Here is a 54754-nt window from a genome sequence, read left to right on the forward strand (position 1 = left end):
CGGACGCTTCCTTTGTACTGACCCTCTCGGGCTTTCCTCCGGGCGCTTCCTTCGTTTCCGACTCTATCAGACCGTTTCCGTTCCGATTTCCTCGGCGCTTTCCAGTTCCAGCACCACTTTCGCGGCGCTTTTCCTTTCCGGCGGTTCCGACTCTATCAGACGCTTTCGGCGTCCGATTCCCTGTCGGAGGGGATTGCCGTCGGCTTCCGGACCAGGTCCGTCGGCCTTTCGACGTTCACTACGCTAACCGACTCCGTCCCAGGACTCATAATCGAGTCACGCGGTTCGAATTCCGGGCGTGCGGGCACGCAAGAATTCGCCCCGCTGAGGGGAGAGGTTGAGTAGTGGAGTGGCCGCACACGGTGAGGGCAGAACGCCCGCCGCGTCTGACGGCTCGGGCTACCTTACGGATCGCTGGAGCCGGAGTCAAGCCCGGCGTCGACGCGGAACGTGGGCCCGGTACGGGCTCACCGTGGGGTCGCCGTCGATCCAGTACCGCCACGGGTGGACGTCGCCGTCGCCGCCGTCGCCGGACACTCCGGTGCGGGGGCCGTTCCGCACCTGGTCGGAGGGGACGGGCGCACCGGTGAGGACCGTCAGGGGTGACCCCGTCACGGCGCAGGCGTCGGTGCCGTCGAGCGCGCGGTCGATGTCCAGGGCCGTGGCCAGACGGGCCGGGCCTTTGGCCAGTTCCTTGTCATGGCGGGCCGAAAGACGACGGGTGCGGGCGAGCTCCGCACCCTCCAGGACCTCGCCGGCGCGGAGGAGGACCGCGCTCGCCCGTCCCTCCGGTCCGCAGACCAGGTTCATGCAGTGCCACATGCCATAGGTGAAGTAGACGTACACGTGACCGGGCGGGCCGAACATGACCGCGTTCCGTGCGGTACGTCCCCGGAAGGCGTGCGAGCCGGGGTCGTTCGGGCCGTCGTATGCCTCGACCTCGGTGAGGCGGAGGACGATCGGGCCCTCGGGCGTCGTGCGGACCAGGAGTCGGCCGAGCAGGTCGGGAGCCACCTCGAGGACGGGGCGGTCGAAGAAGGACCTGGACAGGGGCGTACGGTCGAGGCGCGCGATCATGTCCTCCGAGAGTACTGGAGCCGCGCGGGTCGCCGGCCGGAAGCGCCGATGCGGAGGATTCCGGTCCGTTCTGTGGGGATCCGGGCGACCGGAACCGTCCCACCGTCCCGCGCGTTACCAGTAATCGTCAGGAATCACAGGATTTCAGGGACTACTGAGCGGGCGCGGACCCACGGGGGCGCCTGGAGAAGAGGGGAACAGATGGGGTTCAAGAAGCTGCTCGCGAGTCTCGGTGCCGGTGGCGCCTCGGTGGAGACCGTGCTGACCGAGGTCAACGTGGTGCCCGGTGGCGTCGTCCAGGGCGAGGTGCGGATCCAGGGCGGGTCCGTCGCCCAGCAGATCGAGGGCCTGTCGGTCGGCCTGCAGGCGCAGGTCGAGGTGGAGGGGCCGGACGACACGGAGCACCGGCAGAACATCGAGTTCCTGAAGGTTCCGCTGGGCGGCGCCTTCCAGATCGAGGCCGGCGCCGTGCACACCGTGCCGTTCGGCATCGACGTGCCGTGGGAGACGCCGGTCACCATGATCGAGGGTTCCCCACTGCGGGGGATGCACGTGGGAGTCACCACGGAGCTGGCGATCGCGCGGGCGGTGGACTCCTCCGACCTCGACCCGATCAACGTGCACCCGCTGCCGGCGCAGAAGGCGATACTGGACGCCTTCGTCCGCCTGGGCTTCCGTTTCAAGAACGCGGACCTCGAGCGCGGGCACATCCGCGGTACCCGGCAGAAGCTGCCGTTCTACCAGGAGATCGAGTTCCTGCCGCCGCAGCAGTACCGGGGGCTGAACCAGGTGGAGATCAGCTTCGTCGCCGACCAGTCCGAGATGGACGTGGTGCTGGAGATGGACAAGAAGCCGGGGCTTTTCAGCGAGGGCAGCGACACGTTCCGCTCGTTCCAGGTCGGTCTGCAGGACTACCAGGCCACCGACTGGGCGGCCTACCTCAACCAGTGGCTGTCCGAGGTCGGCAGCAGGCGCAACTGGTTCTAGGCTCGGACGGGACAGGTAGATCCAGCTTTCGCAACACAGCCAGGAGGTACCGAGGTGACCCAGTCCACCAGGCCGCCGCTGCCGCACGACTTCCACCCCGAGGTGCCGTCGTTCACGGTGACGAGCGACGATGTCGAGGCGGGCGGCAGGCTCGCGGACGCCCAGGTGCACGCGGCGGGCAACACGTCGCCGCACCTGCGCTGGGAGGGCTTCCCCGCGGAGACCAGGAGCTTCGCGGTGACCTGCTTCGACCCGGACGCGCCCACCGGCAGCGGTTTCTGGCACTGGGTGCTCTTCGACATCCCGGCCACCGTGACCGAGCTTCCGGTCGGTGCCGGCTCCGGGAAGTTCGAGGGGCTGCCCGAGGGCGCCGTGCACGTGCGCAACGACTACGGCACCCGCGACTTCGGTGGTGCGGCGCCGCCGCCCGGCGACGGACCTCACCGGTACGTCTTCACGGTCTACGCCGTGGACCAGGAGAAGCTCGGCCCGGACGCGGACGCCTCTCCGGCGGCCGTCGGATTCAACCTGCGCTTCCACACGCTGGCGCGGGCGCACCTGATCGGTGAATACGAGGTTCCCGCCGGAAGCTGAGCGCGCGTCAGTCACGCGCGGCACGTTTGCCCGCCCCTGGTCTTGGAAGTGATCAGGGGCGGGCTTCTTTTTTCTGCCGTTGGGGCGGCGGATATTGCGTTGTCCCTCGCGGCACGCCCGGCCACAGTGGGGTTCCGGCCTGCCAGGGGGGCGGCCGGCACACGAGAGGTGGGCTGGTTGTGCGGGACACGCTGGTGCTGAACGCGAGCTTCGAGCCGCTGTCGACGGTGACGCTGAACCGTGCGGTGGTGCTGGTCCTCCAGGACAAGGCGGTCGTGGAGCAGGCCCATCCCCGACTGCGGATGCGGGCCGCCGCGGTGGACATACCGGCGCCACGGGTGATCAGGCTCTGCAGGTACGTCAGGGTGCCGTTCCGAAGACAAGCGCCGTGGTCGAGGCGGGGTGTGCTGGTACGGGACCGGCACCGGTGCGCGTACTGCGGCGGACGCGCCACGACCGTCGACCACGTCGTGCCCCGGGCGCAGGGCGGCCAGGACTCGTGGCTGAACACGGTGGCCTCGTGCGCGGAGGACAACCACCGGAAGGCGGACCGGACGCCGGATCAGGCCGGGATGCCGCTGCTGCACCAGCCCTTCGAGCCGACGCCCGCGGACGCGATGCTGCTGGCCATGGGCGGGAACCACGACCTCGCGGACCTGCCGGAGTGGCTGGCGGTGCGGGCGGCGGCCTGAGCTCCTCCCCCACGACGGCCGAGGGCCCGCCACCCCGAGCGGGTGGCGGGCCCTCGGCCGTGTTCCCAGGAGCGGGAAGCGGGACCGGGAGGCGATGACCGGCGAACGGAAGCCGGTCCCCAGGTCAGTCGATGGTCGGCTTCTCGAGGCGCTCGCTGCCGTTGCCCGCGGGCCGGGGCACGGAGCCCGGGGAACCGCCGTTCTGCGGGGCGAAGTTGCCGAAGGCGCCGCCGAGGCCCTTGAGGGCGTCGCCGATCTCGCTGGGAACGATCCAGAGCTTGTTGGCGTCGCCCTTGGCGATCTGCGGCAGCATCTGGAGGTACTGGTAGGCGAGCAGCTTCTGGTCCGGGTCGCCGGCGTGGATGGACTCGAAGACCGTGCGGATGGCCTGGGCCTCGCCCTCGGCGCGGAGGGCGGCCGCCTTGGCCTCACCCTCGGCACGCAGGATCTGCGACTGCTTCTCACCCTCGGCCCGCAGGATCTCGGACTGCCGGACACCTTCGGCCTGGAGGATCGCGGCGCGCTTGTCGCGGTCGGCGCGCATCTGCTTCTCCATCGAGTCCTGGATGGAGGTGGGCGGTTCGATGGCCTTGAGCTCGACGCGGTTGACGCGGATGCCCCACTTGCCGGTGGCCTCGTCGAGGACGCCGCGGAGGGCCGCGTTGATCTCCTCGCGGGAGGTGAGGGTGCGCTCGAGGTCCATGCCGCCGATGATGTTCCGCAGCGTGGTGACGGTGAGCTGCTCGATGGCCTGGATGTAGCTGGCCACCTCGTAGGTGGCGGCCCGGGCGTCGGTGACCTGGTAGTAGATCACCGTGTCGATGTTCACCACCAGGTTGTCCTGGGTGATCACCGGCTGCGGCGGGAACGGGACGACCTGTTCGCGCAGGTCGATGCGGTTGCGGACGGTGTCGATGAACGGCACCACGATGTTGAGGCCCGCGTTGAGGGTGCGGGTGTAGCGGCCGAAGCGCTCGACGATCGCGGCGCTGGCCTGCGGAATGACTTGGATGGTCTTGATCAGGGCGATGAAGACCAACACCACCAGAATGACCAGAACGATGATGACCGGTTCCATCGTGGCTCCCCGTACCCCTCTCGGCCGCGTCGCGGGCGGCAGATGGCGTGGTTGTCGAAGATCTTTCCGCTCGAGTCTCGCAGACCCCGGTGGTCCCTGGGGCGGGTTCCGGCCACTTGACCGGGCCGCGGGAGGGGCGGCGGGGCGGCGGGCTCACATCACGACGGCGGTCGCTCCGTCGATGTCGACGACGTCCACCTCCTCCCCGGCCTCGAAGACGGTGCCGGGGTCCAGGGCCCGCGCGGACCAGACCTCGCCGGCGAGCTTGATCCGCCCGCCCCGGGAGTCCACCCGTTCGAGCACGACCGCCTGACGGCCGCGCAACGCGTCGACCCCGCTCGAGAGTTGGGGCCTGTTCCTGTGGCGTGCCGCGATGGGGCGCACCACGGCGATCAGAGCGACGGAGACGACCACGAAGGCCGCCACCTGCAGCACGATGCCGCCGCCGAGCCCTCGGGTGACGGCCGCGGCGATCGCGCCGACGGCGAGCATCCCGAGTTCGGGCATCGCTGTGATCACCAGGGCGATGCCGAGCACCGCCGCCGCCACCAGCCACCAGACCCACGCGTCGATGTCCACGGGGTCATGGTAGGACCGCGCCCCCGTCGCGGACAGGGCGCGAACGGGGGCGCTGTGAAAGGCCGTTGGGTCGCCGGTGCGGACAGGCCCTAGGCGAGCGGCAGGCCGTGGGCGGTCCAGCGGTCGCCGACCTGCTCGACGACGAGGGGCAGGCCGAAGCAGTGGGAGAGGTTGCGGGAGGTGAGTTCCAGCTCGATGGGGCCGGCGGTCAGGACCTCGCCCTGGCGGATCATCAGGACGTGGGTGAAACCGGGGGCGATCTCCTCCACGTGGTGGGTCACCATGATCATGGAGGGGGCGATCGGGTCACGGGCCAGGCGGCCCAGGCGGCGCACCAGGTCCTCGCGGCCGCCGAGGTCGAGGCCCGCGGCCGGCTCGTCGAGCAGCAGCAGCTCGGGGTCGGTCATCAGGGCGCGGGCGATCAGCGTCCGCTTGCGCTCGCCCTCGGAGAGGGTGCCGAAGGTGCGGTCGGTGAAGTCGCTCATGCCGAGGCGGTCGAGGAAGGCGACGGCGCGCTGCTTGTCGACGTCCTCGTACTCCTCCTGCCAGGCGGCGGTCATGCCGTAGGCGGCGGTGAGCACGGTCTGCAGGACGGTCTGGCGCTTGGGGAGCTTCTCCGCCATGCCGATGCCCGCCATGCCGATGCGGGGGCGGAGTTCGAAGACGTCGGTGCCGGGACGGCCCAGGGTCTCACCGAGGATCGTGGCGGTGCCCTTGCTGGGGTAGACGTAGCTCGAGGCGACGTTGAGCAGGGTGGTCTTGCCCGCGCCGTTGGGCCCGAGGATGACCCAGCGCTCGCCCTCCTTGACCGACCAGGAGACCCGGTCCACCAGAGCCCGGCCCTCGCGGACCACGGATACGTCCTCAAGCTCCAGAACATCGCTCATCAGCGCGCTGTCTCCCCTTGCGTTCTCGGCCCTCCCCGTCGTGACGGCGGCGGCCGGTGTCGGCTGTCGTGTGCGCCGGCGGGCGCAGCCCTTTCGGAAAAATCTACGCCACCCGGTGTCCTGGGGAATCCAGTGGGACGGTCCTTAGGCTGGGCGCATGCTGACCGAACCACGTGCGGGGCGCCTGGCCGCCTGGGGAAATGCCCTTCTTGCCCACCTTGTACCGCCTGATGACGCGGTGGCCGCGATTGTCGGCGACGACGCGCTGCACCGCGTGGAGGGTCTGCCCGGGGAGGACCGTGCCGTCGGCCTGTCGCTGGCTCTCGGCCGGCTGCGGGCCCTGGGGGCCACCGGACTGCGGCTGGCGCTGCCCGCGCCGGGGCATCCGCTGGGGCTGAGCGGTCCGGCGGAGTTCAACGCGCGGGCGCTCGAGGCGGAGGAGGCGGTGGTCTGCCACGGGGTGGCGCTCGGTCTGGTGCCCGAGGTCCACGAGGCGGGCCCCGAGGGGGCCGGCGGGGCGGAGGACGTGCACGTCGAGGTGGTCTGGCACTGCCTGCCGGTGCGGGAGGCGCCGCCGGCCGACGTCCCCTCGCTGGGTGAGGCGGAGCGGGAGCTGGCGGAGGCGCTGCGGGAGGCGACGGAGGTGCTGACGCGGCTGGACGTCGCGGCGTCCGGGCCGGTCGCCGAGGCGGCGCTGGACGCGTACCGGGCGCGGGCGGAGCGGGCGCAGGGACGGGACGCGCTGGCTCCGGGATATCCGCCGCGGGCGGCGCGGGTGCTGCGGCTGGCGGAGCGGGTGGGGCTGCTGGTCTCACTGGCGTACGAGCGGGGGCACGGGGGTGCGGTGAGCGCCGGGGAGATGGCGGCGCGGCGGGAGGCGCTGCGTCCGGTGGAGCGGACGGCCCGGCGGGCGATGGTCGCCGCGTACAACGCGGCGGTGGAGGAGCGTCACCGGGGGTGACGACTCCCCCGGCTCTCCCGGCTCCGCCGGCCACCCCGGATCCCCTGGCCCCCCGCCGCGCCTCGCGCGCACGCGCGCACGCGCGCCGTTTCAGGGGAAGGCGGGTCAGGGGAGGTCGTTGCGGACGGCCCAGAGGGCTGCCTGGGTGCGGTCGGAGACGTCGAGTTTCATGAGGATGGAACTGACGTGGGTCTTGATCGTCTTCTCGCTCAGGAAGAGGGAGCGGGCGATCTCCCGGTTGGAGCGCCCCTCGGCGATCAGGGCGAGGACCTCGCGTTCCCGGTCGGTGAGGGCGGCGCCGCGGCCCTCGCCCGCGCCGTTGTCCTCGGAGAGGAGCACTTCGGCGACCTCCGGCTGGAGGACGGTGTGCCCCGCGTGGACGGACCGGATGGCGGTGGCGAGGGCGTCGGGGTCGACGTCCTTGTAGAGGTAGCCGGCCGCGCCGGCCCGCAGCGCGGGGACCACGGTGCGGCGCTCGGTGAAGCTGGTGACCACCAGGACGCGGGCCGGGTTGCCGAGGGCGCGCAGGCGGCGCAGGGCCTCGATGCCGTCCGATCCGGGCATCCGGACGTCCATCAGGACGACGTCGGGCCGGAGCTCCTCGCAGCGGGTCACCCCCTCCTCCCCGTCCCCGGCCTCGCCGACGACCTCGATGTCGTCCTGCACCTCGAGGAAGGTGCGCAGGCCTCGCCGGACCACCTGGTGGTCGTCGACGAGCAGGACCTTGACCGGGTCAGCCACCGGGAACCTCCATCTCGACGACGGCGCCCCTGCCGGGCGCCGAGCTGACGGTGAGCGTGCCGCCCACGCCGGTGGCGCGGTCCCGCATGGAGACCAGGCCCAGGTGACGGCCGGTCCTCAGGACCGCGTCGGGTTCGAATCCCCGGCCGTCGTCGGTGATCCGCAGCACGACCGACGGCCCGTGGCGTTCGAGGACGACGTCCACGGTGCGGGGCTGTCCGTGGCGCAGCGCGTTGTGCAGTGCCTCCTGGGCGACCCGCAGCAGGGCGGCCTCCTGGGCGGCGGACAGCGCGCGGACGTCGTGGCTGGTGAAGGAGACCCGGGCGGCGTGGGCGCGGTCGAGGACCTGGACCTGGCTGCGCAGGGTGGCGACCAGGCCGTCCTCGTCGAGGGCGGCGGGGCGCAGCTCGATCACCGCGGCGCGCAGTTCGTCGGCGGCCTCGGCGGCGAGCGCGGCGACCTCCCCGAGGGCGTCCTTGGCGCGGGCGGGCGCCCGGTCGACCAGGGTGGCCGCGGCCTGGGCGGTGAGGCGGAGCGAGAAGAGCTTCTGGCTGACCGCGTCGTGCAGCTCGTGGGCGAGGCGGGAGCGCTCCTCGGCGATGGTGAGCTCGCGGCTGCGCTCGTAGAGGCGCGCGTTGGTGAGGGCGATGGCGGCGTGCTGGGCGAAGAGGGAGAGGAGCTCCTCGTCCTCCTCGGTGAAGCCGCGGGAGGCACCGGGGGCGGTGTCGCCCCGGGCGGCCCCCGGTCGGCCGGGGTCCTCCTTGGTCGCCAGGCCCTCCTTGTTCGCCAGGCCTTCCTTGTTCGCCAGGTAGAGGGCGCCGAGGATCTCCTCGCCGTCGCGGATGGGCATGCCCAGGAAGTCGGTCATCTCCGGGTGGGCGTCGGGCCAGCCCTCGAAGCGCGGGTCGGCGCGGACGTCGTCGAGGCGCTGCGGACCCTCGTGGAGCATGGCGGCGAGGATGCCGTGCTGGCGCGGGAGGGGGCCGATGGCCTTCCAGGTGGGCTCGTCGACGCCGTCGACCACGAACCGCGCGAAGCCGCCGCAGTCGTCGGGCACGCCCAGGGCGGCGTAGCGGGCGCCGAGCAGTTCCCGGGCGCGGCACACGATCGTCTTGAGGACGTCTCCCACCTCCAGGCGCCGGCTCATGGCGAGCAGGGCGTCGCTGACGGCCGCCAGTCCGGCCGGTGAGCGGGGGGTGCCTTCGTTCATGGCGGTCACGCTACCGGCGGTCGAGGGCTGCCGGATCGGTCCTGAGGACCGTCCGAGGACCGGTCGCTGGTCCCGGTCCACCCCCGGAATCCACTGACACAAAGCATTGCGCAAGCAACTCTGCGTGAGACGACACGAGGTGCCGTGTGAGGCCGTCCACGAGACCCCCGTCACTTACGAAGGGAGATAGGAGACAAGCAGGACATTAGGACACTCTCTGAGCAGGATGAAAGTCAGAGTCTGTACCGATTTGCCGGTTACGTTCTCCTATTCGGCTTCGTAGATCACATGATTGCCAGCCGATTTTGCGGTCGCTAAGAATTGCTCATGTCGCTCACCGCAGCGGATTCGTCCGCGGCGCAGAGACGCCCCTCGGGTGCACTTCCGTCCGGCCCGTCCGGACAGTCCGAACCCCCGGACGCCGAGCGACATCCGCGCAACGAATGAGGTTCCATGCCGAAGTTCAACCTTTCCGCTTATCGCACCGCCGTCACCAAGAAGCAGATGCAGAAGATCGGCATCGCCGGTGCCGGTGCCCTGAGCGCCGCGGCTCTCGCCTTCACCGTCGTCCCGGCCGACGCCGAGACCACCACTAGCGAGGCCGGCCAGGCCAAGCCGGTGGTCTACAACGCCGACCGGATCGAGAACGTGAAGGCCAACGTCGCCGACCAGGCCGCGGGTGCGAGCGTGAAGGCCGAGGCCGTCGCCGCCCAGCAGGCGGAGCAGAAGGTCGCGGAGAAGAAGGCCGCCGACGAGGCCGCCGCCAAGAAGGCCGCCGCCGCGAAGGCCGCCGAGGAGCGCCAGGAGAAGGAAGCCAGCCGCTCCGCCGCCCGTCCGGTCGCCCAGAAGGCCGAGACGAAGAAGGTCTACGCGAACAACCTGGACGGTTGGATCCGCGAGGCCCTCGACATCATGGACGAGAAGGACATTCCGGGTTCGTACCACGGTCTGTACAAGAACATCATGCGTGAGTCCTCGGGCAACCCGAAGGCGATCAACCTCTGGGACATCAACGCCAAGAACGGCATCCCGTCCAAGGGCCTGCTGCAGGTGATCCCGCCGACCTTCGAGACGTACCACGTCGACGGCACGCCGTACGACATCTACCACCCGGTGTCGAACATCGTGGCCGCGGCCAACTACGCCGCCGACCGCTACGGCACGATCGACAACGTCAACAGCGCGTACTGAGGCAGGCGCGGACCTCTGAGCAGGAACCGCTGACACGTTGAAAGGGCGGCACCCCCACCGGGGTGCCGCCCTCGCGTCATGTCCGGAAAGCGCCCGGACCCGCCTCGGGGGACGGGTCCGCGCGGATCACTTGCGCATGACCTCCGGCTCGTGCCGCCGCAGGAAGCGGGCCACGAAGAAGCCGCAGATCACGCCCAGACCGATCAGCGCGATCATGTCCAGCGACCAGGTGCCGAGGGTGTGCTCCCAGAGCGGGTCGTTGTCCGCACCGGCCTCCGGCGGGGCGATCCGGTTGAAGTCGAGCGTGGCGCCCGCGGCCGCGACCGCCCACCGGGACGGCATCAGGTACGAGAACTCGTTGACGCCGAGCGTGCCGTGCAGGGCGAAGAGGCAGCCGGTGAAGACCACCTGGATGATCGCGAACATCACCAGCAGCGGCATGGTCTTCTCGGCCGTCTTCACCAGCGCCGAGATGATCAGGCCGAACATCATCGAGGTGAAGCCCAGGCCCATGATCGGCAGCGAGAGCTCTACCAGCGACATCCCGCCCAGGACGAGCCCCTCCTCGGGGATCTCCCGGCCCGCGAAGCCGATCACACCCACCAGCAGGCCCTGGAACACCGTGATGAGGCCCAGCACGAAGACCTTGGACATCAGGTACGCCGACCGGGACAGGCCGGTGGCCCGCTCCCGCTCGTAGATCACGCGTTCCTTGATCAGCTCGCGGACCGAGTTGGCCGCGCCGGCGAAACAGGCGCCCACGGCGAGGATCAGCAGGACCGTGGTGGCCGTGCCGTTGGGGACGATCCGGCCGGTCTGCGGGTTGAGCGGGTTGGGCAGCAGGCCGCGGTCCGGGTTGATCAGCAGGCTCACCGAGCCGATGACGGCCGGCAGGATCACCATCAGCGCCAGGAAGCCGCGGTCCGAGACGATCACCGACACGTAGCGCCGCACCAGCGTCACGAACTGGGAGAACCAACCCTGCGGCTTCGGCGGCCGGATCGCCTGCGGCGGCGGCGCGTACGCGGACTGCGAGGGCGCGGCGTCGGCGTCCGCGGCGTACATCCGGTAGTGCTGCGAGCCCTTCCAGCGGCCCGACCAGTCGTAGTCGCGGTAGTTCTCGAACGCCGAGAAGACGTCGGCCCAGGTGGAGTAGCCGAAGAAGTTCAGCGCCTCGTCCGGCGGACCGAAGTACGCCACCGCGCCACCGGGGGCCATCACCAGCAGCTTGTCGCACAGCGCCAGCTCGGCCACCGAGTGGGTGACCACCAGGACCGTGCGGCCGTCGTCGGCCAGGCCGCGCAGCAGCTGCATCACGTCGCGGTCCATGCCCGGGTCGAGGCCGGAGGTGGGCTCGTCCAGGAAGATCAGCGACGGCTTGGTCAGCAGCTCCAGGGCGACCGAGACGCGCTTGCGCTGGCCGCCGGAGAGCGAGGTGACCTTCTTGTCCTTGTGCACGTCCAGCTTGAGCTCGCGCAGCACCTCGTCGATCCGGGCCGCGCGCTCGGCGGACGTGGTGTCCGCGGGGAACCGCAGCTTGGCCGCGTACCCGAGGGCCTTCTTGACGGTGAGCTCCTTGTGCAGGATGTCGTCCTGCGGCACCAGGCCGATGCGCTGGCGGAGCTCGGCGAACTGCTTGTAGAGGTTCCGGTTGTCGTAGAGGACCTCGCCCTGGTCGGCGGGCCGGTAGCCGGTCAGCGCCTTGAGCAGGGTGGACTTGCCGGAACCGGACGGGCCGATCACCGCGATCAGGGACTTCTCCGGGACGGCGAAGGAGACGTCCTTGAGGATCTGCTTGCCGCCGTCGACGGTGACCGTCAGGTGGCGGGCCGAGAAGCTGACCTCACCGGTGTCGACGAACTCCTCCAGCCGGTCCCCGACCAGCCGGAACGTCGAGTGGCCGACGCCGACGACGTCGCCGGGGCCGAGAACCCGGGTGCCGCCCTTGGGAACGGGCTCGCCGTTGACGTACGTGCCGTTGTGCGAGCCGAGGTCGCGGATCTCGCAGCGGCCGTCCGGCATCGCGTGGAACTCGGCGTGGTTCCGGGAGACCTGCAGGTCCGAGACGACCAGCTCGTTCTCCAGGGCGCGGCCGATGCGCATCACGCGGCCGAGGGCGAGCTGGTGGAACGTGGTGGGGCTGCGCTCGGAGTGGACCGGCCGGCCGCCGCCGGGCTGCTGGGGCGCGGAGGGGGCCCCGCCCTGCTGGGGGAACGAGGGCTGCGCGGACGGCGGACCCCAGCCGGGGGCGCCCTGCGGTCCGCCGCCGGCCGGGAACTGCGGCTGGGCGTGCGGAGCCGGGGGCGCGGCGTGCGGCACGTGCTGCGCGGGCTGCGGGGTCCGGGCCGCCTGGACGGGCGGGGCCGGCGCGGCGGCCTGCACGGGCTGGGCGGCGGGGGCGGCCTGGGCCGGCTGGGCGGCGGGCGCGGCCGAGGGGTTCAGCCGCGGGCCGTCCGTGGCGTTGCCGAGGTGGACCGGTGTTCCGGGCTGGAGCCGCGTGCGCTGGACGCGGTGGCCCTGCACGTAGGTGCCGTTGGTGGACCCGTGGTCCTCCAGCACCCAGCCGCCGTCGGCATGGCTGACGGTCGCGTGGCGCCAGGAGACCCTGGCGTCGTCGACGACCAGGTCCCCTTGCGGATCCCGGCCGATCGTGTAGGACCTGGACGCATCGAGCGTCCAGGTCCGTCCGTTGAATTCGAGTACGAGTTCTGGCACTCCATGCCCCACTGAGTTGTCCCCCGAATTGGCCCCCGACACAGGGAGTCCAGGGATGTCGAACGTCCGGGGGCACTATCCCAGGCGGGGTGGGGGGACCGGAAGCCGGGACGGAGGACAGGTACCGAATCGCCACCTTTCCCGGACTCTTCGACAGCGCCGGAACCGCCCCGCCCTCCCTGCCCGGTCCGCGGGCCGCACCGTGGGCGTGGCGCGGGGCGCAGCGCATGGCGGACCGCGGGCGGTGGAGCGTCCGGGTGGCGGACCGGTGGGGCGGGTGGGACGGGTGGGCGGATACGGTGGGAGGACCATGAGCGCTGCGCAGAACTCCGACGCCCCCACCCTCCTCGTCAAGATCTTCGGCAAGGACCGCCCCGGGACCACCGCCGGTCTGTTCGAGACCCTCACCGCCTACCGGGTCGACGTCGTCGACATCGAGCAGGTCGTCATCCGCGGCCGGATGGTGCTCTGCGCACTGATCACCCAGCCCCCCTCCGGGCAGGAGGGCGACCTCCGCGCCGCCGTCCACAGCTGGGCCGGCTCCATGAAGATGGAGGCGGAGATCCTCTCCGGCACCGGCGACAACCGCCCCCGCGGCAGCGGCCGCTCCATCGTCACCGTGCTCGGCAACCCGCTGACCGCCGAGTCGACCGCCGCGATCGCCTCCCGGATCACCGCGGCCGGCGGCAACATCGACCGCATCTTCCGCCTGGCCAAGTACCCGGTCACCGCGGTGGAGTTCGCGGTCTCGGGCGTGGCGACGGAACCCCTGCGCACCGCCCTGGCCACCGAGGCCGCGGCCCTCGGCGTGGACATCGCCGTGGTCTCCGCGGGCCTGCACCGCCGCGCCCAGCGGCTGGTGGTGATGGACGTGGACTCCACGCTCATCCAGGACGAGGTGATCGAGCTGTTCGCGGCCCACGCCGGCTGCGAGGCGCAGGTCGCCGAGGTGACGGCGGCCGCGATGCGCGGGGAGCTGGACTTCGAGCAGTCGCTGCACGCCCGGGTGGCGCTCCTGGAGGGCCTGGACGCCTCGGTGGTGGAGAAGGTGCGCAGCGAGGTGCGGCTGACGCCGGGCGCCCGCACCCTGGTGCGGACCCTGAAGCGGCTGGGCTACCAGGTGGGTGTGGTGTCCGGCGGCTTCACGCAGGTCACCGACGACCTGAAGGAGCGGCTGGGGCTGGACTTCGCGCAGGCCAACACGCTGGAGATCGTCGACGGGCGGCTGACCGGCCGGGTCGTCGGCGAGGTCGTGGACCGCGCGGGCAAGGCGCGGCTGCTGCGCCGCTTCGCGGCGGAGGCGGGGGTGCCGCTGGCCCAGACGGTGGCGATCGGCGACGGCGCGAACGACCTGGACATGCTGAACACCGCGGGCCTGGGCGTCGCCTTCAACGCGAAGCCGGTGGTCCGGGAGGCCGCCCACACGGCGGTGAACGTGCCCTTCCTGGACACCGTGCTGTACCTGCTGGGGATCAGCCGCGAGGAGGTCGAGGCCGCCGACGGCGGCCTCGCCGAGCACTGACGCGGCGCGCACCGAGGGGCGAACCGGGGAACGCACCGAGGGGCGCGCGCCGTGCGGAGGACGTCTCCGCGCGGCGCGCGCCCGTCGTCACTTCGTGGGCGCCCAGTAGTCGGTCAGCGTGCCCGCACCGGGTTCCAGGGACTTCCAGGACCCGGTGAAGGTGAGCACCGCGAACGCGGCGGTGGGGAAGCCGCGGCGGACCATCCGCTCCCGGGCGTCGCCCTCGTCCCCGCCCGCCAGGACCTCGGTCACGCCGTGGATGCCGGGGTTGTGGCCGATCATGAGGACGTTCCGCACGTCGTCGGGAGTCTCGTTCAGCACCGCGACGAGCTCGCCCGGCGTGGCCTCGTAGATCCGCTCCTCGTAGACCGTCCGGGGCCTGCGCGGGAACTCGTGGACGGCCAGCTTCCAGGTCTCGCGGGTGCGGACGGCGGTGGAGCACAGGGCCAGGTCGAAGGCGATGCCGGAGTCGGCCAGCTTGCGGCCGGCGACCGGGGCGTCCATGCGCCCCCGCTCGGCGAGCGGCCGTTCGTGGTCGGCGACCTCGGGCCAGTCGGCCTTCGCGTGCCGGAAAAGGACGATCGTGCGGGGTTCTGCGACGCTCATGGATCCCAGCTTGGCACGAAAAAGGCGGCAAGGCGCAGGGAGTTGGCCGGCGTCACCGCCGCGGGGCGGCGGCCGGCGTCAGCGGCCGGCCATTTCCGCCAGACGGGCCACCAGCACACCGATGTCCGGTCCCCCGTCGGCGGCCGGGTCGGCGACCAGCAGGAGCAGCGTCACGAAGGCCAGGACGGGCGGCAGGAGGCCCCACCAGGGCAGTGTGTCCCCGGTTCCGGCGCCGTCACCGGCGGCGCGGGCGGGGCAGGAGGTCGTCGTGGGGACCGGCATGATGCCTCCGGATGATGGGGGGCGCGTCCCGGCCGGGACGCGGCCGACGGCCGTTCCACGGCCACCCCACCGACGCTACGCACCGGACGCCGGGCGTCACATCCGGTGATCCACCCATTCGACCCTGAGGACCGTCCCCTAGGGGATGGGGGGACAACCCCACCCCCACCGCTTTCCCGGGCCGGTTCCGGGGCAGGTTCTCGGCGGGCCGGAGGAGTCCCGCCGGGCCCGCCGCCGTCAGGGTGCGGCGATGGAGGCGATGACGCCGATGATCACCATGATGAGCAGGAACGAGCTGAGAACGAGCAGCAGCTTCTTCTGGCCGTTCTGGGGGTTCGGGTCGAGCACCATGGCCACAGTCTCGCACTCCCCCGGCGCCGCCCCGGAACCGGGTGGTCAGCGCCGCGCGGCGGCCGCCTGCGCGTCCGGCTCCCCCCTCGGTACGAGTTCGTCCTCGACGGTCCGGTTCTTGCCGGCCAGCACGCCGAAGATCATCTGGGGGATCATGAGGCCCGCCATCAGCGTCAGCGGCAGGCCCCAGCCGCCGCTGTGCTGGTAGAGGACGCCGACCAGCACGGGTCCGGGGATGGAGATCAGGTAGCCGGTGCTCTGGGCGAAGGCGGAGAGCCGTCCGACGCCCTCGCCGGTGCGGGCGCGCATGCCGACCATGGTCAGGGCGAGGGGGAAGGCGCAGTTGGCGATGCCCAGCAGGACCGCCCAGAGCCAGGCCCCGGCCGCCGGGGCGAGGATCAGACCGGCGTAGCCGGCGAGGCCGCTGACGCCGAGGGCGATCACCATCGGGCCCTGGTGGGGCAGCCGGGCGGCCAGTCGCGGGATGACGAAGGAGAGCGGCACGCCCATCACCATGGTCACGGCGAGCAGCACGCCGGCCGTGCCGGCCGAGACCCCGGCGTCGCGGAAGATCTGGGCGAGCCAGCCCATGGTGACGTAGGCGCAGGTGCCCTGGAGGCCGAAGAAGACGGCGAGGGCCCAAGCGGTGCGGCTGCGGGTGATGCTCCGCGTCGGCGCCTTGACGGGCGCGGACCGCTCCGCGGCACCGCGGCGGGGGCCGGGCACCCGGTTCCGGCGGGCGCCCCGGTCGCGCACCAGCGGCAGCCAGGCGAGCCCGGCGGCCACGGCGAGCAGCGACCACGCGGCGAGGCCGAGGCGCCAGTCGCCGCCGAGGGCGCCGGTCAGCGGCACGGTGAGGGCGGCGGCCGTGGAGGTGCCGAGGGCGAGGGCCATCGAGTACAGGCCGGTCATGGGGCCGACCCGGTCGGGGAACCGCTCCTTGACGATCACCGGCATCAGGATGTTGCCGACCGCGATGCCCATCAGGGCCAGCGCGGTGGCGGCCAGCAGCCCGGCCGTGGAGCCCGTCCAGGGGCGCACGAGCAGGCCGACGGCGATGGCGGCCATGCCGGCGCACACCACCGCGGGCGCGCCGAAGCGGCGGGCCAGCCGGGGGGCGGCGACACCGAAGGCGGCGAAGCAGAGGGAGGGCACCGAGGTGAGCAGGCCGGCCACGGAGCCGCTCATCCCGAAGCCCTCGCGCACCTCCTCGAGGAGGGCGCCGAGGCTGGTGACGGCCGGCCGCAGGTTGAGCGCCGCCAGCACCACGGCGGCCATCAGCAGGCGGGTGCGCCAGGCGGTGGACACCGCCGTCGCGGCCTCGGCGGGCACGGCGGCGTCCGCTTCGCCGCGGGTGGTGCCCGGCCGCCGGGCCGGGTTCTCGGTCGCCTCGTAGGAGACGTTGCGCCCATCAGACATGGATCCATCATAGAATCATGGGATGATTGGCTGTCCACTTCTCCCGGCTCCGCGCCGGCCCGCCTCGTGCGAAGGTGTGCCATGCCTTTGACCCACCCCCGCCGCTCGGCACTGTCCGAACAGGTGATCGCGTCCCTGCGGACCCAGATCACCTCGGGCGAGTGGCCGGTCGGCTCCCGCATCCCGACCGAGCCGGAGCTGGTCGAGCAGCTGGGCGTGGCCCGCAACACCGTCCGCGAGGCGGTGCGCGCGCTCGCGCACAACGGGCTGCTGGACATCCGCCAGGGCTCGGGCACCTATGTCGTGGCCACCAGCGAGCTGGCCGGGGTGATGCACCGCCGCTTCGCCGACGCCGACCCCCGGCACGTCGCCGAGCTGCGCTCCTCGCTGGAGGCGAGCGCGGCCTCGCTGGCCGCCGAGCGGCGCACCGAGCGGGACCTGCGGCAGCTGGAGGCGCTGCTGAGGCGGCGGGACGAGGCGTGGGAGTCCGGTGACGTGGAGGCGTTCGTCACCGCGGACACCGGGTTCCACATGGCGGTGGTGGCCGCCTCCCACAACGACGTGATGACGGCGCTGTACGCGGACCTCGGCGAGGTGCTGCGGAACTGGCTGCGCGGTGACGTCGGGGCGGCGCTCACGCCGGAGACGTACATGGACCACGCCCCGCTGGTGGAGGCGGTCCGCCGGGGCGACGCGACGACGGCGGCGAAGGTGGCGGCGGAGTACCCGCTGTCCTGCCGACCGGGGCGAACGGTTTGAGCCGTTCTGCCGCCGGGCCGGGTGTGTTCGGCCGCGGCGGCGGACGTCGCCTCCTAGCGTCGGGGCATGGCGCTTTCCAAGGAGGAACGCGAGGCGTTCCTGGCAGAACCGTTGACGGCGGTGCTCGGTGTGGCGGCGGGTCCGGAGCGGGGGCCGCTGCTGGTGCCCCTCTGGTACTTCTACGAACCGGGCGGCCGGCCGTGGATCCTCACCGGACGCGACTCGCGCAAGGCCGGGCTGATCGCGGAGACCGGCCGCTTCTCGCTGCTGGTGCAGCGGCTGACGCCGACGGTGCGGTACGTGTCGGTGGAGGGGCCGGTGGAGGAGTCCGCGCCCGCGACGGCGGAGCGGGTCCGGGAGATCGCGGGGCGGTACCTCTCGGGTGAGGCGCTGGAGCAGTACCTGGCGTCGCCGGTGGCCATGGAGGAGTCGGTGGTGATCCGGATGCGGCCCGAGCGGTGGACGTCGTCGGACCTCGGGGCCTGGTGACGGCGGAGTCCCCTCCGGCGGCGGGGCTCAGGCCGGGCGGTGGCTGACCCACGCGGAGGCGACCTCCTTCCAGCACCGCCCGGTGAGCTCCACGCTGCGGGCCGGGGCGGCGTCGACGGGGGCGCCGTCGGTGTCCACGTCCCACCAGCGGGCGCACTCGACGTGCAGGCGGAGGCGGTCCGTGCGGGAGTGGGGGTTGTGGCAGAGGGCGGTCACCGTGGAGCCGGCGGTCCGCACGGCGCAGTCGGCACCGGACTCCGCGGGGGCGGGCGTCGGGGACGCGGGGGCGATCGTCGCCAGGGCCGCCGCGGTGAGCAGGGCCGCGTGCACGGGGCGGAAACGGGGGGTCACGGCGCCTCCCGGGGGTGTGGTCGCGCTCCCAGGCTCCCCCGGCACGGAGGCGCACCGCCCCCGCTGTTCCCCCGGCCGGGTGACGGCCCCTGCGGGGGCCTGACCTTGGTGGGGCGGGCCGCGACGTGCGTTCGGTACCGCTCGCTCGGCCTGGTCGGGCGAGGGCGAGCCGCCGGCCGCGTATGGCGCCGCCCTGCGCCCGCCCGTGCCGCCCTCTGTGCGGCCCAGCCGCCCGCGGGGGGTGTCCGTGCCGCCCGGTGATCGTGCCGCTCTGGCGGGTGGGGGAACGTGGGCGCCGGGCGTACGCATGCCGCCGCCCCGCGCGGGTGGCGCGGGGCGGCGGCAGCGGGACGCGGAGAAGGGCTCAGGCGCCGATCGCGTGGAGCCCGCCGTCGACGTGGATGATCTCGCCCGTCGTCTTCGGGAACCAGTCGCTCAGCAGCGCGACGACACCCCGCGCCGGCGGCTCCGGGTCCTCGAGGTCCCACGCCAGCGGGGCCTGGTTGTCCCAGACCTTCGCCAGGTCCCCGAAGCCGGGGATGGACTTCGCGGCCATCGACCCGATCGGCCCGGCCGAGATCAGGTTGCAGCGGATGTCCTTCTCGCCCAGGTAGCGCGCGAGGTACCGGCTGGTGGCCTCCAGCGCAGCCTTGGTCGGGCCCATCCAGTCGTACTGCGGCCAGGCGTACTGCGCGTCGAAGGTGAGGCCGACGACCGAGCCGCCGTTCTCCATGAGCGGCAGGCAGGCCGTGGTCAGCGACTTCAGCGAGAACGCCGAGACATGCATCGCGGTGGCCACCGACTCGAACGGCGTGTTCAGGAAGTTGCCGCCGAGCGCGTCCTGCGGGGCGAAGCCGATGGAGTGGACGACGCCGTCCAGACCGCCGAGCTCGTCGCGGACCAGGCCCTCGAGGCGGTCCAGGTGCTCCTGGTTGGAGACGTCGAGCTCGATCACCTTGGTCGGCTTCGGCAGCTTCCTGGCGATCCGCTCGGTCAGCGTGGGCCGCGGGAAGGCGGTGAGGATGATCTCGGCACCCTGCTCCTGGGCCAGCCGGGCCGTGTGGAAGGCCATGGAGGACTCCAGCAGCACACCGGTGATCAGGATGCGCTTGCCCTCGAGAATTCCGCTCATGTCGATCAGTGACCCATGCCCAATCCGCCGTCAACGGGGATGACGGCTCCAGTGATGTACGACGCCTCGTCCGAGGAGAGGAACCGCACCACGCCGGCGATCTCCTCGGCCTCCGCGTACCTGCCCAGCGGGACCTTGGACAGGAAGTCCTTGCGCGTCTCCTCGGGGAGCGCGCGCGTCATGTCGGTGTCCACGAAGCCGGGGGCGACGACGTTGAAGGTGATGTTGCGCGAGCCCAGCTCACGGGCGAGGGAGCGCGCGAAGCCGACCAGGGCGGCCTTGGAGGCCGCGTAGTTGGCCTGACCCGCCTGGCCGGCGAGGCCCACGACGGAGGAGATCAGGACGACTCGGCCCTTGCGCGCGCGCAGCATGGCCTTGTTGGCCCGCTTGACCACGCGGAAGGTGCCGGTCAGGTTGGTGTCGATGACGGAGGTGAAGTCCTCCTCCGACATCCGCATCAGGAGCTGGTCCTTGGTGACGCCGGCGTTTGCCACCAGCACCTCGACGGGGCCGTGCCGCTCCTCGACCTCCTTGTAGGCCTGCTCCACCTGCTCGGCGTCGGTGATGTCGCAGCGGACGGCGAGGCAGCCGAGGTCGGCGAGCTCGGCCGGCGGCTCGCCGGAGCGGTAGGTGTACGCGACCTTGTCGCCGGCCTGGGCGAACGCGCGGGCGATGGCGAGGCCGATGCCCCGGTTGCCTCCGGTGACGAGAACCGAGCGGCTCATCCGTCCCCCTTCGTGCTTCGTTGGTCTTTCCGCCCGGCCGCGTTCCGGCGGCCGGCGGGCGGCTTCCCTGGAAAACCTATCGGTCCGCCCGCCGCCGGGGGCCTTCGGGCACGAACAGCAGCGCACCCCCGCCCGCTGTGGGATCCCTACAGTCACCCACCGTCGCCGACGGCCCTGCGAAGCCCCGATCGTGCGGCTTGTCGCACGGGTGTCGCGGGGCCGTTGTGGCAGCCCGCCAGCGGACCGGCCCGGCGGCGGACGAAACCCGGGCACGGCACGGTCGCCCCGTGGTGTACTGCCCTGTTGTCAGCGCAGTGACCGCCTGAAGGGACTCCCGCCCGTGCCCCATGACATCGACCCGTCGTTCCTGGCACTGCCCCTGAGGCCGCTGGCCGACGCCGCGCTGGCGCGGGCCAGGGCGCTGGGCGCGGAACACGCGGACTTCCGGTTCGAGCGGGTGCGCAGCGCGGACCGGCGGCTGCGGGACGCGCGGCCGGCCGGGTCGTCGGACACCACCGACCTCGGCTACGCGGTGCGCGTGGTGCACGGCGGGGCCTGGGGCTTCGCCTCCGGGGTGGACCTCACCATGGACGCCGCCGCCAAGGTCGCCTCCCAGGCGGTGGCGATGGCGAAGCTGACCGCCAAGGTCATCGCGGCGGCCGGGTCGGACGAGAGGGTGGAGCTGGCCGACGAGCCGGTGCACGCGGAGAAGACCTGGGTGTCCGCCTACGAGACCGACCCGTTCGAGGTGCCGGACGAGGAGAAGTCGGGGCTGCTGGCCGAGTGGAGCGCCCGGCTGCTCGCCGCCGACGGCGTGGACCACGTGGACGCCTCGCTGCTGACCGTCCACGAGAACAAGTTCTACGCGGACACCGCCGGCACGGTCACCACCCAGCAGCGGGTCCGGCTCCATCCGCAGTTCAACGCCGTCTCGGTGGACGAGTCCACCGGCGAGTTCGACTCCATGCGCACCCTGGCCCCGCCCGTGGGCCGGGGCTGGGAGTACCTGACCGGCACCGGCTGGGACTGGGAGGCGGAGCTCGCCGAGATCCCGGAGCTGCTGCGCGAGAAGATGCGCGCGCCCAGCGTGAAGGCCGGGGTGTACGACCTGGTCGTCGACCCGTCGAACCTCTGGCTGACCATCCACGAGTCGATCGGCCACGCCACCGAGCTGGACCGCGCGCTGGGCTACGAGGCCGCGTACGCGGGCACCTCCTTCGCCACCTTCGACCAGCTCGGCACGTTGAGGTACGGCTCCGAGAAGATGAACGTCACCGGCGACCGCACCGCCGAGCACGGGCTCGCGACCATCGGCTACGACGACGAGGGCGTGGCCGGCCAGTCCTGGGACCTGGTGAGGGACGGCGTGCTCACCGGCTACCAGCTGGACCGGCGGACGGCGAGGCTGACCGGCTTCGAGCGGTCCAACGGCTGCGCCTTCGCCGACTCCCCCGGACATGTGCCGGTGCAGCGGATGGCCAACGTGTCGCTGCTCCCGGACCCGGCGGGGATGTCCACCGAGGACCTGATCGGCGGCGTGGACAACGGGATCTACGTGGTGGGCGACCGGTCGTGGTCCATCGACATGCAGCGCTACAACTTCCAGTTCACGGCGCAACGGGCCTACCGCATCAGGAACGGCCGGGTGGACGGCCAGGTGCGGGACTTCGCCTACCAGGGGATCACCCCGCAGTTCTGGGGGTCGATGGAGGCCGTGGGCGGCCCGCAGACCTATGTCCTGGGCGGCGCCTTCAACTGCGGCAAGGCCCAGCCGGGCCAGATCGCGGCCGTCTCCCACGGCTGCCCGTCGGCCCTGTTCCGGGGCGTCAACATCTTGAACACCACGCAGGAGGCCGGCCGATGAGCCCGCGTACCGACAAGCCGCACGAGATCGTCGAGCGTGCCCTGGCACTGTCCCAGGCCGACGGCTGTGTCGTGATCGCGGCGGAGACGTCCAGCGCCAACCTGCGGTGGGCGGGGAACGCCCTCACCACCAACGGCGTCACCCGGGGCCGGCACCTCACGGTGATCGCCACGGTGGACGGCAAGGAGGGCACCGCGGCGGGCGTGGTGAGCCGCGGGGCGGTCACCGCGGAGGATCTGGAGCCGCTGGTGCGGGCCGCGGAGGCGGCGGCCCGCGGCGCGGCCCCGGCCGAGGACGCGACCGAGCTGGTCACCGGGGTGCCGCACTCCCCCGGTTTCACCGAGGCGCCCGCCGAGACCTCCTCCGCGGTGTTCGACGCCTTCGCCCCGGCCCTCGGCGAGGCCTTCGCCCGCGCCCGGGCCGGCGGGCGGGAGCTGTACGGCTTCGCCCACCACGAGATGGTCACCAGCTACCTCGGCACCTCGACCGGGCTGCGGCTGCGGCACGACCAGCCCAACGGGACCCTGGAGGTCAACGCCAAGTCCCCCGACCGGCTCCGCTCCGCCTGGGCGGGCCGCTCCACGCGCGACTTCACCGACGTCGATCCGGCCGCGCTGGACGCGGAGCTGGCCCGGCGGCTGGTGTGGGCCGAGCGGCAGGTCGAGCTGCCCGCCGGGCGGTACGAGACGCTGCTGCCGCCGTCCGCCGTGGCGGACCTGCTGGTCTACCAGCTCTGGTCCTCCTCGGCCCGGGACGCCGCCGAGGGGCGGACGGTGTTCAGCAAGCCGGGCGGCGGGACGCGGGTCGGGGAGAAGCTGACCGCGCTGCCGCTCACCCTGCGCAGCGACCCGCTGGAGCCGGGCCTGGAGTGCGCCCCCTTCGTGCTGGCGCACTCCTCGGGCGACGACGCGTCGGTGTTCGACAACGGTCTGCCGGTGTCGGCGACGGAGTGGATCTCGGGCGGCGAGCTGCGCCACCTCACCTCCACGCGGCACAGCGCGGCGCTCACCGGGATGCCGGTGACGCCGTCGATCGGGAACCTGGTCCTCGAGGGCGGCGACGACCGGTCACTGGAGGAGATGGTGGCCTCCACGGAGCGGGGACTGCTGCTGACCTGCCTCTGGTACATCCGGGAGGTCGACCCGGCGACGCTGCTGCTCACCGGGCTCACCCGGGACGGGGTGTACCTGGTGGAGAACGGGGAGGTCACCGGGGCGGTGAACAACTTCCGGTTCAACGAGTCGCCGGTGGACGTGCTGGGCAGGGCGGTCGAGGCGGGGCGGACGGAGCGGACGCTGCCGCGGGAGTGGAGCGACTGGTTCACGCGGGCCGCGATGCCGGCGCTGCGGGTGCCGGACTTCAACATGAGTTCCGTCAGCCAGGGGGTCTAGGCCGGGTGCGGACCGGGCGTGGGCCGGGGCCGTCCGGGGCGTTCCGCGCCCCGGAAAACCCGGTCCCGGCGAGGGCGGCGGGGCGTATAACCTCGTAGGGACCGCCGGGACGGCGGTCGAGGCAGATCGCTCTAGGAGACACGAGAACCGTGACGGACATCGTCGACGACCTGAAGTGGCGCGGGCTGTTCGCCCAGTCCACCGACGAAGACGCCCTGCGCAAGGCGCTGGCGAACGGTCCCGTCACGTTCTATTGCGGCTTCGACCCGACCGCTGCCTCGCTGCACGTCGGCCACCTGGTGCAGGTGCTCACCATGCGCCGGCTCCAGCAGGCGGGGCACCGCCCGCTGGCCCTGGTGGGCGGGGCGACGGGTCAGATCGGCGACCCCCGGCCGACCGCCGAGCGCACGCTGAACGCGCCGGAGACGGTCGCGGCCTGGGTGGACCGGCTGCGGGCGCAGATCGAGCCGTTCCTGTCCTTCGAGGGCGAGAACGCGGCGACCATGGTCAACAACCTGGACTGGACGGCCGGCCTGTCGGCGATCGAGTTCCTGCGCGACATCGGCAAGCACTTCCGCGTCAACAAGATGCTGACCAAGGACTCCGTGGCCCGCCGCCTGGAGTCGCAGGAGGGGATCAGCTACACCGAGTTCAGCTACCAGCTCCTGCAGGGCATGGACTTCCTGGAGCTGTACCGCCGCCACGGCTGCACCCTGCAGCAGGGCGGCAGCGACCAGTGGGGCAACCTCACGGCCGGCATGGACCTGATCCACCGCCTGGAGCCGGAGGCGCACGTCCACTGCCTGGCGACGCCGCTGATGGTCAAGGCGGACGGCACCAAGTTCGGCAAGAGCGAGAGCGGCGCCGTCTGGCTGGACCCGGAGATGACCACGCCGTACGCGTTCTACCAGTTCTGGCTGAACACGGACGACCGTGACATCAGCCGGTACATGCGCATCCTCTCCTTCCGCTCCCGCGAGGAGCTGGAGGAGCTGGAGCGGCAGACCGAGGAGCGTCCGCAGGCGCGGGCCGCCCAGCGCGCGCTGGCCGAGGAGCTGACGACGCTGGTGCACGGCGCCGGCCAGACCGCAGCCGTGATCAACGCCTCCCGGGCGCTGTTCGGCCAGGGCGAGCTGGCGGAGCTGGACGAGCGGACGCTGGCCGCGGCGCTCTCCGAGGTCCCGCACGTGCGGGTCGCCGAGCTGGGGGCGGTGGTGGACCTGTTCGCCGAGGTCGGCCTGGTGGCCAGCAAGTCCGCCGCCCGGCGCACGGTCAAGGAGGGCGGCGCCTACGTGAACAACGTCAAGGTCGCCGCCGAGGACGCCGTGCCGGCCCGTGAGGACCTGCTGCACGGCAGGTGGCTGGTGCTGCGCCGCGGCAAGAAGAACCTGGCGGCCGTCGAGGTCACCGGGGCGTGACGCGCGGCGGGACGTGAGGATCGCGGTCGGCGGGCCGGGAAGGGCACTCGCCCCTTCCGGCCCGCCGGACGACGTCGGTCAGCTCGGAAATCTAGGCGACGGTGCCGCGTGTGGAGGTGGTCCGCCTCTTGGACATGATGGCGTTCCACGCGGCGGCTCCGACGGCCACCAGGACGATCGCCGCGACCAGCTGCAGCGCGTGCCGGCCCCAGTCGATGCCTGGCGTCGCGGCGATGCCGATGCCGCGGGCGATGGCGTTGCCCGCGATCGCGCCGCCGATGCCGAGCAGCGTCGTCAGCCACAACGGAATGTTCTGCTTGCCCGGCAGGATCGCCTTGGCCAGCAGGCCGAGCACGAAACCGATGATGATCGCCCACAACCAGCCCATGGCTGCCTCCTCGTACGGATCGACGTGAGCATTACGCCCAGTCTCCGCCCGTCCTCCGTACGGCGCATGTCGGACAAGTCCGTACGCGGGAGGCGCCGGCCCGTCCGCTCCTGGCGCCGCCCCGCCGTCCACACCCGGCGGACCGGGGCGTACCGTGGGGGGTGCCGGTTCGGACCGATGCTGGTGGATGGTGGAGTGTGATGCGGAAGCGGCGGCGGAACGGCTCGACGGGCCAGGTCTTCCGGATCACCGGCGCCCGCCAGGGCCTCGCGGAGGACGTGCGCAAGCGGCAGCGGCGGTACGTGATCTCCATGCTGGTCCGGACCCTTTCGGTGATCCTGGCGGCCTCGCTGTGGAACGTGCAGCGTCCGGTGGCCGTGGTGGCACTGGTGCTGGGCGCCCTGCTCCCCTATGTGGCGGTGGTGATCGCCAACGCGGGCCGGGAGAACACCCCCTCGCTGCCGTCGACCTTCATGGCCCCGCCGGTGCGGACGATGATCGCGCCGCCCCCGGCGGACCCGGTTGCGGAACCCGGCCGGGAGTCGTACCGGGAGCCGTACCGGAAGCCCGGCGAGGAGTGGGCGGCCCGGGCCGGACAGGCGTCCGGCGAGCGTGACCGGCCGCCGGTCTGAGCGGGTCCGCCACCTGCCGGAACTGCCGAACCCATCCCGCCGGACGGGGCTCGCGTGACATACTTCCCCAGCACTCCGTATCCCCCGTCGGAGTGATGGACCGACGCCGGGCAGCTCCCCCCGTGGCTGCCCGGCGTCATCTTTTGTGCGTTTCCCGCCCGCCTGCCCTTCCGCTTCTTCCCTGTGAGTCGACCGTGAGTGACGAGACCGCCGTCTGTTCCGCCAAGGGGTGCCGCGAGGCCGCCGTGTGGGTCCTGGCCTGGAACAACCCCAAGGTGCACACCCCGGAGCGCCGCAAGACCTGGGTGGCCTGCGACGAGCATCGCGAGCACCTCTCGCAGTTCCTGGGCGTGCGCGGGTTCCTGAAGGACGTCGTGCCGCTCACCGAGTGGCACGACGCCGAGCCGCCGCGGCGGACCCCGGCGGAGTAGGCGGGAGCGGGCGGGCGTCAGCCGCCGATCGCCGACATCGGCCGCGCGGGCTGGAGGAAGGCGGGGTCGTCGAGGCCGGAGCCGGCCTTCTTGCCCCACATGGCGGTGCGCCACACGCGGGCGATCTCCTCGTCGGGCGCCCCGGAGCGCAGCGCGCCGCGCAGGTCGGTCTCCTCGGTGGCGAAGAGGCAGGTGCGGACCTGTCCGTCGGCGGTGAGCCGGGTGCGGTCGCAGGCGCGGCAGAACGGCCGGGTGACCGAGGCGATGACGCCGACCCGGTGCGGGCCGCCGTCGACCAGCCAGCGTTCGGCGGGGGCGGAGCCGCGGGCGGTGTCGCCCTCGGGGGTGAGGTCGAAGCGGGTGCGCAGGGAGGTGAGGATGTCACCGGCGGTGATCATGCCCTCGCGCTTCCAGCCATGCTGGGCGTCCAGCGGCATCTGCTCGATGAACCGCAGCTCGTAGTCGTTCTCCACGGCCCAGGCGAGCAGGTCGGGGGCCTCGTCCTGGTTGAGGCCGGGCATCAGGACGGCGTTGACCTTGACGGGCGTGAGGCCGGCCTCGCGGGCGGCGGCGAGTCCGGCGAGGACGTCGTGGTGCCGGTCGCGGCGGGTGAGGGCCTTGAAGACCTCGGGGCGCAGCGTGTCCAGGGAGACGTTGACCCGGTCGAGTCCGGCCTCCTTGAGCGCCGGCGCGATCCGGCCGAGACCGATGCCGTTGGTGGTCAGGGACATCTCGGGGCGCGGGTCCAGCTCGGCGACCCGTTGCACGATGCCGGTCAGGCCGGGGCGCAGCAGCGGTTCGCCGCCGGTGAAGCGAACCTCGTCGACGCCGAGGCTGGTGACGGCGATGCGGACGAGCCGGACGATCTCGTCGTCGGTGAGCAGGTCCGGCTTGGCCAGCCACTGCAGGCCTTCCTCGGGCATGCAGTAGGTACAGCGCAGGTTGCACCGGTCGGTCAGCGAGACCCGCAGATCGGTGGCCACCCGGCCGAAGGTGTCGATGAGCGTCACCTGGCCCCCTCCCTCGCAGTCGAGTTCCCGAGCCCCGAGCCTACGTGACGGCGGCGGCCGCGCCGCCCCCCGTCTCCTCGGGGGCGGCGCGGCCGCGCGTGCCGTGCGACGGCGGGGGTCAGTGCGCTCCGGTGCCGGTGAGCGAACGGACCTCCAGCTCGGCGTACTTGCCCGTGTCGGGCCGCTCCTTGGAAAGGATGGTGCCCAGCCAGCCGAGAAGGAAGCCGACCGGTATCGAGATGATGCCGGGGTTGGACAGCGGGAACCAGTGGAAGTCGACGTCCGGGAACATGGCCGTCGGCGCGCCGGAGACGACCGGCGAGAACAGCACCAGGCCGACGGCGGTGATCAGGCCGCCGTAGATGGACCACAGCGCGCCCTGGGTGGTGAAGCGCTTCCAGAACAGGCTGTAGAGGATCGTCGGCAGGTTGGCGGAGGCGGCGACCGCGAAGGCGAGGGCGACGAGGCCGGCGACGTTGAGGTCGCGGGCGAGGGCGCCGAGGGCGATGGAGACGATGCCGATGAAGACGGTGGACCAGCGGGCCGCCCTCATCTCCTGCTTCTCGGTGGCCTGGCCCCTCTTGATCACGTTCGCGTAGATGTCGTGGGCGAACGAGGAGGAGGAGGCCAGGGTGAGGCCGGCGACCACGGCGAGGATGGTGGCGAAGGCGACGGCGGAGATCGAGGCCAGCAGGATCGCGCCCCAGGTGGAGTCGACGCCGCCGAGGTGCAGGGCGAGCAGGGGCGCGGCCGTGTTGCCCGCCGCGTTGGACTCGGTGATGTACTCGGGCTTCATCAGCGCGGCGGCGCCGAAGCCGAGGGCCAGGGTCATCAGGTAGAAGGCGCCGATGAGGCCGATGGCCCAGAGCACGGACTTGCGGGCGGCCTTGGCGGTGGGCACCGTGTAGAAGCGGATCAGGATGTGCGGCAGGCCGGCGGTGCCGAGGACCAGCGCGATGCCGAGCGAGATGAAGTCGATCTTCGACATCTCGCTGACGCCGTACTTGAGGCCGGGCTCCAGGAAGGCGCTGCCCTTGCCGCTGTTGGAGGCGGCGGTGCCGAGCAGGTCGGAGATGTTGAAGTTGAACTTCAGCAGGACCAGGAAGGTCAGCAGCAGCGCGCCGAACATCAGCAGCACGGCCTTGACCATCTGGACCCAGGTGGTGCCCTTCATGCCGCCGATGGAGACGTACATGATCATCAGGACGCCGACCAGGGCGACGATGCCGATCTTGCCGAACTCGCTGGTGATGCCGAGGAGCAGGGCGACCAGGACGCCGGCGCCCGCCATCTGCGCGAGCAGGTAGAAGATCGACACCACGATGGTGGAGATGCCGGCCGCGGTGCGGACCGGGCGCTGGCGCATCCGGTAGGCGAGCACGTCGCCCATGGTGTAGCGGCCGGAGTTGCGCAGTGGTTCGGCGACCAGGAGCAGGGCGATGAGCCAGGCGACCAGGAAGCCGATGGAGTAGAGGAAGCCGTCGTAACCGGAGAGGGCGATGGCGCCGGCGATGCCGAGGAAGGACGCGGCGGACATGTAGTCGCCGGAGATGGCGAGGCCGTTCTGGAAGCCGGAGAACTGGCGGCCGCCGGCGTAGAAGTCGGCGGCGTCCTTGGTCTGGCGGCCCGCCCAGACGGTGATGGCCAGGGTGGCCACGACGAACGCGGTGAACAGGCTGATGATCAGTGTGCGGTGCTCGCTGGCCTCGTTGGCCGCGAGGATCACGTAGTCGGTGCTCACGCGCCGCCCTCCATCCGGGACTTGATGGCGTCGGCCTTCGGGTCCAGCTTGGCGGCGGCGGTGCGCGCGTACCACCAGGCGATCAGGAAGGTGCTGACGAACTGGAGAACGCCCAGGACCAGGGCGACGTTGACGTTGCCGACGACCTTGGTGCCCATGAAGCCGCCCGCGTAGTTGGACAGCAGGACGTAGAGCAGGTACCAGAGGACGAACGCGATGGTCAGCGGGAACGCGAACGAGCGGTAGGAGCGGCGTAGTTCGGCGAACTCGGCGCCTTCCTGGACCTCGACGTACTCCTCGGTGGACGGCTGCCGTGGTTGCGGCGATTCGAGCGGCGGTGCGTCTGCCACGGAGTCTCCTCGTGTGCTGGATGGGGTCATAGGAAAATCAGCCTGCTTGTGACGTGGATCACTGAACAAGGTCGAGATGCTAGGGCCCCGGAACGTGATCCGACAGGGGGTCGCGGCTCTTCACCCCTTGTCCGCCTTCACGGAGCGGAGCGGCGACCGGTTCACCGTCATCGCCATGTTCGGGAATCGTCGCGGCAAAGCGTTGCTGGCCAGCGACTTCGAGGGATAGCTTCTCTTCCTGAACCATCCGTCATGTACCTGCCCGCGACCCATCTCTGCCCGGGCGGGCTTCGATTCGGGATGATGTGGAGACCCCATGGCTCATCTGGGCTCACGACGCCGACTGGCCCTCGCGGTGCCGGTCGTGCTGTCGCTGACGGCGTCGCTCGGCTTCCTTCCGGCCACCGCCGCGGCGGCACCCGCCGTCGAGGTCGCCCCCGGCGCCGAGGTCGCGGCCTCGGCCGGCGAGACGATGTCCTACGTCGTCAACACCAGGACGGATCGCCGCACCCTCGCCTCGGTCAAGAAGGAGATAGCCAGGGCCGGTGGCTCGATCCTCACGTCGTACGACAGGATCGGCGTGATCGTCGCCCACTCGGCCGACCCGTCCTTCGGCGCCACGATGCGCGCCGTCCGCGGTGTGGAGAGCGCGGGCGCGACCCGCACCGTGCCGTTCACACCGGTCGCCACCACGCAGGTCGACGCCATGGAACGCCTCGACGCCGAGGAGATCGCCAGGATCACCGAGGCCTCCGCCGAGGCCGGCTTGGGCGAACCGCTCGAGGCCGAGCAGTGGGACCTGCGGGCCATCGGCGCCGACAAGGCCGCCAGGATCGACCCGGGCAGCCCGGACGTCACCGTCGCCGTGATCGACACCGGCGTCGACGACCTGCACCCGGACCTGGCTCCCAGCTTCTCCCCCTCCCAGTCCGCCGACTGCTCCACCGGCGTGGCCGACGCCTCCGAGGGCGCCTGGCGCCCGGTCGACCTCGACCACGACCACGGCACCCACGTCGCCGGCGAGATAGCCGCCGCCCGCAACGGCATCGGCGTGGCCGGCGTCGCGCCCGGCGTGAAGGTCTCGGGCATCACGGTGGCCCAGCCGGACGAGAACCAGCTGTTCTTCACCGAGGCGATCGTCTGCGCCTTCGTGTTCGCCGCCGACAAGGGCGTCGAGATCACGAACAACAGCTATTACACCGACCCGTGGGAGTTCAACTGCCCCGACGACGACGACCAGAGGGCCCTCCTGGACGCCGTCACCCGGGCCAAGCGGTACGCCGAGTCCAAGGGCACCCTGCACGTCGCCTCGGCCGGCAACTCGTACCTCGACCTCGACTCGGACGCCATCGTCGACGACGGCAGCCCGAACGACGGCACCCCGATCACGCGGACCATCGACCCGCACGTCTGCCTCGACATGCCGGCCCAGCTCGACGGCGTGGTCACCGTCTCCTCGACGGGCTACTTCGACAAGAAGTCCTACTTCTCGAACTACGGCAAGGGCGTCATCGACGTCGCCGCGCCGGGTGGCGACGCGCGCCAGCTCCCGCCGGACACCCCGTCGGGGAACGGCCGCATCCTGTCCACCCTCCCGGGCGGCGGCTACGGCTGGTCCCAGGGCACCTCGATGGCCGCCCCGCACGCGGCCGCCGTCGCCGCCCTCATCAAGTCCCATCACCCGAAGGCGACTCCCGGTGCGCTGGCGGCGATGCTGAAGGCCCAGGCGACCAAGTTCCCCTGCCCCAGCACCTACGACTACAACGACGACGGCGTCCAGGACGCGGTCTGCGTCGGCGGCCCGCGCGGGAACGGCTTCTACGGCGCCGGCATCGTCGACGCCCTCAAGGCGGTCACCAAGTAGGACCGGCGCGGCGGCTCCGGCGCAGGGTCCCGGCCCAGGGTCGGGCCCAGGGGTCCGGCTCGGAGGCCCTGCTGAGCAGATCCGCACGGCACCGCGGCACCGCGGCACGCGATCCCACAGAACGACGACGTCCGCCCGGCCCTCGGCCCGGCGGACGTCGTCGTGTCCCCCACCGGCGTGTCCCCCACCGGCCGCGCGCCGCGGGTGCGGTCACGGGCCGCGGAACGGAGCCGCGTCCGCCACTTGCCGTGACCTGCTTGCCCGGATTCATCCCCTCCGGTGAAGATCGTCCCGTGACCGTGACGACGCCAACCTCCGGACCCGCCGCGGCGCCTGACGGACCGGCGCCCCGCAGAGCTCCCGCCGGGCGGGCCGTCGCCCTGCTCGTCCTGGTGACGGCCGGCGCCCTGGTCCCGCTGCTGGGCCCGTCCGCGGCGCTGCACGGCAGCGGGGAGGCCGCCGCGCCGGGCACGCCCGGCATCGGCCTGCTGCGGGCCGTGCTGTTCGCGGCCCTGTGCGTGCCGCTGGGCGAGCTGTTCGTCGTCCGGGCGGCTCGGCGGCTGCGACCGCGGGGCGCTCTGCCGCCCGGCCGGTCCGCGTGGGCCGCCGGAGCCGGGTTCCTCGCCGCGCTGGGGCTGGCGCTGGTCGTCGCCGCCGGGAACCGGGTGCCCGGCGGCTGGGACGACCTGGACCTGGGCGGCCTGCAGTCGCACCGGGAGGGACTGCTGGCGCTGGTGGAGGTCAACGGCTTCCTGGTCGCCGGGCTGCTCGCCCTCTCCCGGCGCCCGGCCGCCCAGCTGTGGCCGCTGGGCGCGGTGGTCGTGGCGGAGGCGCTGCGCGCCCACCCCGCCTGGGACTACCACGACCCCCTGACCGGCGCCGCGCTCACCGCCGTCCACCTGACCTGCGGCGCGCTGTGGGCCGGCGGGCTGCTGCACGCCCTGCGCGTCCTGCGGCTCTGGCGGGCCGAGGCGCCCGCCGAGGCCGCGGCGCTGCTCGGCCGGTACGCCCGCGCGGCCGCCCTGCTGCTCGCTGCGGTCACCGCCACCGGGGTGTGCAGCGCGCTGCGCCGCATGCCGCCGGGGACCGTGCTGGAGCAGCTGGTGACCACCGCCTACGGGCGCACGCTGCTGGCCAAGGTGCTGCTGGTGGCCGCGGTGGCCGCGCTCGCCCTGTGGGCCCGGCTGCGGCTGCGCGGGGCCGCCGATCCGCTGACGGCATGGGTCCCGGCCCGCGCGGAGGTGGCCCTGCTCGCCCTGGTGGTGGCCGCCTCCGGCCTGCTCACGGCGCTGCCGGTGCCGATCCGGTGGCAGTGAGCGCCGCCGCCCGCGGCTCCCGCGACCGCATCCGTCCGCACACGCCCGCGGCGAGCAGCGCCTGGGCCGCGATGTAGGTCGACATCACCCACAGGCCGTGGACCGGCAGCGGGCCCCAGCCCGCCAGTTCCGCCGCGATCAGCGTGTCCGAGAGCAGGAACAGGGCTCCGCCCGCGGCGGCGAGCCGGCCCGCCCGCCCCGCGGCCCAGGCCATGGCGGTGAGCAGGCAGCTGTAGCCGGCCACCGGGACCCGCAGGTCGGCCGGCAGGTCCGGGAGCAGCAGCACCATCAGCGCCGCCAGTCCGGCCGCGTACACGACGGCCGAGCCGACGCTCGCCGCCCTGCTCCGGTCGGCGCCGTGGCGGCGGAGGAGGACCAGGTAGGCGATGTGGCCCAGGGCGAAGGAGCCCATGCCGACCAGGAACGCGTCCCCGCCCCAGGAGAGCATCACGTCGCCGCCCCAGCCGAAGGCCAACGCCACCAGCAGCACGCGGGGCGCTCCGGCAAGGGCGGCGGTGGCCGCGAGCAGCGGCATCAGCAGCGCCTTGGAGACGGTTTCCACGGTGCCGTGGCCGGTGGACACCGTGACCAGGTTGACGGCGGAGGCCAGCACGAAGGCGGCCGGCAGGGCCTTGCCCAGCCACGGCGCCCGGGGCGCCGTCGTCGTCATGGTGCTCACGCGGACTCCTTCAGGGCGGCGGTGGTCGCCACGGGGGCGGCCGCGACCGGGGCGGTCGCGACGGGGGCGGCGGGTGTGGCGGGGACGTCCGGGGCCGGCTGCCAGCCCGGCCCGCGGAACAGCCGTCCCGCCCGTTCGCCCCAACTCCGCGCCGCCCGCAGGTCCCTGGCGATGGCGGCGTACTCGTGGGTGGCCACCCTGAGCGGGTTGTACGTCTCGATGTTCTTGGTCAGCCCGTACACCGGTCGTTCGGTCTCCTCCGTGAAGCTGCCGAACATCCGGTCCCAGACGATCAGGATGCCACCGAAGTTGCGGTCCAGGTAGCCGCCCTGGGAGGCGTGGTGGACCCGGTGGTGGGAGGGGGTGTTGAAGATGTACTCGACCGGCCGGGGCAGCTTGCCGATCCGCTCGGTGTGGATGCCGAACTGGTAGACCAGATTGATCGAGTGGAGGAAGGCCAGCGCCGCCGGGTGCACGCCGAGGGCGATCAGCGGGAGGTAGAACGGCCAGCCGGTGAGCGAGGTCCACGGCTGCCGCAGCGCCGTGGAGAGGTTGAACCTCCGGCTGGAGTGGTGCACGACGTGGCAGGCCCACAGGACGCGGATCACGTGGTGGCCGCGGTGCTGCCAGTAGTAGAAGAAGTCCTGCGCGAGCAGCATCAGCAGGACGGTCCACCACAGCACGGGTATCCGCAGCGGAGTGAGTTCGTGGACGACCGTGTAGATCGCCACGATCGGGATCTTCCAGAGGAAGTCCCAGAAGAGACTGCCCAGGCCCATGGTGATGCTGGTGGCGGCGTCCTTGGCCTCGTACCCCGCCGCGTCCTCGTCCGGATGGACGCGGTAGCTCACGATCTCGATCACCGTGAGCAGCACGAAGGCGGGGATTGACCAGAGCACGACATCGGGCAGGTTCGGCATACCTGCACGGTAAGGGCGCTTCCCGGACGGCGGCCAGAGGTCGTTACCGACAAGTATTACCGCCGGTAGACCCCGTTCCCTGTGGAGCACCGCCAACGTCCGGTCAGACCCCGGCCGCGCCGAGCAGGTTGCCGGCGGCGTAGGTGACCGCCATCGCGAGCGCCCCGCCGCCGACGTTGCGCACCATGGCCCGGCGCGGGTCGGCGGCGCCGAGGCGGGCGCTGCTCCAGCCGGTGAACACCAGGGCGAGCAGCACCGAGACCACGGTGACGGGCAGCCGCCAGCCGGCCGGCGGCAGCACGATGGCGAGCAGGGGGAGCAGCGCGCCCACGGTGAAGGCGGCGAAGCTGGCGCCCGCGGCGTGCCAGGGGTTGGTCAGGTCGTCGGGGTCGATGCCGAGTTCGACGGCGGCGTGCGCGCGCACCGGGTCGCGGTCGGTGAGCTGCCGGGCCGCGTCCCCGGCGGTCTCGCGCCGCAGTCCGCGCTCCTCCAGCAGGCCGGTGAGCTTCTCCAGCCTGGCCTGCGGCCGCTCGCGCAGCCTGCGCCGCACCGTGGCGAGGGCGGCCCGCTCGGAGTCGCGCTGGGTGGAGACCGAGACGTACTCCCCCGCGGCCATGGACATCGATCCGGCCAGGAGTCCGGCGAGGCCTGCGGTCAGCAGGGCCGACCGGCTCCCGGTCGCCCCCGCCACGCCGACCACCAGGCCCGCGGTGGAGACGATGCCGTCGTTGGCCCCGAGCACGGCGGCCCGCAGCCAGTTGAGCCGGGCGGCCAGGGGCGTGCTACCCCGCCCCATTTCCTCCCGTTCGAGGGCTTCACGCCCTTCGCGGCCTTGACGGCTTTCGCCTCGTTGCTGTCGTTCCGTCACATCGGGAGGATCGCACCGGACATGCGTCCGGTGGGGTACCGACGCTCCCCGGAGGGCGGAGGTGTCGGCCCGGCCGCTTATCCTCGTTGACCATGCTCGAAGACCGAACGCCCGAGGCGTCCACCGCTCCCTGGCCGGCCGTGTATCCCCAGGGGTACGCGGTCGTCGACGTGGAGACCACCGGACTGGCCCGGGACGACCGCATCATCTCCGCGGCCGTCTACCGGCTGGACGCCCGCGGCGAGGTGGAGGACCACTGGTACACGCTGGTCAACCCGGAGCGCGACCCCGGGCCGGTGTGGATCCACGGGCTCACCAGCGACGCGCTGGAGGGCGCCCCGCTGTTCACGGAGATCGCGGAGGAGTTCGCGACGCGGCTGGCGGACCGGGTGCTGGTCGCCCACAACGCCGTCTTCGACTGGCAGATGATCGCCCGTGAGTACGCCCGGGCGGGCCGGGAGGCGCCGGTGCGGCAGCGGCTGTGCACCATCGCCCTGGCGAAGGCTCTGGCGCTGCCGCTCGCCAACCACAAGCTGGAGTCGCTCGCCGCGCACTTCGGCGTGGTCCAGCGGCGGGCCCACCACGCCCTGGACGACGCCCGGGTGCTGGCGGAGGCGTTCCGGCCCAGCCTGCGGGCGGCGGCGGCCACGGGGCTGCGCCTGCCGCTGCTGGAGTGCCTGCCGCTCACCGAGTGGTCCGACGGGCCGGGGGCGCGGATCGGGCGGCAGCCCGGCGGGCCGGGCGGCTACGGGTCCGGCGGCGGATACCGGCCGACGGCGTGGAACCGTTCCCGCAAGCGCCCGCCGTGCCCGTACCCGAACCCCGGCCGCTACGTGCCGGGCGAGCCGCTGCGGCAGGGCATGCGGGTCGCCTTCTCGGGCGACACGTCGGTGGAGCGCGAACTCCTGGAGGACCGGGCCACCGAGGCCGGGCTCCACGTGGCGGGCAGCATCTCGCGGCTGACCAGCCTGCTGGTGACCAACGACCCCGACTCGGGCACGTCCAAGACCGTCAAGGCGCGCCAGTTCGGCACGCCCGTGGTGGACGAGGCCGCCTTCGGCCAGCTGCTGGGCGACGTCGCGCCGGCGGAGGGCTGACCACCCGGCCGGCCACCCGGCCGGCCACCCGACCACCCGGCCGGTCGTCCGACGGCGCGCCGGCAGGTGACCCCGGCCGCCTACGTGGCCGAGCCGACCTTGTCGACGATGCCCTGCCTGCCCTCCGCACGCGCGCAGTGGGCCCCGCAGTACCAGTGGCCCTCCACCTCGACGCCCTGCCCGATGATCTGCACCCGGCAGTGCTCGCAGATGGGCGCCATCCGGTGGATCGCGCAGGCGAACGAATCGAAGACGTGCCGCGCTCCGTCCCGGGTCTCGACCGTGAACGCCAGCTCGTAGTCATTCCCACACACTTCGCACCGTGCCATGCACCGCACTGTGCGCGGCGGGGCGGGCCCGCGCAAGGCGACAGCGTCCGGCCGGGCACCGGTCCACCCGTTCACCGCACGAGGGCCGCCGCCCGGGCCCGCCGGCCGGGCCCGCCGGCCGTTCTCCACGGGCGACCGGGGCCGACGGACGAACGGGACGCGGCGGTTGTTACCGTCGTCGTGTGTACCGCTTCCTGTTGACCCGGCAGTGGGTGATCGTCACCCTGGTCGCCCTGGCGCTCGTCCCCACCACGATCGAGCTGGGCTTCTGGCAGTGGCACCGCCATTTCGACCGGGTGGACTCCAACCGGCGCATCGAGCAGGCGCTGGAGGCCGGGCCGGTCCCCGTCGAATCGCTGACCCGGCCGGGGGCGCGGATCGACCGCGACCTGTACTACCGGCACGTGACCGCGCGCGGCGTCTTCGAGACCGACCGCGAGGTGGTGGTGCGCCGTCGCACCAACGCCGACGACCGGGTGGGCTACCACGTGCTGACCCCGCTGCGGCTGGAGGACGGGCGGTACCTGCTGGTCAACCGCGGCTGGGTGCCGGCCGACGGCAGGCAGAGCGAGTTCCCCGAGATCCCCGCCCCGCCGGGCGGCGAGGTGACGGTGACCGGCCGGCTGATGGCCGACCAGACCACCGAGGAGAGCGGGATCAAGGACCTCGACGACCTCCCCGACCGGCAGGTGATGCTGATCAGCAGCGGGTCCGAGTCCGAGCGGCTGGGCGCCGAGGTGCTCGGCGGGTACGTCGAGCTGGTCTCCCCCGCCCCGTCGGACGGCAGCCCCGAGCTGATCCAGGGCCCGGACCACGAGAGCATCGGCAACCACATGGCGTACGCGATCCAGTGGTGGCTGTTCACGGCGGGCGTGCCGATCGGCTGGGTGGTGCTGGTCCGCCGCGAGCTGCGGGAACGCCGGGAGGCGGCCGGGGAGCCCGGCGCCGGCGAGGGCGCGGCGGAGGAGAAGGCGACCCCGGCGACCGCCTGACGGCCGTGCCGGGTGCAGGATGGTGGGCATGGATCTTGGACTGAAGGACCGTGTCTACGTCGTCACCGGCGGCTCCCGCGGCCTGGGCAACGCCACCGCGCGCGAACTGGTCGCCGACGGGGCGAAGGTGGTCGTCTCCGGCCGTGACGACGCCTCGGTGACCGCGGCCGCCGAGGAGCTCGGGCCGAACGCGGTGGGCGTCGCCGCCGACAACGGCGATCCCGGTACGCCCGAACGGCTGATCGCCGCGGCCCGTGAGCACTTCGGGCGCTTCGACGGCGTGCTGATCAGCGTGGGCGGGCCGCCGGCCGGCCTCGCCGCCGACAACACCGACGAGCAGTGGCTCGGCGCGTTCGAGACGGTGTTCCTCGGGGCGGTGCGGATGGCCCGGACGGCCGCCGCGGAGCTGGGCCGGGGCGGTGTCGTCGGCTTCGTGCTCTCCAGCTCGGTGCACGAGCCGGTCTCCGGGCTGACCATCTCCAACGGGCTGCGGCCCGGCCTCGCGGGCTTCGCCAAGTCGCTCGCGGACGAGCTGGGGTCGCAGGGCGTCCGGGTGGTGGGCGTGCTGCCGTCGAGGATCGACACCGACCGGGTGCGGGAGCTGGACGCGCTCTCCGCCGACCCGGCGGCGACGCGGGCGGCCAACGAGTCGCGCATCCCGCTGGGCCGGTACGGCCGGCCGGAGGAGTTCGGCCGGGTGGCGGCGTTCCTGCTCTCGCCGGCCGCCTCCTACGTGACGGGCGTGATGGTCCCGGTCGACGGCGGCACCCGCCGCGGCTTCTGACGGCCGCGGCCCGGCCGCGGACCGCGGCTTCCTCGCGGTGGACGCCGGGGGCCGCGACTCCTCGCGATGGGCAACGGGGGGGCCACGACCCCCTCGCGGCGGGCAGCCGAGGCCGCGGCCCCTGGCGGTAGGCAGCCGAGGCCGCGACTCCTGGCGGCGGCCCGCGGGAACCGCGGCTCGCGGCGGCCGCGGTGGGCGGCGGTGGCCGCGGCTCCTCGCCATGGGCAGCCAAGGCCGCGCCCCCTCGCGGCGGGCAGCCACGGCTCCTGGCGGCGCGCCGCGGGAACCGCGGCTTGTGGCGGCGGGTAGCCGGGGCCGCGGACCGCGGCTTCCTCGCGGTGGGCGGCGGTGGCCGCGACTCCGCGCGGTGGGCAGCCGAGGCCACGGCTCCTCGCGGCGGATCGCGGGAACCGCGGCTTGTGGCGGTAGGCAGCCGAGGCCACGGCCCCTGGCGTGAAGGGGCCGCGGCCTCGGCTTCCTCGCGGTGGGTGGCCGCCGCTTCCGGCGGTGGGCGGCGGCGGGGGCCGCGCGGGTGGCTTCCCGCCGCCGGTCCGGGCCGTGGGGGCAGGGCTCAGCTCACGCGCTCGGGGCGGCTCTTGACGGCGCGCATGCGGATCTCCGACGGGAGGGAGGTCATCCCCACCGAGGCCCGGGCGTGGGCCAGCGTCTCGGAGGTGAGGCGGTCCAGGGTGCGCCCCGGGTCCGCGTCCGGCTCCAGCCGCACCCCCATCCGCATCCGCGGCGTCCGGCGCCGCCCGGTGAGCCGCACCCGCACCCGGTCGACGCCGTCCAGCCCGCCGGCCTCGGCGGCGACCGAGTCCTCCAGCGCCCGCGCCCGCAGCGCGGCGCCCTCGTCGTCGCCCGTGTCGACGTTGACCACGGCGAGCCGGTGCCGCTGCACCGAGCGCGTCAGCCACCACAGGGCCAGCACCAGCAGCACGGCGAGCACGGCGAACACCACGGGCCACCACCAGCCCTGGTCGTGCCACCGGGTGCGCTCCGCCACGGTCAGCAGCACGTCGTCCCGCCCCTGGTGGATCCACCAGCCGGGGGACGGCGCGCCCAGGCCGACCGCCAGGACCGAGCCGCCCACCACCAGCAGCACCAGGCCGATCAGTCCCAGCAGCACCCGGTTGACGATCCTCAGCACCTCGTTCACCCCTTCTTCCGCTCGGGACGCCGCACCTTCACCGCGAGCGACGGCGGCCGGGACAGGCCCAGCCCGCGCACCGCCTCCTCCAGCCGGCTCCGGACGTCGCCCCCGACCTCGTCGAGCTCCCTGAAGTGCGCCACGACGCGTACGTCGGCCTTCCGCCGGCGCATCTTCACCCGTGCCGTGCGCACCCCGGGCACCTCCAGCGCCCGGTCCCGGAGGACCATGGCGGCGGCCGTGCGGTCGAGCCCGGCGCGGATGTCGGGGTTGGTGCGCCGCATCGGCAGGATGCCGCGCACACCGGGGGTGAGGGCGAGCACCAGCAGCCACAGGCCGAGGGCCGCCGCGACGCCCGCCCCGACGAGCACCCACACGTCGTCCAGCGGGCGCTGGGACAGTTCCCTGGCGAGCCTGCGGCGCACGCCGCCCAGCGCGGGGCGTCCGGCGCGGACGGCGGCCAGGTCGGCCAGGAGCAGCACGGTGGCGGCCAGCAGCAGCAGCGCGGCCACGGCCGAGGGCCGCCGCCGGGTGGACCAGAACCGCCCGGTGGCGCCCGGCGCGACCATGGTGGCCCCGGTGTCCGGCGCCTGCGGCTGCTCGGCCGTGCCTTCGGTGCCTTCGGGGCGTTCGGGGCCATCGGGGCGTTCTTCGGTGGTCGTGTCGCTCATCGCAGTTCTCCCCGGCCGGAGTGCAGCCGTTCCACGTGCACCACGACCTGCAGCACCTTCAGTCCGGCCAGTTCCGCCACCCGTTCGGTGACCCGGCGGCGCACGGCACGGCACTGGGTGCCGAGGTCGGAGGGGTAGGCCAGTTCGCAGTTGACGGTGACCCGGGCGGTGCCGGCGTCCTGGTGGACGGCGACGTTCGCGTAGGGCGGGACGGCGTCGGCCGGCAGGACCTTCAGCGCCTCCCGGGCGCCCTGCGCGGCGATCCGGGCCACCACGCGGTCGGCGAGCCGGGTCTCGCCGCGTTCGGCGGCGGGCACGGAGGCCGGGCCGCCGCCCGGACCGGTGTCCGGGCGGCGGAGGGCCGTGGTCGTGTCGGGCACCGTCACCCCCGCCCGCCGCGAGGTCGGAACAGGTCGCCGGCGTCCAGGTCTCCCTCCAGGAACCTGCCGACCAGGAAGCCGACGGCGCCCAGCGCCGCCACCAGCAGGAAGGCGCCGAAGCCGCCGAAGTATCCGGCGAAGCCCAGGGCCATTCCCGCGATCATGCCGATCACGGCCATGCTCATCGTGCGCTCCTCGTCGTGCGCCGCGCGGTCCGGCCGGTCCCGGACCCGCCCCTTTCGGGCCGGCGCCTCTGTTCGGTGGACCGGGTCACTGGATCCGGGGCTCCGGGGCCGACTCGTCCTCCTCGTCGGGGAGCTTGACGTCGCTCACCGCGATGTTGACCTCGACCACCTGGAGACCGGTCATCCGCTCGACGGCGGCGACCACGTTCTCCCGGACGTCGCGGGCGACGTCGGAGATGGAGACGCCGTAGTCCACGACGATCTCCAGGTCGAGGGCCGTCTGCACCTCGCCGACCTCGGCCTTGACCCCGCGGGAGACGGCCTTGGGGCCGCCTCCGCCGGGAACGCGGTCGCGCATGGCGCCGAACGCCCGCGAGGTGCCGCTGCCCATGGCGTGCACGCCGACCACGTCGCGGGCCGCCAGACCGGCGATCTTCTCGACCACTCCGTCGGCGATCGTGGTGCGGCCCCGGGTTCCCGCGGCGCCGGTGGCGCCAGTCGTCTCACTCATAGCCGTACGTCCTTTCGGTCGTCCTCCTGCGACCACGCTAAGTGGCGTTTCCATGACTCGCCGTTCGGATACGGCAAGGTGGAGGAATGACCTCTCATGCGCGACGGACTTCTCAGGAGTGGGCCGGGGCGGTCCGGCGGCGGACCGGGCTCGGCAGGCCGTTGCCGCTGGGCGCCCCCGGGGACGGCCTGTGGATCGCCGCGCGGCCCGCCGAGGCCGCGCTGCGCACGGCAGCGCGACAGGTGGACGGAATCCGGCTGCGGAGCCTGCGGCTGGGGCCGTCGGGCCCTTCGGCCGCACGGCCGGCGCCGCCCGCGCCCGAGGCGGCGGTGGCGCCCGGCCCACTGCGGGTGGAGGCGGTCTTCGACTCGGTGGGCGGCGGGCCGGTGACCGAGGCGGCACGCCGGCTGCGCGAGGAGGTGGCCGCGGCGGCCGTCGAGTTCGGTCTGGCCGTCGAGGAGGTGGACCTGACGGTGGCGGATCTGCTTCTCGAGGAGTACGCCCGTCCGGGTGACGACGCCGACGCCGAGGCGGACGCCGACGAGCCCTCGGCCCCGCCCGGTCCGGCGCGTCCGGCCGGCGGTCACGCGGCGCCGGCCGGGGCCGACGAGGCCTTGGTCGAGGCGGCGGTGCGGGCGGTCCCGGGCGTGCTGGAGCCGCGCGGGATGCCGGTGGTGCCCGGCGGTCCGGCCCGGCGGGGCCTGCACCTGTCGCGGGACGGGGCGACCGGACGGCACCTGGTGCGGGTGGACGTGGCCGTGAGCCGGGCGAGGCGGCCGCTGGAGGTGGCGACCGGGGTGCGGGAGGCGGTCGCGGCGGTGCTGCCGGAGGCCGCCGTGGCGGTCCTGGTCACCGCCGTGGAGTGAGCCGGGGGAACGCGCCGAAGGGTGAAGCCGGGGAACGCCGAAGGGCCCGGCGGAGAGCGACTCTCCGCCGGGCCCTTCGGCGATTGCCGTGGGCCGGAGCCCGTCGGGTCAGGCCACGATCAGGTAGATCCCGAACGCCACCGCAGCCGCGCAGGCGGCGAAGCAGGTGTACGCGGCGGCGACCGCGAGCGGGGCCGTGCCGCCGGTGCGGGCCGCCTTCTCCCGCTGGGAGAGGCCGGCGATGCCGAGGGTGAACAGGCCCACCAGGAGAACGGTGGCCACGAGGCTGACTCCGAAGACGGAGCCGAGAGCCGCCCAGTCGATCTTCATGCTGCTTCTCTTTCTGGTTCGCCGGTGTGCGGGGGCGTCAGACCTTGGCGGGCGACGTCGCGGACTCCTGGTCCGCGCCGACGGCCGGGCCGGAGGCCTGGGAGGGCATCACGCGCTCCAGCTCCTCCTCGACGGCGAGGGTCGGGGGGACGGTGACGGCGGCGACCGCGTCGGCGACGACCCCGTCCTCGTCGACGTCGTTCACGTTGGTGTGGTCCACGACCTCACGACGGGAGACCAGCCAGATGGCGAGGCTGGAGCCGACCAGGAAGACGGCCACCACCACGGTGCCCCAGGTGCCCTGCTGCGTCACGAACTCGGCGCCCGCGGCGACCAGCGCGGCGGCCGGCAGGGTAAGCACCCAGGCGACCAGCATCCGGCCGGCGGTGGACCAGCGGACCACGCCGCCCTTGCGGCCGAGACCGGCGCCCATCACGGCACCCGAGACGGAGTGCGTGGTGGAGAGCGAGAAGCCCAGGTGGGAGGAGGCCAGGATCACGGTGGCCGCGGAGGTCTGGGCCGCGAAGCCCTGCTGCGGCTGGAGGTCGGTCAGGCCCTTGCCCATGGTGCGGATGATGCGCCAGCCGCCCAGGTAGGTGCCGAGCGCGATGGCGATACCCGCGGAGGCGATGACCCACATCGGCGGGTCCGAGTCCGGGACGAGGACGCCGCCGGTGACCAGGGCCAGGGTGATGACACCCATCGTCTTCTGGGCGTCGTTGGTGCCGTGAGCGAGGGAGACCAGCGCCGCGGAGGCGATCTGGCCGGCGCGGTAGCCCTTCTTGGCCGTCTGCTCCTCGGTCTTCGACCCCAGCTTGTAGGTGATCCGCGCGCCCACCGTGGCGGCGATGCCGGCCACCAGCGGGGCCGCGAGCGCCGGGATGAGCACGTTGGTGACCAGCGTGCCGCCGTGCACCGCGCCGAAACCGGCGGAGGCGACGGTGGCGCCCAGCAGACCGCCCATGAGGGCGTGCGAGGAGCTGGAGGGGAGGCCGACCAGCCAGGTCAGCAGGTTCCAGAGGATGGCGCCCACCAGGGCCGCGAAGATCACCTCGGGCTGGATCCCCGACTCGTCCACGAGTCCCTTGGAGATCGTGTTGGCGACCTCCACGGAGAGGAAAGCACCCACAAGGTTCAGCACGGCGGACATGGCCACAGCGGTCTTCGGCTTCATCGCGCCGGTGGAGATCGTGGTGGCCATGGCGTTGGCGGTGTCGTGGAAACCGTTCGTGAAATCGAACGCGAGAGCGGTGATCACCACAATCGCGAGGATCAGCGAGAAGCTTTCCATTTACCCAGGCAATCGTTCGACGTCATTGGCGATTCGAACGTAGGTAACCAGGGTGAACGGAAGGTGAACTGACGCCCTACTGACGGTTTACGGTCACCCATGCGGTCCCCACGGGAGGGGCTGGTGCCGGTCATGGCCGCTCGGCAGAACGTGTCGACTTGTCGATACAGCCTGGTCAAGGCGGTGCAGAGCGCCACGGGGCGGGGAGCGGCCAGGAGGTGACGGCGGACCCCGTGGAGATCCTTGTCACGCCCGGCGCGAAGGCCGGTGGAGGCACCGGCGCGGCGGGCAGGATCCCGGACATGCGGGACACCGAACTGACGAGCGTACCGGACGAGACCGCGCGGGCCTGGCGGTGGCTGGTGGCCACCGCCCGGCGCACCGCCGAGGACGGCCTGGTGGTCGGCACCTCCGGCAACGTCTCGGTGCGGGTGGGCGAGGACCTGGTGCTGGTGACTCCCTCGGGCGTCCCCTACGACCGGCTCGGGCCCGGCCACCTCGTGGGGGTGGGGCTGGACGGGCGGCGGCGGCTGGGGACGGCGGAGCCCACCAGCGAGCTGCCGCTGCACCTGGCCGTCCACCGCGCGACCGGCGCCCGGGCCGTGGTGCACACCCACGCCGTGCACGCCACGGCCGTCTCCACGCTGGTCGACGAGCTCCCGCCGGTCCACTACATGACGGCCGCGCTCGGCGGCCCGGTCCGGGTCGCGCCGTACGCGGCCTACGGGACCCCGGAGCTGGCCGGGGCCACGCTCGCCGCCCTGCGGGACCGCACCGCCTGCCTGCTGCGCAACCACGGCACGGTCGCCTACGGCGACGACCTCGACCAGGCGCTGGACCGCACCGCGCAGCTCGAGTGGATGTGCCGCCTGTGGCTCCTGGCCTCCTCGCTCCCCGGCCGCTCCCCCACGCTGCTCACACCGGCCCAGCTCGACGAGGCGGCACGGCGCCTGCGGCACTACGGCCGGCCCGCGGCGGCCGGGGACGACGCGGGCCCCACGCCCGAGGGCTGACGGCGCCGCGGACGCCCGGGGCCGACGCCGCCCGCGGACGCCCGAGGGCTGACGGCGCCGCGACGGGGCACACGAAGCCCTGGGAGCCGGTGGCGGCTCCGGTGGCGAGGCAAGGAGAGCTCCTTGAAACTGGACGGGTGCGCACAGTGAACCTCAAGGCCGCGACGGTCACCGCGGTCGCCGGCGCCGCGGCAGCGGTGGCCGCCGGACGACTCGCGGGCGACACCGCGCTCAGGACTCCACCGGACCGGCCGCTGCCCACCGAGCCGCACCTCACGGTGCACGACGTCGGCGAGGACTGGATCAGCCTCACCCGGGACCTCGCGGCGCTCCGCCCCGGCGTGTACGGCCTGGTCGGCAGGGACACCGGGGACGGCGGCCCGCACGCCGTGGTCGGACCGGTGCGCGAGGACCTGCCGCACGCCCCCGACGCCGTGGTCCGGCGGCTCGAGCGCGTCTCCCGGGGCGCGCTGCGCCGCGGCGACCGGGTCTGGTTCACCTCCGCCGTACACGTCGGCAACCCGGTGACCGCGCTGGACCTCACCTACGCCGACGTCGAGGTCCCGGGCGAGCTGGGCCTGCTGCCCGGCTGGTTCCTGCCCGGGCAGCGCTCCACCTGGGTGATCGCCGCCCATGGTCTGGGCTCCACCCGCGAGCAGGTGCTCAACCTGCTCCCCTTCTTCCACGACCAGGCCTTCCCGGTGCTCGCCCTGGCCCACCGCGGCGATCCCGGCGCCCCCCGCTCCCCCGACCGCCGCTTCCACTTCGGGGAGACCGAGTGGCGGGACCTGGACGCCGCGATCCGCTACGCCGTCCGCTACGGGGCCCGCCGGGTGGTCCTGCTGGGCTGGTCGGCCGGCGCCACCATGGCCCTGCGCGCCGCCCAGCGCTCCGGGCTGCGGAGCCGGGTCGCTGGCGTGGTGCTGGACTCCCCGGTGCTGGACTGGGAGGCGACGGCCCGCACCCTGGCCACCGCCCGCGGGGTGCCCCGCGCGCTGCTGCCGCTGGCGGTGCGCGCCGCCCGCGGCCGGCTCCAGGCCCACGAGGACCCCGCCTGGGACGACCCGGATCCGCTGCGGACGCCGACCCTCATCCTGCACGGCCCGGACGACCGCGTCGCCGACTGGCAGCTCTCCCGCGCGCTGGCGGACCGTCTTCCGCAGCTGGTGACCCTGCGCACCTTCCGCGGCGCCCCGCACGCCGCGATGTGGAACAGCGACCCGGCGCGCTACGAGGAGGCCGTACGCCGCTTCCTCACGCCCTTCATGTGAGGCCCGGAACGGCCCTCCGAGACCCCCTTCCGAAGGCCGGGCGGACGTTCCGTTTGGGTTTTCGGTCCCCCACCCGAGAGACTGCCCCCGTGACGTCCCGTATTCCGCGCGACTCCAGACTTCGACTCGTCCGCACCCGACCCCTGGCCGCCGCCCCCCGGGTGACGGACCAGCGGCGTGTCCCCAGGCCGGCGCCACGGCCGCCCGAGGGCACACCGCCGCGGTCCGCCCTGGCCGCGATGGCCCGCACCCGGCTGGCTGGCGCGGTGCGCGTCGCCCGCTGGGCCGACACGGCGCTCGGCCCCGGCACCCGGGGCGGCACCCCCGACGGCAAGGGCACCCTGTCCGACCCGACCGCCGACCGGGCCGCCCGCGAACTGGGCCTGACCGTCGAGCAGGTCCGGTCCGACTGGGACATCGCCCGGCTGGCCGGCCTCGTCGAGGTGCACGGCGCCGACGCCCGCCCCGGCTGGCGGCTGCGCGCCTGGGACCGCGACGACAGCGCCGTGCTCCGCGGCTGGGTCGCCCTGTTCGACGCCTGGTCGCTGACCTGTGCGGAGCCCGGCGGCCAGGGCGCCTCCGCGGTCGCCGACACCGTCTCCGCGATGCCCCAGGTCCTCTCCTTCCTGCAGTTGTCGGCCGGGCCCGTCCCGGTGGAGCAGCTCCTGGACCTGCTGGGCCAGCGCGTCAACGAACTGCGCACCGAGCGCTGCGAGGTCCCCTACACGGCGGTTCCCGAGGCGGGGCCCGCCCCCACCGAGCCGGCCGCCGCACCGCCGCGGCCGGAGGACCGGCCGCCCTCCCTGCCGGTGACCCCGGACGAGCTCGCCCCGCTGCTCGAGTGGGCGCTGGGCGCCCTGGCCGGAGTGGGCGCCTTGGAGCTGGAGGGCGACGGCCCGGCCCGTCAGGCCACCCTGACCCCGCTCGGCAGCTGGGCGGTCTGGGTCAAGCTGGAGCAGATCTGCGTGGCCGCGCAGAGCCCGGCGGGCAACATTGAGCAGGCCGCCGAGGACATGCTCCGCGGCTGCGCCCGGCTGCGCCCCAAGGCGGCGCGCGCCGAGTACCAGGCGTGGCTGGCGGCCCGCCCGGTGGGCCGCGCGGTGACCGAGCTGCTGGCCGCCGCCCGCGGCGAGGACGCCCTGCTGCGCGGTCTCGCCTTCGACGCGCTGCGCGTGGTCGGTGCGCCGGCCGAGCCGGTGGTGCGCGACGCGGCCTCGGAGGCCGCGCTGCGGCCCTACGCGCTGCTCTGGCTCGCCGAGCACGAGGGCGCCGACCCGGAGGACGCGCACCAGGTGCTCACCCGGGACGAGGCGACCTGGCTCTGGGTGGACACCGCGGCGGCCGTCGCCGACCACGGTGAGGGGCCCATGCTCGTACGCCACCTCGAGTCCGCGCTGCAGCCGACCGTGCCCCAGTTGCTGGAGGAGGTCCGCTCCGTCGGTCACCCGCGCACCGTGCAGGTGCTGGTGGCGCTGGCCGCGGCGCATCCCGACCCGGCGCTGGCGAAGGCCGTGCGCCGGGCCGCCTTCCAGGTGCACACCGGGGGCGGCTGAACCGGCCCGCCGCCGCGCCCCGGCCCGGCCCGGCTGCCCGGGCCGGGACCGGCGTGGCTCGGGCCGGGACCGGCGTGGCTCGGGCCGGGACCGGCGTGGCTCGGGCCGCCGGGTCCTGGCGTCTCAGTCCGGTATCGCGGGGGCGTACGTGCCGAAGCTCCACACGTTGCCCTCGAGGTCGCGGGCCATGTAGTCCCGCGAGCCGTAGTCCGTGTCGGTGGGCGGCAGCAGGATCTCGACGCCGTGCTCCACCGCCCGGGCGTGGTGGGCGTCGGTGTCCTCGACGACCACGTAGACCCCGGCCGGGCCGGCGTCCCGCATGGCCTCGGCGAAGACTCCGCCGTCGCCCTTCTTCGAGCCGAGCATCACCACGCCACCGCCCTGGGTCAGCTCGGCGTGCGCCACCGTGCCGTTCTCGCCCTCGTACAGGGCCAGTTCCCGGAAGCCCAGCGCCTCGGTGAGCTGCCGCACCGCTGCCTTGGCGTCGGCGTACAGCAGCGTCGGGCACAGGCCCGGCCGTCCGTTCCGGCCGTCGGCCATCGCTCCCATCACCCCCACCTCCTCCTTCTCGCGTCGGTTCGCACGTCGGTACACGCACCGGCCGTTATCACCGGATGTGTGACCTGTTGCACAGTCTTGCACCCGGGTCCGACAACGCACGCCGGGAAAATTGCTTGCATACGCCCGTTAGACTTCCGTCATGGCCTTTCTCCTCGCGCACTAGACGGCGGTACGCCTCCGCGAAGCCCGTCCGCCGCCCTTCTCACGCCCTGGAGTCTGTCCGTGATCACCGCCACCGGCGTCGAACTGCGTGCCGGCGCACGCGTCCTCATCGAGTCCGCCAGCTTCCGTGTCGCCAAGGGCGACCGCATCGGCCTGGTCGGCCGGAACGGAGCCGGCAAGACCACGCTCACCAAGGTGCTGGCCGGCGAGGGCATCCCGGCCGCCGGTACCGTCACCCGCTCCGGCGAGGTGGGCTACCTGCCGCAGGACCCCCGCACCGGCGACCTCGACATCCTGGCCCGCGACCGCATCCTCTCCGCCCGCGGTCTCGACGTCCTGCTGCGCAAGATGCGGGAGAACGAGGAGCGCATCGCCGGCGGCAAGGGCGCCACGCGCGAGAAGGCGATGAAGCAGTACGAGCGCCAGGAGACGGAGTTCCTCACCAAGGGCGGGTACGCCGCCGAGGCCGAGGCCGCCACCATCGCCGCCGCGCTCAACCTGCCCGACCGCGTGCTCGGGCAGCCGCTGCACACGCTCTCCGGCGGTCAGCGCCGCCGCATCGAGCTGGCCCGCATCCTCTTCTCGGACGCCGACACCCTGCTGCTCGACGAGCCCACCAACCACCTCGACGCCGACTCGATCGTCTGGCTGCGGGACTACCTGAAGAGCTACCGCGGCGGCTTCATCGTGATCTCCCACGACGTCGATCTGGTGGAGACGGTCGTCAACAAGGTCTTCTACCTGGACGCCAACCGGGCGGCCATCGACGTCTACAACATGGGCTGGAAGCTGTACCAGCAGCAGCGCGAGGCGGACGAGAAGCGCCGCAAGCGGGAGCGGCAGAACGCCGAGAAGAAGGCCGCGGCGCTCAACGCCCAGGCCGACAAGATGCGCGCCAAGGCCACCAAGACGGTCGCCGCGCAGAACATGGCCCGCCGCGCCGAGCGGCTGCTCTCCGGCCTGGAGGACGTCCGCCAGTCCGACAAGGTCGCCAAGCTCCGCTTCCCCGAGCCGGCGCCCTGCGGCAGGACCCCGCTGATGGCGGAGGGACTGTCGAAGTCCTACGGCTCGCTGGAGATCTTCACCGACGTCGACCTGGCGATCGACAAGGGCTCCCGGGTGGTCATCCTCGGTCTCAACGGCGCGGGCAAGACGACGCTCCTGCGCATGCTCGCCGGGGTGGAGCAGCCCGACACCGGGAAGATCGTCCCCGGCCACGGCCTGAAGGTGGGCTACTACGCCCAGGAGCACGAGACCCTGGACCCGGACCGCACGGTCCTGGAGAACATGCGCTCCTCCGCGCCCGACATGGACCTGGTCGAGGTCCGCAAGGTGCTCGGCTCGTTCCTGTTCTCCGGCGACGACGTCGACAAGCCGGCCGGGGTGCTCTCCGGCGGCGAGAAGACCCGTCTGGCCCTGGCGACGCTGGTGGTCTCCTCCGCCAACGTGCTGCTGCTGGACGAGCCCACCAACAACCTCGACCCGGCCAGCCGTGAGGAGATCCTCGGGGCGCTGCGCACGTACACGGGCGCGGTGGTGCTGGTGACGCACGACGAGGGCGCCGTCGAGGCGCTGCAGCCGGAGCGGATCATCCTGCTCCCGGACGGCATCGAGGACCTCTGGGGCGCCTCGTACGCCGACCTGGTGGCGCTCGCCTGACCCGTATTGGATCATTCGGACGATCCCGGCTCCTTCATCTGTGTGAGAACTCCTGGTACCCGGGTGTGTGATGCACACATTTCTCGGCCGGGCCCCCGCCTCGCGGGGGCCCGGCCGCTTCGCGTCCATGACCTGCTGCTTCGCCCGGAATACCGTTCAGGCGTGCGGGTACCGGTCGACGGAATGAGACTTTCCGCATGTGCGCACGCTCTCCTGTCGTCAAAAGCCGGTCCCACGGACCTTGCCGAATGGGTGGCCAGGACGGCGGCAAGGGGTGATCATGAGAGGACCAGAGCGCACTTCCCATGAGGAGGCACGGGTGGCCGAGACTCTGAAGAAGGGCAGCCGGGTGACCGGCGCCGCGCGCGACAAGCTCGCGGCAGACCTGAAGAAGAAGTACGACTCCGGTGCGAGCATCCGGGCACTGGCCGAGGAAACCGGCCGCTCGTATGGCTTCGTGCACCGGATGCTCAGCGAGTCGGGCGTCACGCTGCGTGGGCGTGGCGGGGCGACGCGCGGCAAGAAGGCGCAGTCGGCCTGAGGCCGGCCGGTCTTCGACTCCGATGACGGCGGCCACCCGGTCGGTCCTCCGGCCGGCCGGGTGGTTACTGTGCAGTCACTTACCGGCGCGTTCCGCGGGGACGCGTCGGCCGACCGCACCCATTCGGAGGCGTCATGACTTCGCTCGACCCTGTCCTCGACAAGGACGGCGTCCGGCTCGTCGTCGACGGTGAGACCGCGACGGTGACCTTGACCAACCCTGCCAAGCTCAACGCGCAGAGCCCGGCCCTGTGGCGGGCCCTGGCGGAGGCGGGCCGGGTGCTTCCGGGCGCCGTCCGGGTCGCCGTGCTCCGCGCGGAGGGCAAGTCCTTCTCCGCCGGGCTCGACCGGCAGGCGTTCACGCCGGAGGGCTTCCCCGGCGAGCCGTCCTTCCTGGACATGGCGCGCGGCGACGAGGCCGAGATGGACGCGATCATCGCCGGGTACCAGGAGGCATTCACCTGGTGGCGGCGGAGCGACGTCGTGTCGATCGCGGCCGTCCAGGGCCACGCCATCGGGGCCGGTTTCCAGCTCGCCCTCGCCTGCGACCTCCGGGTGGTCGCGGACGACGTCCAGTTCGCCATGCGGGAGACCAGCCTGGGCCTGGTGCCCGACCTCACCGGCACGCAGCCGTTGGTGGCGCTCGTGGGATACGCCCGTGCGCTCGAGATCTGTGCCACCGGACGGTTCGTGGGCGCGGAGGAGGCGGTGAGCAGCGGGCTCGCCAACCTTGCGGTCGAGCGGGAGGAGCTGGACGGGGCGGTGCGGGATCTGGCCGCGGCGTTGCTGGCGGCTCCGCGGTCCGCGGTGATCGAGACGAAGGCGTTGCTGCAGGGGGCGGCGGGGCGGACGTTCGACGAGCAGCGGGCCGCCGAACGGGCCGCGCAGGGCCGCCGTCTTCGCGACCTCGCGGGCCTGGGCGAGTAACGCCGCCGCCGTCGCCGCGGCGCGGGGCCACTTCCCCGCGCCGCGGTGCGGTCACGCGCGGCGCGCTCCGCGCCGGGTGCCTGCCGACGCCGCGGCGAGGTCGCGCGCACGGCACCGGCTGCGCGGTACGGAGGTCACCTGCGCACGGCACCGCCGGCGCCCACCCGTGCCGCCCCGGCGGTGCCGCGGGTTGGGGCCTCCGCCGAGACACGAACATGCCGTACCCGCGACGCCGCTCGCGCCGCAGGGTGGGCCTCCGGGGACGCGACGGCCCGCGGGGTGGGCGCGGTGTCAGGGGCCCGTCACGCGACCACGTGGCCGTTGAGGACCACTCGGCGGGGCGCGGCGAGGACGGCCACGTCCTCGCGCGGGTCGGTCTCGTAGACGACGAGGTCGGCCGGCGCGCCCTCGTCGAGGCCGGGCCGGCCCAGCCAGGAGCGGGCCGCCCAGGACGCCGCCCCCACCGCGTCGGCGGCCGGGATCCCCGCCCGCACCAGCTCGGCGACCTCCTCGGCCACCAGCCCGTGCGGCAGCGTCCCCCCGGCGTCCGTGCCGACGAACACCGGCACTCCCGCGTCCCACGCGGACCGCACCGTGTCGTGGCGGCGCTCGTGGAGCCGCCGCATGTGGGCGGACCAGCGGGGGAACTTCTGCTCCCCGCCCGCCGCCAGCTTCGGGAAGGTCGCGATGTTGACCAGCGTCGGCACGATGGCCACGCCCCGCTCGGCGAAGAGCGGGATGGTGTCCTCGGTGAGCCCGGTGGCGTGCTCGACGCAGTCGATGCCCGCCTCGACCAGGTCCCGCAGGGAGTTCTCGGCGAAGCAGTGGGCGGTGACCCGCGCCCCCAGCCGGTGCGCCTCGGCGATGGCGGCCTCGACGGCCCCGCGCGGCCAGCAGGGGGCGAGGTCGCCCTCGGCGCGGTCTATCCAGTCGCCGACCAGCTTCACCCAGCCGTCGCCGCGCCGCGCCTCCTGCGCGACGTACGCGACGAGGTCCTCCGGTTCGACCTCCCAGGCGAAGTTGCGGATGTACCGACGGGTGCGGGCGATGTGCCGCCCGGCGCGGATGATCCGCGGCAGGTCCTCCCGGTCGTCGATCCACCGGGTGTCGGCGGGCGAGCCGGCGTCGCGCAGCAGCAGCGCCCCGGCCTCCCGCTCGGTCAGCGCCTGCTTCTCCGAGACGTCGTCCGGTACGGCCCCGTCCGCGCCGAGCCCCACGTGGCAGTGGGCGTCGACCAGTCCGGGCAGGACCCATCCCTCGACGGTGCGGACGTCCCGGGCGCCGGCCGGGCGGTCGTGGGTGATCCGCCCGCCGACCACCCAGATCTCGTCCCGGACCTCCTCGGGCCCGACCAGCACCCTCCCCTTCACCCGCAGCACCGCGTGATCACTCATGCCACGCACCCTAGATCCCTCGCCCCGGCCGCGTCAGGAGGGCCGGCACAGCCTCGGGTTGGCGAGGTCGGCGCAGGGCCGCTGGCCGTACTCCCGGATGACGTCCTGGCCGACCTCCAGGGTCATGTACCGCAGGAACCCGGCGACCAGGGAGTCGGCCGGCGGCTGCCCGTAGGTGTAGGCGTACTCGGTGGCCCAGAACGGGTAGACGCCCCGGTCGGCGGCGTCGAGTTCGGCGGGGTGGCCGTCGATGCGGACCAGGCGGAGGCGGTCCGTCCGGGCGCCGGCGGCGTGGGCCTCCGCGTAGCCGAGACCGCCGGGGACGGCGGCCACCGTGTCCAGCGCCTCCTGGGTGGAGCCGCGTTCGCAGCGCAGCGCGGGGTGGTCGGGGCGGGCGACGCGGGCACGGCAGTCGTGCGAGGTGACGTTGGGTTCGGTGGCGCCGCCGAGCACGCGTTCCTCCAGGGCCCGGCGGCTGCCGGAGTTGGAGTAGCGTCCGACCAGGGCGATCGGCAGGTCGTTGCCGCCGACGTCGCTCCAGTTGCGGTACCGGCCGGCGTAGATCCGCCGGATCTGCTCCGGCGTCAGGTCCTGCACCCCCGCCGCCTTGTTGACGACCAGGGTGAACAGGGAGAACGACACGGGGCGGGGCAGGAGTTGCGGGTGGCCGTCGCCCTTCCGGCCGTCGGAGAAGGCGAGCATGGCCGGGCCGTCCTCGCCGGCCTCGCGGCCCGCCTCGTCGAGGGTGCGGACGCCTTCCTGGCTGCCGGTGGCCCGGATGTCGATCTCCACGTCCCCGGGGGCTTCGCGGCAGGCCTCGCGGTAGCTGGCGGCGGCCTTCTCCAGCACGGGGCGGAAGGCGGTGGACCCGACCACGGCGAGCTTCCCGGAGGCGCAGTCGACCGCGGCGGTGGAGTTGTCCTCGGACACGTAGTACAGCGCGACGATCAGCGAGGCCATCACGGTGATCAGCGCGACCACGCCGCGGGAGACGCGGGCCCGGTAGCGGGTGCGGGTGATCCGGCCGCCCTTGATCCGGCTCTCCATCACCGCGTCGGACTCGTCGCCGTCCCGCTCGGGGGCGTTGTCCCCGTCGAGTTCGTCGAGCACCACCAGCACCTTGTAGTGCTCGTTCGGGTTGAGCGGGACGCGGGGCAGCCGCAGCACGTCGGGGTCGGCACGCTCCGGGTCCCGGTTGAGCAGCGGGATGGCGTTGGTGGGCGAGCTGGGGCCGCGGCGCGTGGGGTCGAAGGCGCGCACGACGCGGCGGCGCGGGAAGCGGACGGACAGCCCGACGGGCTCGCTCTCCATGTAGTCGTCGACGTCGACGGGCACGGAGCCGTTGTTCTCGATCCGCACCAGCACCAGCGACGGGTGCCGGGCGCCGGCGAAGTCCTCGCCGAAGGCCCGCGTGTCCATCTGGATCCGGTAGCCGAGCCGCTTCCTGCCGATGAAGAAGAACTCGTACACGCCGGCCACCGTCGGGATGACGACGCCGAGCACGGTGAGAGTGATCTCCCAGGGGATCGTGTCCATGATGCGCACAAAGTACGGTCGGCCCGTCGTCCTGGGGAGTCCGGGAGGGACAGTGACCGGTGAAGTTCACCGGCCGTTGCCGGGGCGTTCGGCCGGGGTGCGGACCGCGTACGGCGACGAGCCGGAACCGGGCGGTCCGCGGCCTCCCGCGGGCACCGGTTACCCTCGGGGCGCACCACCCGTACCACCCGCACTCCCTCAGCGAAGAGAGCCCCACCGTGACCCATCCCTTCCTGGACCTGGCTCCGCTCGGTGCCGCCCGTTTCGCCGCCGTCGCGGACCGGGTGGCGCGGCTCCTCGGCACCACCGACGACGTCGTGATCACCCAGGGT

The 54754-nt window shown here is 73.1% G+C and carries 58 protein-coding genes (1 of these 58 cut by a window edge); 26 read left to right on the forward strand and 32 right to left on the reverse strand.

Translation table 11 applies throughout. From position 1 onward, the window contains the following. Positions 1–426: 426 nt before the first annotated feature. Positions 427–1077, reverse strand: coding sequence for a DNA-3-methyladenine glycosylase (locus tag ABZ836_RS18875; RefSeq protein WP_361143579.1), 651 nt, complete (start codon positions 1075–1077; stop codon positions 427–429). Between the two features lie 201 nt (positions 1078–1278). Here ABZ836_RS18875 and ABZ836_RS18880 point away from each other — a divergent pair, with 201 nt between their 5' ends. From ABZ836_RS18880 to ABZ836_RS18890, 3 genes are all read left to right on the forward strand, one after another. Then, the gene (locus tag ABZ836_RS18880) at positions 1279–2064 is read left to right on the forward strand and encodes a sporulation protein (protein WP_356138380.1); all 786 of its coding nucleotides are present in this window, start codon (positions 1279–1281) and stop codon (positions 2062–2064) included. A gap of 54 nt (positions 2065–2118) precedes the next feature. Further along, the gene (locus tag ABZ836_RS18885; RefSeq protein WP_356138378.1) at positions 2119–2658 is read left to right on the forward strand and encodes a YbhB/YbcL family Raf kinase inhibitor-like protein; all 540 of its coding nucleotides are present in this window, start codon (positions 2119–2121) and stop codon (positions 2656–2658) included. Positions 2659–2837: 179 nt separating this feature from the next. Beyond that, positions 2838–3350, forward strand: a complete 513-nt coding sequence (locus tag ABZ836_RS18890) for an HNH endonuclease (RefSeq protein ID WP_356138376.1) — start codon at positions 2838–2840, stop codon at positions 3348–3350. Positions 3351–3474: 124 nt separating this feature from the next. On the opposite strand, the gene ABZ836_RS18895 is transcribed toward ABZ836_RS18890, so the two are convergent. The 3 genes from ABZ836_RS18895 to ABZ836_RS18905 form a co-directional block, all read right to left on the reverse strand. Then, on the reverse strand, positions 3475–4428 hold the full coding sequence (locus tag ABZ836_RS18895) for an SPFH domain-containing protein (RefSeq protein ID WP_356138375.1): 954 nt from the start codon (positions 4426–4428) through the stop codon (positions 3475–3477). A 153-nt stretch (positions 4429–4581) separates the two neighbouring features. Further along, positions 4582–5007 carry an NfeD family protein gene (locus ABZ836_RS18900; protein ID WP_356138373.1) on the reverse strand — a complete coding sequence of 142 codons (426 nt, stop codon included), beginning with the start codon at positions 5005–5007 and terminating at the stop codon, positions 4582–4584. Positions 5008–5096: 89 nt separating this feature from the next. Next, a complete protein-coding gene (locus tag ABZ836_RS18905) occupies positions 5097–5894 on the reverse strand; it encodes an ABC transporter ATP-binding protein (protein ID WP_356138371.1) in 798 nt (265 codons plus the stop codon). A gap of 157 nt (positions 5895–6051) precedes the next feature. Here ABZ836_RS18905 and ABZ836_RS18910 point away from each other — a divergent pair, with 157 nt between their 5' ends. After that, positions 6052–6855, forward strand: a complete 804-nt coding sequence (locus ABZ836_RS18910; RefSeq protein WP_356138369.1) for a hypothetical protein — start codon at positions 6052–6054, stop codon at positions 6853–6855. A gap of 105 nt (positions 6856–6960) precedes the next feature. On the opposite strand, the gene ABZ836_RS18915 is transcribed toward ABZ836_RS18910, so the two are convergent. Further along, positions 6961–7596, reverse strand: a complete 636-nt coding sequence (locus tag ABZ836_RS18915; protein ID WP_361143586.1) for a response regulator transcription factor — start codon at positions 7594–7596, stop codon at positions 6961–6963. After that, positions 7589–8806 (reverse strand): GAF domain-containing sensor histidine kinase, encoded by a 1218-nt coding sequence (locus ABZ836_RS18920; protein WP_361143590.1) that lies wholly within the window; start codon positions 8804–8806, stop codon positions 7589–7591. The genes ABZ836_RS18915 and ABZ836_RS18920 overlap by 8 nt, the downstream gene beginning before the upstream one ends. A gap of 453 nt (positions 8807–9259) precedes the next feature. On the opposite strand from ABZ836_RS18920, the gene ABZ836_RS18925 reads away from it, so the two are divergent. Then, on the forward strand, positions 9260–9997 hold the full coding sequence (locus ABZ836_RS18925; RefSeq protein ID WP_361143593.1) for a transglycosylase SLT domain-containing protein: 738 nt from the start codon (positions 9260–9262) through the stop codon (positions 9995–9997). 126 nt (positions 9998–10123) lie between these two features. Here ABZ836_RS18925 and ABZ836_RS18930 read toward each other — a convergent pair whose 3' ends face one another. Further along, positions 10124–12712, reverse strand: a complete 2589-nt coding sequence (locus ABZ836_RS18930; RefSeq protein WP_361143596.1) for an FHA domain-containing protein — start codon at positions 12710–12712, stop codon at positions 10124–10126. A gap of 310 nt (positions 12713–13022) precedes the next feature. Here ABZ836_RS18930 and serB point away from each other — a divergent pair, with 310 nt between their 5' ends. Further along, positions 13023–14234 carry a phosphoserine phosphatase SerB gene (gene serB / locus ABZ836_RS18935; RefSeq protein WP_361143599.1) on the forward strand — a complete coding sequence of 404 codons (1212 nt, stop codon included), beginning with the start codon at positions 13023–13025 and terminating at the stop codon, positions 14232–14234. A gap of 87 nt (positions 14235–14321) precedes the next feature. On the opposite strand, the gene ABZ836_RS18940 is transcribed toward serB, so the two are convergent. The 4 genes from ABZ836_RS18940 to ABZ836_RS18955 form a co-directional block, all read right to left on the reverse strand. Next, a complete protein-coding gene (locus ABZ836_RS18940; RefSeq protein WP_356138357.1) occupies positions 14322–14840 on the reverse strand; it encodes a histidine phosphatase family protein in 519 nt (172 codons plus the stop codon). Between the two features lie 78 nt (positions 14841–14918). Further along, positions 14919–15122 carry a hypothetical protein gene (locus ABZ836_RS18945; protein ID WP_356138355.1) on the reverse strand — a complete coding sequence of 68 codons (204 nt, stop codon included), beginning with the start codon at positions 15120–15122 and terminating at the stop codon, positions 14919–14921. A 237-nt stretch (positions 15123–15359) separates the two neighbouring features. After that, positions 15360–15470 (reverse strand): SGM_5486 family transporter-associated protein, encoded by a 111-nt coding sequence (locus tag ABZ836_RS18950; protein WP_356138392.1) that lies wholly within the window; start codon positions 15468–15470, stop codon positions 15360–15362. 48 nt (positions 15471–15518) lie between these two features. Next, positions 15519–16892: an MFS transporter gene (locus ABZ836_RS18955; RefSeq protein WP_361143603.1), complete on the reverse strand. Its 1374-nt coding sequence runs from the start codon at positions 16890–16892 to the stop codon at positions 15519–15521. Between the two features lie 81 nt (positions 16893–16973). Here ABZ836_RS18955 and ABZ836_RS18960 point away from each other — a divergent pair, with 81 nt between their 5' ends. Next, positions 16974–17651, forward strand: coding sequence for a FadR/GntR family transcriptional regulator (locus ABZ836_RS18960; protein WP_356138351.1), 678 nt, complete (start codon positions 16974–16976; stop codon positions 17649–17651). Between the two features lie 66 nt (positions 17652–17717). After that, the gene (locus ABZ836_RS18965; protein ID WP_361143606.1) at positions 17718–18140 is read left to right on the forward strand and encodes a pyridoxamine 5'-phosphate oxidase family protein; all 423 of its coding nucleotides are present in this window, start codon (positions 17718–17720) and stop codon (positions 18138–18140) included. A 27-nt stretch (positions 18141–18167) separates the two neighbouring features. Here ABZ836_RS18965 and ABZ836_RS18970 read toward each other — a convergent pair whose 3' ends face one another. The 3 genes from ABZ836_RS18970 to fabG all read right to left on the reverse strand — a co-directional run bounded on the left by ABZ836_RS18970 (position 18168) and on the right by fabG (position 20348). After that, the gene (locus ABZ836_RS18970) at positions 18168–18491 is read right to left on the reverse strand and encodes a hypothetical protein (RefSeq protein ID WP_356138347.1); all 324 of its coding nucleotides are present in this window, start codon (positions 18489–18491) and stop codon (positions 18168–18170) included. Positions 18492–18855: 364 nt separating this feature from the next. Continuing rightward, complete coding sequence (gene fabI / locus ABZ836_RS18975; RefSeq protein ID WP_356138345.1) at positions 18856–19623, reverse strand: enoyl-ACP reductase FabI; 768 nt, start codon at positions 19621–19623, stop codon at positions 18856–18858. A 5-nt stretch (positions 19624–19628) separates the two neighbouring features. Next, positions 19629–20348 (reverse strand): 3-oxoacyl-[acyl-carrier-protein] reductase, encoded by a 720-nt coding sequence (gene fabG, locus ABZ836_RS18980; protein WP_356138343.1) that lies wholly within the window; start codon positions 20346–20348, stop codon positions 19629–19631. A 340-nt stretch (positions 20349–20688) separates the two neighbouring features. Here fabG and ABZ836_RS18985 point away from each other — a divergent pair, with 340 nt between their 5' ends. From ABZ836_RS18985 to tyrS, 3 genes are all read left to right on the forward strand, one after another. Continuing rightward, positions 20689–22212 carry a TldD/PmbA family protein gene (locus tag ABZ836_RS18985; protein ID WP_361143611.1) on the forward strand — a complete coding sequence of 508 codons (1524 nt, stop codon included), beginning with the start codon at positions 20689–20691 and terminating at the stop codon, positions 22210–22212. Beyond that, positions 22209–23603: a TldD/PmbA family protein gene (locus tag ABZ836_RS18990; protein WP_361143614.1), complete on the forward strand. Its 1395-nt coding sequence runs from the start codon at positions 22209–22211 to the stop codon at positions 23601–23603. The genes ABZ836_RS18985 and ABZ836_RS18990 overlap by 4 nt, the downstream gene beginning before the upstream one ends. A gap of 149 nt (positions 23604–23752) precedes the next feature. Continuing rightward, a complete protein-coding gene (gene tyrS / locus ABZ836_RS18995) occupies positions 23753–25021 on the forward strand; it encodes a tyrosine--tRNA ligase (protein WP_361143616.1) in 1269 nt (422 codons plus the stop codon). A 91-nt stretch (positions 25022–25112) separates the two neighbouring features. On the opposite strand, the gene ABZ836_RS19000 is transcribed toward tyrS, so the two are convergent. Continuing rightward, on the reverse strand, positions 25113–25409 hold the full coding sequence (locus ABZ836_RS19000; RefSeq protein ID WP_356138335.1) for a GlsB/YeaQ/YmgE family stress response membrane protein: 297 nt from the start codon (positions 25407–25409) through the stop codon (positions 25113–25115). Positions 25410–25609: 200 nt separating this feature from the next. Between ABZ836_RS19000 and ABZ836_RS19005 the strand changes: the two genes are divergently transcribed. Both ABZ836_RS19005 and ABZ836_RS19010 read left to right on the forward strand, forming a co-directional pair. Continuing rightward, entirely contained in the window at positions 25610–26041 is a 432-nt protein-coding gene (locus tag ABZ836_RS19005; RefSeq protein WP_361143619.1) for a DUF3099 domain-containing protein, read from the forward strand. A 194-nt stretch (positions 26042–26235) separates the two neighbouring features. After that, positions 26236–26472: a hypothetical protein gene (locus tag ABZ836_RS19010; protein ID WP_361143622.1), complete on the forward strand. Its 237-nt coding sequence runs from the start codon at positions 26236–26238 to the stop codon at positions 26470–26472. A 17-nt stretch (positions 26473–26489) separates the two neighbouring features. Here ABZ836_RS19010 and moaA read toward each other — a convergent pair whose 3' ends face one another. From moaA to ABZ836_RS19025, 3 genes are all read right to left on the reverse strand, one after another. Beyond that, positions 26490–27482: a GTP 3',8-cyclase MoaA gene (moaA, locus tag ABZ836_RS19015; RefSeq protein WP_356138329.1), complete on the reverse strand. Its 993-nt coding sequence runs from the start codon at positions 27480–27482 to the stop codon at positions 26490–26492. A 118-nt stretch (positions 27483–27600) separates the two neighbouring features. Further along, positions 27601–29223, reverse strand: a complete 1623-nt coding sequence (locus ABZ836_RS19020) for a cation acetate symporter (RefSeq protein WP_361143625.1) — start codon at positions 29221–29223, stop codon at positions 27601–27603. Continuing rightward, the gene (locus ABZ836_RS19025) at positions 29220–29603 is read right to left on the reverse strand and encodes a DUF485 domain-containing protein (protein WP_356138325.1); all 384 of its coding nucleotides are present in this window, start codon (positions 29601–29603) and stop codon (positions 29220–29222) included. Before ABZ836_RS19025 ends, ABZ836_RS19020 begins: the two co-directional genes overlap by 4 nt. 286 nt (positions 29604–29889) lie before the next feature. Between ABZ836_RS19025 and ABZ836_RS19030 the strand changes: the two genes are divergently transcribed. Then, a complete protein-coding gene (locus ABZ836_RS19030) occupies positions 29890–31437 on the forward strand; it encodes a S8 family serine peptidase (protein ID WP_356138323.1) in 1548 nt (515 codons plus the stop codon). Between the two features lie 380 nt (positions 31438–31817). Further along, positions 31818–32753 carry a CopD family protein gene (locus tag ABZ836_RS19035; protein ID WP_356138390.1) on the forward strand — a complete coding sequence of 312 codons (936 nt, stop codon included), beginning with the start codon at positions 31818–31820 and terminating at the stop codon, positions 32751–32753. Here the strand turns inward: ABZ836_RS19035 and ABZ836_RS19040 are convergent. The 3 genes from ABZ836_RS19040 to ABZ836_RS19050 form a co-directional block, all read right to left on the reverse strand. Next, on the reverse strand, positions 32719–33423 hold the full coding sequence (locus tag ABZ836_RS19040; protein WP_361143829.1) for a lysoplasmalogenase: 705 nt from the start codon (positions 33421–33423) through the stop codon (positions 32719–32721). The two genes, ABZ836_RS19035 and ABZ836_RS19040, sit on opposite strands and share 35 nt — an antisense overlap. Positions 33424–33428: 5 nt before the next feature. Next, a complete protein-coding gene (locus ABZ836_RS19045; RefSeq protein WP_361143628.1) occupies positions 33429–34352 on the reverse strand; it encodes a sterol desaturase family protein in 924 nt (307 codons plus the stop codon). 103 nt (positions 34353–34455) lie between these two features. Beyond that, complete coding sequence (locus tag ABZ836_RS19050; RefSeq protein ID WP_356138319.1) at positions 34456–35148, reverse strand: VIT family protein; 693 nt, start codon at positions 35146–35148, stop codon at positions 34456–34458. Between the two features lie 164 nt (positions 35149–35312). On the opposite strand from ABZ836_RS19050, the gene ABZ836_RS19055 reads away from it, so the two are divergent. Continuing rightward, entirely contained in the window at positions 35313–36317 is a 1005-nt protein-coding gene (locus ABZ836_RS19055; protein WP_356138317.1) for a DEDDh family exonuclease, read from the forward strand. An 80-nt stretch (positions 36318–36397) separates the two neighbouring features. Here ABZ836_RS19055 and ABZ836_RS19060 read toward each other — a convergent pair whose 3' ends face one another. Continuing rightward, positions 36398–36646 carry a hypothetical protein gene (locus ABZ836_RS19060; RefSeq protein WP_356138315.1) on the reverse strand — a complete coding sequence of 83 codons (249 nt, stop codon included), beginning with the start codon at positions 36644–36646 and terminating at the stop codon, positions 36398–36400. Positions 36647–36828: 182 nt separating this feature from the next. On the opposite strand from ABZ836_RS19060, the gene ABZ836_RS19065 reads away from it, so the two are divergent. Both ABZ836_RS19065 and ABZ836_RS19070 read left to right on the forward strand, forming a co-directional pair. Next, positions 36829–37638, forward strand: coding sequence for an SURF1 family protein (locus tag ABZ836_RS19065; protein WP_356138313.1), 810 nt, complete (start codon positions 36829–36831; stop codon positions 37636–37638). Between the two features lie 28 nt (positions 37639–37666). Further along, the gene (locus tag ABZ836_RS19070) at positions 37667–38422 is read left to right on the forward strand and encodes an SDR family oxidoreductase (protein WP_356138312.1); all 756 of its coding nucleotides are present in this window, start codon (positions 37667–37669) and stop codon (positions 38420–38422) included. Between the two features lie 571 nt (positions 38423–38993). Here the strand turns inward: ABZ836_RS19070 and amaP are convergent. From amaP to ABZ836_RS19095, 5 genes are all read right to left on the reverse strand, one after another. Beyond that, positions 38994–39581: an alkaline shock response membrane anchor protein AmaP gene (amaP, locus tag ABZ836_RS19075; protein ID WP_361143633.1), complete on the reverse strand. Its 588-nt coding sequence runs from the start codon at positions 39579–39581 to the stop codon at positions 38994–38996. Then, positions 39578–40243 (reverse strand): DUF6286 domain-containing protein, encoded by a 666-nt coding sequence (locus ABZ836_RS19080; protein WP_361143636.1) that lies wholly within the window; start codon positions 40241–40243, stop codon positions 39578–39580. Before ABZ836_RS19080 ends, amaP begins: the two co-directional genes overlap by 4 nt. Next, positions 40240–40560, reverse strand: coding sequence for a hypothetical protein (locus ABZ836_RS19085; protein ID WP_361143832.1), 321 nt, complete (start codon positions 40558–40560; stop codon positions 40240–40242). Before ABZ836_RS19085 ends, ABZ836_RS19080 begins: the two co-directional genes overlap by 4 nt. A gap of 65 nt (positions 40561–40625) precedes the next feature. Next, positions 40626–40808, reverse strand: a complete 183-nt coding sequence (locus tag ABZ836_RS19090; RefSeq protein WP_356138306.1) for a hypothetical protein — start codon at positions 40806–40808, stop codon at positions 40626–40628. An 85-nt stretch (positions 40809–40893) separates the two neighbouring features. Next, the gene (locus tag ABZ836_RS19095) at positions 40894–41319 is read right to left on the reverse strand and encodes an Asp23/Gls24 family envelope stress response protein (protein ID WP_356138304.1); all 426 of its coding nucleotides are present in this window, start codon (positions 41317–41319) and stop codon (positions 40894–40896) included. A gap of 86 nt (positions 41320–41405) precedes the next feature. On the opposite strand from ABZ836_RS19095, the gene ABZ836_RS19100 reads away from it, so the two are divergent. After that, entirely contained in the window at positions 41406–42185 is a 780-nt protein-coding gene (locus ABZ836_RS19100; protein WP_361143640.1) for a nucleopolyhedrovirus P10 family protein, read from the forward strand. A gap of 108 nt (positions 42186–42293) precedes the next feature. Here the strand turns inward: ABZ836_RS19100 and ABZ836_RS19105 are convergent, their stop codons facing one another. Together ABZ836_RS19105 and ABZ836_RS19110 are read right to left on the reverse strand one after the other, a co-directional pair. Beyond that, positions 42294–42515, reverse strand: a complete 222-nt coding sequence (locus ABZ836_RS19105; protein ID WP_356138301.1) for a hypothetical protein — start codon at positions 42513–42515, stop codon at positions 42294–42296. A gap of 37 nt (positions 42516–42552) precedes the next feature. Then, the gene (locus ABZ836_RS19110; protein ID WP_356138299.1) at positions 42553–43806 is read right to left on the reverse strand and encodes an inorganic phosphate transporter; all 1254 of its coding nucleotides are present in this window, start codon (positions 43804–43806) and stop codon (positions 42553–42555) included. Positions 43807–44108: 302 nt separating this feature from the next. On the opposite strand from ABZ836_RS19110, the gene ABZ836_RS19115 reads away from it, so the two are divergent. The 3 genes from ABZ836_RS19115 (at position 44109) to ABZ836_RS19125 (ending at position 47643) form a co-directional block, all read left to right on the forward strand. Continuing rightward, complete coding sequence (locus ABZ836_RS19115) at positions 44109–44819, forward strand: class II aldolase/adducin family protein (protein WP_361143835.1); 711 nt, start codon at positions 44109–44111, stop codon at positions 44817–44819. A gap of 137 nt (positions 44820–44956) precedes the next feature. After that, the gene (locus tag ABZ836_RS19120) at positions 44957–46090 is read left to right on the forward strand and encodes an alpha/beta fold hydrolase (protein WP_361143644.1); all 1134 of its coding nucleotides are present in this window, start codon (positions 44957–44959) and stop codon (positions 46088–46090) included. Positions 46091–46179: 89 nt separating this feature from the next. Then, positions 46180–47643 (forward strand): hypothetical protein, encoded by a 1464-nt coding sequence (locus tag ABZ836_RS19125; protein ID WP_361143647.1) that lies wholly within the window; start codon positions 46180–46182, stop codon positions 47641–47643. 123 nt (positions 47644–47766) lie between these two features. Here the strand turns inward: ABZ836_RS19125 and ABZ836_RS19130 are convergent, their stop codons facing one another. Beyond that, the gene (locus ABZ836_RS19130; protein WP_361143650.1) at positions 47767–48192 is read right to left on the reverse strand and encodes a VOC family protein; all 426 of its coding nucleotides are present in this window, start codon (positions 48190–48192) and stop codon (positions 47767–47769) included. 234 nt (positions 48193–48426) lie between these two features. On the opposite strand from ABZ836_RS19130, the gene ABZ836_RS19135 reads away from it, so the two are divergent. The 3 genes from ABZ836_RS19135 (at position 48427) to ABZ836_RS19145 (ending at position 51492) form a co-directional block, all read left to right on the forward strand. Next, complete coding sequence (locus tag ABZ836_RS19135) at positions 48427–50025, forward strand: ABC-F family ATP-binding cassette domain-containing protein (RefSeq protein ID WP_361143654.1); 1599 nt, start codon at positions 48427–48429, stop codon at positions 50023–50025. A gap of 319 nt (positions 50026–50344) precedes the next feature. Next, entirely contained in the window at positions 50345–50566 is a 222-nt protein-coding gene (locus ABZ836_RS19140) for a helix-turn-helix domain-containing protein (RefSeq protein WP_030578326.1), read from the forward strand. Between the two features lie 134 nt (positions 50567–50700). Then, complete coding sequence (locus tag ABZ836_RS19145) at positions 50701–51492, forward strand: enoyl-CoA hydratase/isomerase family protein (protein ID WP_356138290.1); 792 nt, start codon at positions 50701–50703, stop codon at positions 51490–51492. 302 nt (positions 51493–51794) lie between these two features. Here the strand turns inward: ABZ836_RS19145 and ABZ836_RS19150 are convergent, their stop codons facing one another. Both ABZ836_RS19150 and ABZ836_RS19155 read right to left on the reverse strand, forming a co-directional pair. Further along, positions 51795–52886 (reverse strand): amidohydrolase family protein, encoded by a 1092-nt coding sequence (locus ABZ836_RS19150; RefSeq protein ID WP_361143657.1) that lies wholly within the window; start codon positions 52884–52886, stop codon positions 51795–51797. A gap of 33 nt (positions 52887–52919) precedes the next feature. Next, a complete protein-coding gene (locus ABZ836_RS19155; protein ID WP_361143660.1) occupies positions 52920–54422 on the reverse strand; it encodes a substrate-binding domain-containing protein in 1503 nt (500 codons plus the stop codon). Positions 54423–54640: 218 nt separating this feature from the next. On the opposite strand from ABZ836_RS19155, the gene ABZ836_RS19160 reads away from it, so the two are divergent. After that, positions 54641–54754, forward strand: partial view of an aminotransferase class V-fold PLP-dependent enzyme gene (locus ABZ836_RS19160; RefSeq protein WP_361143662.1) — the beginning only. Its footprint extends 987 nt past the window's final position; the window shows 114 of its 1101 coding nt (coding positions 1–114); it begins with the start codon at positions 54641–54643; its stop codon lies beyond the right edge, outside the window.

The sequence above is a fragment of the Streptomyces sp. NPDC047130 genome, assembly GCF_040643475.1.
Classification (GTDB): Bacteria; Actinomycetota; Actinomycetes; order Streptomycetales; family Streptomycetaceae; genus Streptomyces.

Excerpts from the sequence above, each read along its gene's own strand:
- ABZ836_RS18875 (WP_361143579.1), bottom strand. The coding sequence starts at position 1,077 with ATGATCGCGCGCCTCGACCGTACGCCCCTGTCCAGGTCCTTCTTCGAC.
- ABZ836_RS18880 (WP_356138380.1), top strand. The coding sequence starts at position 1,279 with ATGGGGTTCAAGAAGCTGCTCGCGAGTCTCGGTGCCGGTGGCGCCTCG.
- ABZ836_RS18895 (WP_356138375.1), bottom strand. The coding sequence starts at position 4,428 with ATGGAACCGGTCATCATCGTTCTGGTCATTCTGGTGGTGTTGGTCTTC.
- ABZ836_RS18905 (WP_356138371.1), bottom strand. The coding sequence starts at position 5,894 with ATGAGCGATGTTCTGGAGCTTGAGGACGTATCCGTGGTCCGCGAGGGC.
- ABZ836_RS18910 (WP_356138369.1), top strand. The coding sequence starts at position 6,052 with ATGCTGACCGAACCACGTGCGGGGCGCCTGGCCGCCTGGGGAAATGCC.
- ABZ836_RS18920 (WP_361143590.1), bottom strand. The coding sequence starts at position 8,806 with ATGAACGAAGGCACCCCCCGCTCACCGGCCGGACTGGCGGCCGTCAGC.
- ABZ836_RS18925 (WP_361143593.1), top strand. The coding sequence starts at position 9,260 with ATGCCGAAGTTCAACCTTTCCGCTTATCGCACCGCCGTCACCAAGAAG.
- serB (WP_361143599.1), top strand. The coding sequence starts at position 13,023 with ATGAGCGCTGCGCAGAACTCCGACGCCCCCACCCTCCTCGTCAAGATC.
- ABZ836_RS18940 (WP_356138357.1), bottom strand. The coding sequence starts at position 14,840 with ATGAGCGTCGCAGAACCCCGCACGATCGTCCTTTTCCGGCACGCGAAG.
- ABZ836_RS18945 (WP_356138355.1), bottom strand. The coding sequence starts at position 15,122 with ATGCCGGTCCCCACGACGACCTCCTGCCCCGCCCGCGCCGCCGGTGAC.
- ABZ836_RS18955 (WP_361143603.1), bottom strand. The coding sequence starts at position 16,892 with ATGTCTGATGGGCGCAACGTCTCCTACGAGGCGACCGAGAACCCGGCC.
- ABZ836_RS18960 (WP_356138351.1), top strand. The coding sequence starts at position 16,974 with ATGCCTTTGACCCACCCCCGCCGCTCGGCACTGTCCGAACAGGTGATC.
- ABZ836_RS18965 (WP_361143606.1), top strand. The coding sequence starts at position 17,718 with ATGGCGCTTTCCAAGGAGGAACGCGAGGCGTTCCTGGCAGAACCGTTG.
- fabI (WP_356138345.1), bottom strand. The coding sequence starts at position 19,623 with ATGAGCGGAATTCTCGAGGGCAAGCGCATCCTGATCACCGGTGTGCTG.
- fabG (WP_356138343.1), bottom strand. The coding sequence starts at position 20,348 with ATGAGCCGCTCGGTTCTCGTCACCGGAGGCAACCGGGGCATCGGCCTC.
- ABZ836_RS18990 (WP_361143614.1), top strand. The coding sequence starts at position 22,209 with ATGAGCCCGCGTACCGACAAGCCGCACGAGATCGTCGAGCGTGCCCTG.
- ABZ836_RS19000 (WP_356138335.1), bottom strand. The coding sequence starts at position 25,409 with ATGGGCTGGTTGTGGGCGATCATCATCGGTTTCGTGCTCGGCCTGCTG.
- ABZ836_RS19005 (WP_361143619.1), top strand. The coding sequence starts at position 25,610 with ATGCGGAAGCGGCGGCGGAACGGCTCGACGGGCCAGGTCTTCCGGATC.
- ABZ836_RS19025 (WP_356138325.1), bottom strand. The coding sequence starts at position 29,603 with ATGACCCCATCCAGCACACGAGGAGACTCCGTGGCAGACGCACCGCCG.
- ABZ836_RS19030 (WP_356138323.1), top strand. The coding sequence starts at position 29,890 with ATGGCTCATCTGGGCTCACGACGCCGACTGGCCCTCGCGGTGCCGGTC.
- ABZ836_RS19040 (WP_361143829.1), bottom strand. The coding sequence starts at position 33,423 with ATGACGACGACGGCGCCCCGGGCGCCGTGGCTGGGCAAGGCCCTGCCG.
- ABZ836_RS19045 (WP_361143628.1), bottom strand. The coding sequence starts at position 34,352 with ATGCCGAACCTGCCCGATGTCGTGCTCTGGTCAATCCCCGCCTTCGTG.
- ABZ836_RS19050 (WP_356138319.1), bottom strand. The coding sequence starts at position 35,148 with ATGGGGCGGGGTAGCACGCCCCTGGCCGCCCGGCTCAACTGGCTGCGG.
- ABZ836_RS19055 (WP_356138317.1), top strand. The coding sequence starts at position 35,313 with ATGCTCGAAGACCGAACGCCCGAGGCGTCCACCGCTCCCTGGCCGGCC.
- ABZ836_RS19060 (WP_356138315.1), bottom strand. The coding sequence starts at position 36,646 with ATGGCACGGTGCGAAGTGTGTGGGAATGACTACGAGCTGGCGTTCACG.
- ABZ836_RS19070 (WP_356138312.1), top strand. The coding sequence starts at position 37,667 with ATGGATCTTGGACTGAAGGACCGTGTCTACGTCGTCACCGGCGGCTCC.
- ABZ836_RS19080 (WP_361143636.1), bottom strand. The coding sequence starts at position 40,243 with ATGAGCGACACGACCACCGAAGAACGCCCCGATGGCCCCGAACGCCCC.
- ABZ836_RS19090 (WP_356138306.1), bottom strand. The coding sequence starts at position 40,808 with ATGAGCATGGCCGTGATCGGCATGATCGCGGGAATGGCCCTGGGCTTC.
- ABZ836_RS19095 (WP_356138304.1), bottom strand. The coding sequence starts at position 41,319 with ATGAGTGAGACGACTGGCGCCACCGGCGCCGCGGGAACCCGGGGCCGC.
- ABZ836_RS19100 (WP_361143640.1), top strand. The coding sequence starts at position 41,406 with ATGACCTCTCATGCGCGACGGACTTCTCAGGAGTGGGCCGGGGCGGTC.
- ABZ836_RS19105 (WP_356138301.1), bottom strand. The coding sequence starts at position 42,515 with ATGAAGATCGACTGGGCGGCTCTCGGCTCCGTCTTCGGAGTCAGCCTC.
- ABZ836_RS19110 (WP_356138299.1), bottom strand. The coding sequence starts at position 43,806 with ATGGAAAGCTTCTCGCTGATCCTCGCGATTGTGGTGATCACCGCTCTC.
- ABZ836_RS19115 (WP_361143835.1), top strand. The coding sequence starts at position 44,109 with ATGCGGGACACCGAACTGACGAGCGTACCGGACGAGACCGCGCGGGCC.
- ABZ836_RS19130 (WP_361143650.1), bottom strand. The coding sequence starts at position 48,192 with ATGGGAGCGATGGCCGACGGCCGGAACGGACGGCCGGGCCTGTGCCCG.
- ABZ836_RS19145 (WP_356138290.1), top strand. The coding sequence starts at position 50,701 with ATGACTTCGCTCGACCCTGTCCTCGACAAGGACGGCGTCCGGCTCGTC.
- ABZ836_RS19150 (WP_361143657.1), bottom strand. The coding sequence starts at position 52,886 with ATGAGTGATCACGCGGTGCTGCGGGTGAAGGGGAGGGTGCTGGTCGGG.
- ABZ836_RS19155 (WP_361143660.1), bottom strand. The coding sequence starts at position 54,422 with ATGGACACGATCCCCTGGGAGATCACTCTCACCGTGCTCGGCGTCGTC.